Here is a 56,010-nt window from a genome sequence, read left to right as displayed (position 1 = left end):
GACTCGTTCCTCGAGCGCCTCAAGCGGCGCGACCCCGATCAGCCCGAATTCCACCAGGCGGTGGAGGAGGTGCTGCGTTCCCTCTGGCCGTTCCTCGAAGCCCACCCGCATTACCTGCAGGCCGGCATCGTCGAGCGCATCGTCGAGCCCGAACGCGCCATCCTGTTCCGCGTGCCCTGGGTCGACGACCAGGGCCGGGTACGGGTCAACCGCGGCTTCCGCGTACAGATGAGCAGCGCCATCGGTCCCTACAAGGGCGGCCTGCGCTTCCACCCCTCGGTGAACCTGGGCGTGCTCAAGTTCCTGGCCTTCGAGCAGGTGTTCAAGAACTCCCTGACCTCGCTGCCCATGGGCGGCGGCAAGGGCGGCTCGGACTTCGACCCCAAGGGCAAGAGCGACGTCGAGGTGATGCGCTTCTGCCAGTCGTTCATGAGCGAGCTGTACCGCCACGTCGGCGCCGACCTGGACGTGCCGGCCGGCGACATCGGCGTCGGCGCCCGCGAGATCGGCTACCTGTTCGGCCAGTACAAGCGCCTGGCCAACGAATTCAGCTCGGTGCTCACCGGCAAGGGCCTGGCCTACGGCGGCAGCCTGATCCGCCCGGAAGCCACCGGCTACGGCTGCGTGTACTTCGCCCAGGAGATGCTCAAGGCCCGCGAAAGCGGCTTCGACGGCCAGCGCGTGGCCATCTCCGGCTCCGGCAACGTGGCCCAGTACGCGGCGCAGAAGGTGATGGAACTGGGCGGCAAGGTGATCTCGCTGTCCGACTCCGAAGGCACCCTGTTCGCCGAAGGCGGCCTGAGCCTGGAACAGTGGGAAGAAGTGATGGAGCTGAAGAACGTCCGCCGCGGCCGTCTCAGCGAAATGACCGGCCCCGGCCTGCGCTTCCTGGCCGGCCAGCGCCCCTGGTCGCTGCCCTGCGACATCGCGCTGCCCTGCGCGACGCAGAACGAACTGGACGCCGAGGACGCCCGCATCCTGCTGGCCAACGGCTGCATCTGCGTGGCCGAAGGCGCCAACATGCCGTCGACCCTGGAGGCCGTGGATATCTTCCTCGAAGCCGGCATCCTCTACGCGCCGGGCAAGGCCTCCAACGCCGGCGGCGTCGCCACCAGCGGCCTGGAGATGAGCCAGAACGCCATGCGCCTGCACTGGAGCGCCGGCGAGGTGGACCAGCGCCTGCACGGCATCATGCAGAACATCCACCACGCCTGCGTCGCCCACGGCGAGGAGAACGGCCGGATCAACTACGTGAAGGGCGCCAACATCGCCGGCTTCGTCAAGGTCGCCGACGCCATGCTGGCGCAAGGGGTGGTCTGACCGGCCGAAACGCCGAAGCCCGGTGGGGCGGATAACGTTCGACGTTATCCGCCGTTCGGCCTTGGCTCCAGGCGAGGTGTAGGGCGAGCATGGCGATGGGTATCGCTTCGCTCCACCCATCCTACGCGAGCGCGCCGAAGTGCTTTTCGTAGGAGCGAGCTTGCTCGCGAACGAACTCCGCTGCGGGGCATCAGGTTCGCTCGCTCCTACAGTTCCCGGGATGTACGGTATTCCTACCCGTAGGACTCTGCCCGCGATCGCCGGAGATCCTGGTGCAGTTCGCGGATGAGGTCCTGCGCCGTTCCCCTGTAGGAGCGCGCCCTGCGCGCGAAATCGCAGGCAGGGCCTGCTCCTACAGGTGGGGTCCCGTGGTCAATCCACCGGGCGCGGCGTGGTGGCCGTGCTCGGCGGCAGCAGCGGGTACTGCACCTGCGGCTGCTTGCCGGTGACGGTCTTGAGGAAGGCGACTATGTCGCCCACTTCGCCGGCATCCAGCTGCTTGCCCAGTTGCGCGGTGCCCATGATCGTCACCGCTTCCTCCAGGTCCCACACCTGCCCGCTGTGGAAGTAGGGCGCGGTGAGGGCCACGTTGCGCAGCGGCGCGGCGCGGAACACGTATTCGTCGTTCTGCGTCTTGGTCACCGCGAAGCGGCCCTTGTCGCCGCTGGGCAGGATGCTGGCATCGGGTTTCTTCACCAGGCCGAACGGGAAGTAGGCCTGGCCGCCGAGGTTCACGCCGTTGTGGCAACTGATGCAGCCGGCGCTCATGAAGGCCTGCAGCCCTTTCTTCTCCTTGGCGTCCAGGGCCTTGTCGTCACCCTTGAGGTACTGGTCGAAGCGCGAGTCGGGGGTGATCAGCGTCGATTCGAAGGCCTGCAGCGCGCGGGCCATGTTGTCGAAGCTCACCGCCTGCTTGTCGCCGGGGAAGGCTTTCCCGAAGGCCGCCACGTACTCGGGCATGCTCTTGAGCGCGGCCTCGACGTTCTTCGGCGTGTTGTGCATCTCCACCGGGTTCTGCACCGGCCCCTTGGCCTGTTCTTCCAGGTCCTTGGCGCGGCCGTCCCAGAACTGCGCCACGTTGAACACCGCGTTGAACACCGTCGGCGAGTTGCGCGCCCCTTTCTGCCAGGCGTGGCCGCTGGAGGCGGGCACGTTGTCGGCGCCGCCGGTGCCGATGTTGTGGCAGGTGTTGCAGCTGATCACGTGGCTGGCCGACAAGCGCGGCTCGAAGAACAGCTGGCGGCCCAACTCCACCTGGGCCGCATCCAGCCCGGCCGCCTGTTCGGGGATGGGTTTGAAGATGGCGTTGGCCTGGTCGCGCAGGGCGTCGGCGTGTGCGGCGGTACTGCTGGCGGCCAACAACAGGCCGCCCAGGGCCAGTTTCAGGGGCTGCATGGAGTGATCTCCTCGTTTCAGGCTATTGGTTTTTCTGATTCAAGGAGAGGCCAGGCCGGGAGGGCGCGAATTGATCGGGATCAAGCCGGCTCTCTCGGGGGCTGCGGGGATTTGCCGCAGGTGCTCGGGGGAAGGCGAGGGGCGCAGGGGCGAAGGCGGCGTTCAGCCCTTCACGCAGACCACCTGGCGCAGGGTGTGCACCACTTCCACCAGGTCGCGCTGGGCAGCCATCACCGCGTCTATGTCCTTGTAGGCCATGGGGATCTCGTCGATCACGTCCTTGTCCTTGCGGCACTCGACGTGGGCGGTGGCGCGCACCTGGTCCTCGACGCCGAAGCGCTTCTTCGCCTGGGTGCGGCTCATGCTGCGGCCGGCGCCGTGGCTGCAGGAACAGAACGCCTCCTGGTTGCCCAGCCCGCGGACGATGAAACTCTTCGCCCCCATGGAGCCGGGGATGATGCCGAGCTGGCCCCGCTGCGCCGAGACCGCGCCCTTGCGGGTGACCAGCACCTCGCGGCCGAAATGCTGCTCGCGCTGCACGTAGTTGTGGTGGCAGTTCACCGCCTCCAGGCTGGCCTCAAAGGGCTTGCGGATCACCTTGCGCGCCGCGGCCACCACCGCCTGCATCATCAGTTCGCGGTTCTGCCGGGCGAAGTCCTGGGCCCAGCCCACCGCCTCGACGTAGTCGTCGAAGTGCCGGCTGCCTTCCTCGAAGTAGGCCAGGTCCCTGTCCGGCAGGTTGGCCAGGTGCTGGCGCATGTCGGCCTGGGCCAGTTCGATGAACAGGCAGCCGATGGCGTTGCCCACCCCGCGCGAGCCGCTGTGCAGCATGAACCAGACGCGGTCGGCCTCGTCCAGGCAGACCTCGATGAAGTGGTTGCCGGTGCCCAGGGTGCCCAGGTGGCTGCGGTTGTTGGTTTTCTCCAGGCGCGGGTACTTGTCGGTGATGGCGCGGAAGCGCCGGGCCAGGCCCTTCCAGGCCTGGTCGGCGGGTGCCGGCACGTCGTCCCAGGCGCCCTGGTCGCGGCGGCCGAAGGTCTTGCCGTGGGGCACCGCCTTCTCGATGGCGCTGCGCAGGCCGTGCAGGTTGTCCGGCAGGTCGGCGGCGACCAGCGAGGTGCGCGCGGCGATCATGCCGCAGCCGATGTCCACGCCGACCGCGGCCGGGATGATGGCGCCGACGGTGGGGATCACGCTGCCGATGGTCGAGCCCTTGCCCAGGTGCACGTCGGGCATCACCGCCAGGTGCCTGAAGATGAACGGCAGGCGTGCGGTGTTCATCAGTTGCTGGCGCGCCTCGTCCTCGACCGGGACGCCCTGGGTCCAGAGCTTGATCGGCTTGCCGCCGGCGACTTCGAGCAGGGTGGGGGCTGTGGTTTTCATGGCGCGCTACCCGCCCGCCATCGCGGCGGGCGCTGAATCCTGTGGTTCAGTAATGGTACCAGCGCAGCTCCAGCATGACCTCGCCGACCGGCCCGGCCTGGTGGCTGAACTGGCGTTCGGCGGACAGGCGCAGGCCGAGGTTGCGGCTCAGTTCCACCTGCTGGCCGAGGCTCAGGCTGCGGCGCACTTCGCCGTTGTGGAAGTAGTCGCCCTTGGCCTCCAGGGCCAGGTTGCCCAGCGGGTTGCGCCAGAGCACGCCGGTGTCGAAGCCCAGCGCCGGCGCCACGGTGGCGGCGAAGTCGGGGTTGTTTTCGATGCGCGCGGTGCCCAGGGCGTAGGCCTGCAGGTCGTCGGCGAGCTTCCAGCTGCCGCCGGCGCCGCCGTTGACGTGGCCGGCCAGGGTGTCGTGGCCGTCGTCGCTGTGCTTGCCCGGCACCCGCTCCCAGCCGCCGGTGACCTGCCAGGACAGCGGTTGCAGCAGGGCGTTGCGCGGGGTCATGGAGCGGATGCTGACCAGGTCCAGGCGCTGCAGCTGCCAGCGGTTGCCCTCGTACTGGCGCAGGCGCAGGTCGCCCAGCTCCAGCTGCGCGCCCTGGGGGAAGCCGTAGCTGTTGTCCAGCAGGTCGTGGTAGGCCATGCGCAAGCCGTAGTCGGCGAAGGCCTGGCCGTCTCGGCTGCCGGCGCCGAGTTGCCAGGTCAGCGACTGGTGGCCTTCCTCCGGTTGCCCGGGGCGCTCCACCCGGGCCGGCGGCGGCGGGTTCTGGTTGATCGCCCGCAGCAACTGGTAGCTGCGCGCGGCATCGGCCTCGTCGCGCTCCTTGCCGGTGGCGCGGTAGCGCAGCAGGCGGAAGGCGGTGTCCTGCACCAGCGCCTGGCGCGGCGCGGGCAGGGCCTTGAATTCGGGGCTGTCGAGCAGGCGGTCGTCGTCGGCCAGGCGCCGGGCCAGCTGTTTCTCGCCGGCGTCCAGCGGCTCGGCGCGGGCCAGCAGTTCCTTCTCCCGCGAGGGGCGGTAGTCGATCCTGTCGATCATCCCAGCCTGCTTCACCGCGCGCACGGTGTCGGTGGGGATGGCGTAGAGCGGGAATTCGTCGGTCAGCTTCACCCCGGGGCGGGCGATCTCCAGCAGTTCGAGCAGGCGGAAGGAGCAGTTCTCGTCGAAGAAGAAGTACTTGAAGCGGACCTGCTTGAGTTCCCAGACGTGCTCGACCATGCGCCCGGTCTCCTCGGGCGTGAGGTTCAGGCGGTACTCCCAGAGGTCGCGGTTCTCCAGGCGGCTGTATTCGGAGAGCTTCTCGCGGTAGGGCACCAGGGCGAACAGGCCGGGGTAGCCGCCCATCAGGCCCTTCCAGGCGTAGAGGATGCTGTTGTCCATGCCCTCGATGAAGGCGCCGAAGTTCAGCGCGTAGCTGAGCAGGGCGGTGTTGTTGCTGTCGACGTCGGCCTGGTCGATGCGCAGCAGGGTGTGGCCGAACATCGACGAGGGGCTGTTCAGGTAGGCGGCGGGGAACACCAGCACGGCGCTGTGCGGGTTGATGTCGCCGTACCAGGTGTCGTATTCCTGGCACGCGGGGCGTGGCAGGTCGGTCAGCTGCAGTTGCTGCTTCAGCCAGCGGGTACGCGCCGGGTAGACGCACTGGGCATGCTTGTCGCCCAGGTCGGGGGCGGCGTAGAGGGCATCCAGGGTGGCCTTGAGTTCGTGCTCGGGCGAGCGCTCGCCGTCGTCGGCGAGGAAGAACCGGTCGTCGTCGACGAAGCTGCGCCAGCCGCCCAGCTTGCTCGGCGTGTAGTGCCCCAGGGCCAGCCAGTAGGGCTGCGCGGCCAGGGCCTGGAGGCGGGATTCGGGGAATTGGGGGCTCGCGTGCAGGGATGCGCAGGCGCACAGCGCCAGCCATGGCAACAGGCGTTTGGGCATGGGGACCTTAGCGGGTCGGGGTAGGGGAGCCCGCCCCGGTGGGGCGGGCCGTCAGGCTCAGGCCTGTTCCGCGTACTTGGCCAGGCGGGTGTCCTGTTTCAGCACGGCCTGGGTGTTGGCGTAGACGTCCTCGGCGGTGGCGTCGGACTTGTTGAAGATCTGCGCGAAGTGCTCGTGGGTCACTTCGGCGAAGTGCGCGCGGTCTTCGGGCTTCACGCCCAGGACCACGGCGTAGGTGGTCAGGGCTTCGCCGTCACCCTTGGCCATGTCTTCGGACAGCTCGTCCATCATGCTGCTCAGCACGATCATCGGCTTGCCGCCGTAGGTCAGCGCGCCATTGGTGTGGCAGCCGTTGGTGCCGGTGGTCATGCCGAAGGTGTTGTTGCCTGAGGAGCCGTTGGTGGTGGCCGCCAGCACGTGGGTGGCGGTGCCGCGCTGGCCCTTGAAGAGCATCTGGCCCCAGCCGCAGCCGTCGCTGCCGGGGGCGTCGGCGAAGGCGCCGATGGAAACGGTGGCGAGGAGGGTACCGAGTAGAATCCTTTTCATCTGCGTATCTCTCTTTGTTCGTATGCATGGCTGTACGTAGCCGCTGACAGCAAACAGCGCCAGGCAGAGCTTTGTAGGAATATCCTGGGGGTGTCAAGGCGCGATGTCTCCCAACCCACGGCGGGGCGAACTGCGTCATGCTCCGCACAACAGGCTATTGATCGGTATCAGCGGCGATTCCCTTGGAACCGGCCACACTTGAAACAGTTCCTTGCCCGTCGGAGAGGCGTCATGGCCGTAGATGATTTCGACCCCCGTTCTGCCCTGGATGCGCTGGCCAGCGAATATTCCCAGCGTGCCGCCGCGATCCGCCGCGACCTGGCGCGCTCCCACTCGCCGGACTTCGCCGAGCAGGCCCAGCAGCGGGAGAACGATGACGTGCTGCGGGCCCTGCTGGCCGAAGCCGACGCGGGCATGCGCCTGGTGGGCCTGGCCCGCCTGCGCCTGGCAGACGGAACCTACGGACAATGCGTACGCTGCGGCGAAGCCATCGAGCCCCGCCGCCTGCGCGCCCTGCCGGCCACGGAATACTGCCTGCGCTGCGCCGACCTGCAGCACTGATCGACCCGCCCTTGCGCGCGCCTTGCCAGTGGCGCGCGGCCGGCGCGAGAATGCGGACAACTCTCCGCGGCCTTGCGCCGCCCGATGCAAGGACTTCCGATGCCCCAATCCGTTGCCGCCGGCCTGCGCCTGGCGCCCGATGAACTGACCCGCCCCTTCTCGCCCGAGCAGTTTGCCTTCGCCACCACCGACGACCTGGACCCCTTCCTCGGCGTCCTCGGCCAGGAGCGTGCGGTGGAGGCCCTGCAGTTCGGCGTGGCCATGCCGCGGCCGGGTTACAACGTGTTCGTCATGGGCGAGCCGGGGACCGGGCGCTTCTCCTTCGTGCAGCGCTACCTGAAGGCCGAGGCCAAGCGCCTGCCGACGCCGGCCGACTGGGTCTACGTCAACCACTTCGAGGAGGGCCGCGAGCCGCGCGCCATCGAGCTGCCGCCGGGCAGCGCCGCCGACTTCGGCGCGGACATCGACCAACTGATCGACAACCTGCTGTCGACCTTCCCCTCGGTGTTCGAGAACCCGGCCTACCAGCAGAAGAAGAGCGCCATCGACCGCGCCTTCAACCAGCGCTACGACAAGGCCCTGGACACCGTCGAGCGCCTCGCCCTGGAGAAGGACGTGGCGCTGTACCGCGACAGCGCGAACATCGCCTTCACCCCGATGAAGGACGGCAAGGCCCTCGACGAGGCCGAGTTCGCCCAGCTGCCGGAGGCCGAGCGCGAGCGTTTCCACGCCGACATCGCCGAGCTCGAGGAACAGCTCAACGAAGAGCTGGCCAGCCTGCCGCAGTGGAAGCGCGAGTCCAGCAACCAGCTGCGCCAGCTCAACGAGGAGACCATCACCCTCGCGCTGCAGCCGCTGCTGGCGCCGCTGGTGGAGAAGTACAACAACAACAGCGGGGTCTGCACCTACCTGCAGGCCATGCAACTGAACCTGCTGAAGACCGTGGTCGACCAACTGGTGGACACCGAGCGCAGCGACGCCCAGCGCAAGCTGATGCTGCAGGAGCTGTACGCGCCCAACCAGGTGATCGGCCACCACGCCACCAGCGGCGCGCCGGTGGTGCTCGAGTCGCACCCGACCTACGACAACCTGTTCGGCCGCATCGAGTACGCCTCCGACCAGGGCGCCCTCTACACCAGCTACCGGCAGCTGCGCCCGGGCGCGCTGCACCGCGCCAATGGCGGCTTCCTGGTGCTGGAGGCGGAGAAGCTGCTGGGCGAGCCCTTCGTCTGGGACGCGCTCAAGCGCGCCCTGCAAACGCGCCAGCTGAAAATGGAGTCGCCGCTGGCCGAGCTCGGCCGCCTGGCCGCCATGAGCCTGACGCCGCAGGTGATCCCGCTGCAGCTGAAGGTCATCATCATCGGCTCGCGGCAGATCTACTACACCCTGCAGGACCTGGACCCGGACTTCCAGGAGATGTTCCGCGTGCTGGTCGACTTCGACGAGGACATCCCGCTGGCCGAGGACAGCCTCGAACAGTTCGCCCAGCTGCTCAAGACGCGCACCTCGGAAGAGGGCATGGCGCCGCTGACCGCCACCGCGGTGGCGCGCCTGGCCACCTACAGCGCGCGCCTGGCCGAGCACCAGGGGCGCCTGTCGGCGCGCATCGGCGACCTGTTCCAGCTGGTCAGCGAGGCGGACTTCATCCGCCAGTTGGCCAGCGAGCCGGTCACCGACCTGGGCCACATCGAGCGTGCCCTCAAGGCCAAGGAAACCCGCACCGGCCGCGTTTCGGCGCGGATCCTCGACGACATGCTGGCCGGCATCGTGCTGATCGACACCGAAGGCGCCGCCGTGGGCAAGTGCAACGGCCTCACCGTGCTGGAGGTGGGCGATTCGGTGTTCGGCGTACCGGCGCGCATCTCCGCCACCGTCTACCCGGGCGGCAGCGGCATCGTCGACATCGAGCGCGAGGTCAGCCTGGGCCAGCCGATCCACTCCAAGGGCGTGATGATCCTTACCGGCTACCTGGGCAGCCGCTATGCCCAGGAGTACCCGCTGGAAATCTCCGCGAGCATCGCGCTCGAGCAGTCCTACGGCTACGTCGACGGCGACAGCGCCTCGCTCGGCGAGGTCTGCACGCTGATCTCGGCGCTGTCGCGCACGCCGCTGCGGCAGTGCTTCGCCATCACCGGCTCGATCAACCAGTTCGGCGAAGTGCAGGCGGTCGGCGGCGTCAACGAGAAGATCGAGGGCTTCTTCCGCCTCTGCGAGGCCCGCGGCCTGACCGGCGAGCAGGGGGTGATCATCCCGCGCTCCAACGTCAGCACCCTGATGCTCGACGAGCGCGTGCTGCAGGCGGTGCGCAACGGCCTGTTCAACGTCTACGCGGTGCGCCACGTCGACGAGGCGCTGGGCCTGCTGGTCGGCGAGCCGGCCGGCGCGCCGGACGCCAAGGGCCAGTTCCCGGCCGGCAGCGTCAACGCGCGGGTGGTCGAGCGCCTCAAGGAGATCGATGCCATGGGCATGGACGAGGAGGACAAGGATAAGCTCGCCAAGGAGGCCGCGCCGGCCGCGGCCAAGGCCGCCAAGGCGCCGCAGGTGGAGAAGGAGCGGGCGCGCAAGAAGAAGGACAGCGACTGAGCCCGCTGCCGCTGGCCAGTCCTTGACCAGCGGCGGGGGCCCCAGCAATGGCGCTCGTCGGGCGCCGTTGCCCCCGTGGTGTCCACAACGATATCCACAACTATCGTGGATAAAACGGGCTTTCCCGAGGTCAACCCCAGGTGTAGGCTCGAAAACAGGACAACCGCGAGGGTGCCGCCATGCCGCGTAACCTCTGCCTTATCCGCCCCTGTCTGGGGTTGACCACGCGCATCGAGTGCGTGATCAGGCCGCTGGCCGGAGAGAATGGACTCTGGACACTGCTCTGCGCTGCGGGCATGGCGGGGGCGCAGCCCACCGCCATCAAGGCCCAGGGCCCGTTCTACGGGCCTTTCGTGGCCGAGGGCGTGCTCGAAGCCATCGCCGACTGCCTGGCCCAGCAGGGCTACGTGCCCGCCGACGACCTGCCCATCTGGCAGCTGCACCTGCAGGCCGAGCTGCGACGAATCAATGGCGAGCGCGTGCGCAACTTCGGGGACTACCAGTCCCACCCCGAGTCCTGAAGGCGCATTGCGCAGTCTCTGAGCGACCGCCGCCAACCCCCGGCGGGCGGGGGCTGGCGCGTTTCTTCCCGGCGTCCTGCACATATTTATCCACAGAATAACTGGATAACTCGCCGCGGGCCTTCAGCTATAATCCTCCGCCATTTCTGAACTCCCTTTGCGAAGGCCATGGAACGTTTCATCGAAAACAGCATGTACGCCGCCCGCTGGCTGCTGGCGCCGGTCTATATCGGTCTGTCGCTGGCGCTGCTGGCACTGACCATCAAGTTCTTCCAGGAGATCTTCCACATCCTCCCGGACATCTTCTCGATCGCCGAGGCCGACCTGATCCTGGTGCTGCTGTCGCTGATCGACATGGCCCTGGTCGGCGGCCTGCTGGTGATGGTGATGTTCTCCGGCTACGAGAACTTCGTCTCGCAGCTGGACATTTCCGAAGGCAAGGAGAAGCTCAGCTGGCTGGGCAAGATGGACGCCAGCTCGCTGAAGAACAAGGTGGCGGCCTCCATCGTGGCGATCTCCTCGATCCACCTGCTGCGCATCTTCATGGATGCGAAGAACGTCGATGACAACAAGCTGATGTGGTACGTGATCATCCACCTCACCTTCGTCCTCTCCGCGTTCGCCATGGGCTATCTGGACAAGGCCACGCGCCACGACCACTGATCGTTTTTGCCGCCTCCGGCGTACCGCCCGTCAGCCGCAAGCGACGGGCGGTGTCGTTTGCGCTGGGCGCAGCCGGCGCGCTGTACCAGACTGGCTGCGTTGGACCCTACCCTGGAGGTGCGCAATGAACCTGCAAGAGCTGACCAACCGTTCACTCGCCGGGGATATCGACGAGCTCAACCTGGTATCCCTGGAGGGCGGCATCTACGTGCTGGAGGCGCGCATGGGCCAGCGCTTCATCCCGATCCAGGACGCCAAGGGGCATGTACTGGGCGTGCGTTCGCTGGAGCATGCCCGCCAACTGCTGACGGCGTTGCCGCCGATTCCCTTCCAGCTGGTCCACGCCGCGGTGCAGGACGAGATGTGCGGCTCCCCGGGCGGCAGCGCGCAGAACGACGAAGGCGTGGCCATGCCGCTGCATTGAGGCCGAGGTGGGGCGGGGCGGTCGACTGTGCTAGGCTGGCCGCCCTTTTTTCACCCAGCGGAGCCCCGCCATGAGCGAACTCAACCTTTCCACCGACGAAGCCCGTGTCAGCTACGGCGTCGGCCGCCAGCTGGGCGACCAGCTGCGTGAGAACCCGGTTCCGGGCATGAGCCTGGACGCGGTGCTGGCCGGCCTCTCCGACGCCTTCGCCGGTGCCGACAGCCGGGTGCCCGCCGAGCAGCTGTCCGCCAGCTTCCAGGTGATCCGCCAGCGCATGCAGGCCGAAGCCCAGGCCAAGGCCGAGGCGGCCGCCGCCGAAGGCAAGGCCTACTTGGTGGAGAATGCCAAGCGCGAGGGCGTCACCGTGCTGCCGTCCGGCCTGCAATACGAAGTGCTGGTCGCCGGCGAGGGCGCCAAGCCGTCCCGCGACGACACCGTGCGCACCCACTACCATGGCACCCTGGTCGACGGCAGCGTGTTCGACAGTTCCTACCAGCGCGGCCAGCCGGCCGAGTTCCCGGTGGGCGGCGTGATCGCCGGCTGGGTCGAGGCCCTGCAACTGATGAACACCGGCAGCAAGTGGCGCCTGCACGTACCGGCCGAGCTGGCCTACGGCGGCCAGGCGGTGGGCAGCATCCCGCCGCACAGCACCCTGGTGTTCGACGTCGAGCTGCTCGACATCCTCTGACGGGTGCAACCCGCGGCGGCCGTCCCTGGCCACCGCGGCATGCGGGGGGCTCCACGCGGCCCCCGGTGTGCAGCCGCCTCCCGGGCGGCGACCGCACGGATGGCGCGTCCTGCGCCATCGCAAAAAAAACCTGTACATCCCGCTCCCGCCCCGGCGAGCGAGCTTGCTCGCGAACGGCCCGCACCTGACCCATCCTACGGGTCGTTATGTTTGCCGGATGAGATGTCGGAGCGGATTTATCCGCGATTCCGCCGGCAGGGCCGGCTCTCATCCCGCCATCGCGGACAAGGTCCGCTCCTACGCCCGTGCTTCCCCGGCACTGTAGGAGCGGGCCCTGCCCGCGATTCGCGCGCAGGGCGCGCTCCTACAGGGGAATGGCGTGGGTGGGGGAGCGTAGGAGCGGATCTCATCCGCGATCCGCGCCGATACGTCCGGCTATCGCGGACAAGGTCCTCCTACGAAAGCCCCATCGCTCCCGCGAGCAGCGGTGGCATTCAACGCAGCGCACGGGCGTAGCAGAACAGGAACAGGTTGCGCACCAGCTCCTTGAGCACCTGCGGTTCGCTGGTGCTCAGCTCGTGCAGGTCCAGGCCGCCCTGCTCGCGCAACTCGTCCAGGGCGTCTTCCTGCAGCAGGGCGCAGACTTCCCCGGTATCGCGATTGAGGATGCGCAGATAGGGATGGGGGCGGTCCAGCCAGGCATCGATCATGTAGGTCATCTCTGCATCTCCTTGGTAGCCGAGTTAATGAGAATAATTCTTATTATCTCGATAGCAAGCCCCTATGCAGAATTTTTTTCGCCAAACGCCCCATGCCATGGCCTGGATCAACCGCCCTGAATGCAAAACGCCCGCGCGGCAGGGCCGGGCGGGCGTTCGGTGGCGGCGACGATCAGTGCGTGCGGGCGACCGCGAACTCGCTGAGTTCGACCAGCGCGGCGCGGTATTCGCTGTCCGGCAGTACCTGCAGGCAGTCGATGGCGCGCGCGGCGTACTCGCGGGCCAACCTGGCGGTGTAGTCCAGGGCGCCGGCGGCTTCCACAGCGGCGCGGATGCCTTCCAGGTCCTGGCTGCCGCCCTGCTGGATGGCCTTGCGCACCAGCAGCGCCTGCTCCGGGGTGCCGTCGCGCATGGTGGCGATCAGCGGCAGGGTGGGCTTGCCCTCGGCGAGGTCGTCGCCGACGTTCTTGCCCAGGGTGCTGGCGTCGCCGCGGTAGTCCAGCAGGTCGTCCACCAGTTGGAAGGCGATGCCCAGGGCGTCGCCGAACTGGCGCAGGGCCTCGGCCTGTTCGTGGCTGGCGCCGGCGAGGGCGGCGGCACTGTGGGTCGAGGCCTCGAAGAGCATCGCGGTCTTGCCGCGGATGACTTCCATGTAGGTTTCCTCGGTGGTGCTGGCGTCGCGCACCTTGGTCAGCTGCAGCACTTCGCCTTCGGCGATCACCCGGGTGGCCTGGGAAATGATCTGCATCACCGGCATGGAGCCGAGCTCGACCATCATTTCGAAGGAGCGTGCATAGAGGAAGTCGCCGACCAGCACGCTGGGCGCGTTGCCCCACTGGGCGTTGGCGGTGGCGCGGCCGCGGCGCAGGCCGGAGGCGTCGACCACGTCGTCGTGCAGCAGGGTGGAGGTGTGCAGGAACTCGATGATCGCCGCCAGCAGGCGCATGTCGTCCCCGGAACGGCCCAGGGCCTTGCCGCTGAGCAGCACCAGCAGCGGGCGGAGACGCTTGCCGCCGGCGGAGATGATATAGTCGCCGATCTTCTCGACCAGGGGAACGCGGGAGCTGAGCTGGCGGCGGATGATGCCGTCGACGGCGGTGAAATCGTCCGCCACCACCCGATAGAAAGCCTGGGGTTGCATATTACGAAGGCGCTCCTCGAAGAATGCGCGGCATGCTAGGTGCCGGGGTGGGGGCTGTCAAGGAAAGCGCCGCGAGGCTTGTGTCGGCCGGGGGCTTTGCGTACAATCGCGGCCCCGAACTTCCCTGGCATACCCTGCCTTACGCAATTGCACGGGCGTCCTTCCGGCCCCATGCAGCCATGCCGACCGATACCTCTTCCTATAAAGCGTCGGGTGAGCAGGTCTAACGGAGACATCCAGATGTACGCAGTTATTGTTACCGGTGGCAAGCAATACAAAGTCACCGAAGGCGAATTCCTCAAGGTCGAGAAACTCGACGTCGCCACCGGCGAAGCGATCAACCTGGATCGCATCCTGCTGGTCGCCAACGGCGATGACGTCAAGATCGGCCTGCCGGTGGTAGAAGGCGCGAAAGTGACCGCAGAAGTGGTTTCCCACGGTCGTCACGACAAAGTGCGCATCATCAAGTTCCGCCGCCGCAAGCACCACATGAAGCGTCAGGGCCACCGCCAGTGGTTCACTGAAATCAAGATCACCGGCATCCAGGCCTAATTCCTTTTTTGGAGGATATGACTCATGGCACACAAGAAAGCTGGCGGTAGTACCCGCAACGGTCGCGATTCCGAAAGTAAACGCCTTGGCGTGAAGCTGTTCGGCAGCCAGGTCGTCAAAGCAGGCAACATCATCGTGCGTCAGCGCGGCACCCAGTTCCACGCTGGCTACGGCGTTGGCATGGGCAAGGATCACACCCTGTTCGCGAAAATCGACGGCGTGATCAAGTTCGAAGTGAAAGGCGCCTTTGGCCGTCGCTATGTAAGCGTCGTCGCTGCCTAAGCGAGCCTTCACTGAAAAAGCCCTGTCTCGCGACGGGGCTTTTTTGTTTCTGGCGTTTCCTGCATGGGGCGGCCTGCGCGTTTGCGCGGACTTGGCTGTATCCTATGCTCCTTTTCTTATTCAACCCGCCGCGCTGGCGGGAGGCGTTCCCATGAAATTCGTCGACGAAGTATCCATCCACGTGAAAGCCGGTGACGGCGGTAATGGCCTCATGAGCTTTCGCCGCGAGAAGTTCATCGAGAAGGGCGGTCCCAACGGCGGTGACGGTGGCGACGGCGGCTCGGTGTTCCTCGAGGCCGACGAGAGCCTGAACACCCTGGTGGACTACCGCTACACCCGCCGCTTCGATGCCCAGCGCGGGCAGAACGGTGGCAGCAAGGACTGCACCGGCGCCAAGGGCGACGACCTGGTCCTGCCGGTGCCGGTGGGCACCACCGTGATCGATGCCGCTACCCATGAGGTCATCGGCGACCTGACCGAGCCCGGTCAGCGCCTGATGGTCGCCCAGGGCGGCTGGCACGGCCTGGGCAACACCCGCTTCAAGTCCAGCACCAACCGTGCGCCGCGGCAGACCACCCCGGGCAAGCCCGGCGAGGCCCGCGACCTCAAGCTGGAGCTGAAGGTCCTGGCCGACGTCGGCCTGCTGGGCCTGCCGAACGCTGGCAAGAGCACCTTCATCCGCGCCGTGTCCGCGGCCAAGCCGAAAGTCGCCGACTACCCGTTCACCACCCTGGTGCCGAACCTGGGCGTGGTCAGCGTCGGCCGCTTCAAGAGCTTCGTGGTCGCCGACATCCCCGGCCTGATCGAGGGCGCCGCCGAAGGCGCCGGCCTGGGCATCCGCTTCCTCAAGCACCTGGCGCGTACCCGTCTGCTGCTGCACATCGTCGACATGGCGCCGCTGGACGAGAGCGACCCGGCCGATGCCGCCGAGACCATCGTCAACGAGCTGACCAAGTTCAGCCCGGCGCTCACCGAGCGTGACCGCTGGCTGGTGCTGAACAAGATGGACCAGATCCTCGAGCCGGAAGAGCAGGAGCGGCGCAAGCAGGACGTGGTCGCGCGGCTGGGCTGGGAAGGTCCGGTCTACGTGATCTCCGCCCTGGAGCGCGAAGGCACCGAGGCGCTCAGCCAGGACATCATGAAGTACCTCGACGAGCGCACCCTGCGCATCGAGGAAGACCCGGCCTACGGCGAAGCCCTGGCCGAACTCGACCAGCGCATCGAGGACGAGGCGCGCTCCCGTCTGCAGGCCCTGGATGACGCGCGCGCGCTGCGCCGTGCCGGCCTGAAGAATGCCGACGACCTCGATGACGACGATGATTTCGACGACGAGGACGACGGCGACGGGCCGGAAATCTTCTACGTGCCCTGACCGGCGCCGCGTGCGCCGGTCCCCAAGCAACCTGGTGAAACCTGACTTCGTAAGGTTGATGTATGCGTGAGAAAGTGACCGGCGCGCGGCGCTGGGTGGTGAAGATCGGCAGCGCCCTGCTCACGGCCGATGGCCGCGGGCTGGATCGCGACGCCATGGCGGTGTGGGTCGAGCAGATGGTCGCGCTGCACTGCGCGGGCGTCGAGCTGGTGCTGGTGTCCTCCGGCGCCGTGGCGGCGGGCATGAGCCGCCTGGGCTGGGTCTCCCGCCCGAACGACATGCACGAGCTGCAGGCCGCGGCGGCCGTCGGCCAGATGGGCCTGGTGCAGGCCTGGGAGTCCAGCTTCGGCCAGCATGGCCTGCAGACCGCCCAGGTGCTGCTGACCCATGACGACCTGTCCGACCGCAAGCGCTACCTGAACGCCCGCAACACCCTGCGCACCCTGGTCGATCTCGGCGTGATCCCGGTGATCAACGAGAACGACACGGTGGTCACCGACGAGATCCGCTTCGGCGACAACGACACCCTGGCGGCCCTGGTGGCCAACCTGGTGGAGGCCGACCTGCTGGTGATCCTCACCGACCGCGACGGTATGTTCGACGCCGATCCGCGCAGCAACCCCGAAGCCCAGCTGATCTACGAAGCCCGCGCCGACGATGCCCAGCTCGACCTGGTGGCCGGCGGCAGCGCCGGCGCCCTCGGCCGCGGCGGCATGCAGACCAAGCTGCGCGCGGCGCGCCTGGCGGCACGCTCCGGTGCGCACACGGTGATCGTCGGCGGGCGCATCGAGCGCGTGCTCGACCGCCTGCGTTCCGGCGAGCGCCTGGGTACCCTGCTGACTCCCGAGCAGAGCCGCAAGGCCGCCCGCAAGCAATGGCTGGCAGGCCATCTGCAGATGCGCGGCACCCTGGTGCTGGACGCGGGGGCGGTGAAGGCCATCGCGGAAGATCACAAGAGCCTGTTGCCGGTGGGCGTGAAGCAGGTCCAGGGCAGCTTCCGCCGCGGCGAGATGGTGGTCTGCGTGGACCCGCAGGGCCGCGAGATCGCTCGCGGCCTGGCCAACTACAGCGCCCTGGAGGCGCAGAAGATCATCGGCCAGCCGACCGACGCCATCGAGGGCCTGCTGGGCTACGTCGACGGGCCGGAGCTGGTGCACCGCGACAACCTCGTGCTGGTCTGAAGGAGTACCCATGAAGCTATGGAAGGGCGTGTGCGCCGGCCTGCTGATGTTGCCGGTGCTGGCGGGGGCGGAGGAGATCGGCGAGGTCTCCACGGTGTTCAAGTGGGTGGGGCCCAACGACAAGATCGTGGTCGAGGCCTTCGACGACCCTAAAGTGGAAGGGGTGACCTGCTACCTGTCGCGGGCCAAGACCGGCGGCGTCAAGGGCGGCCTGGGCCTGGCCGAGGACCGCGCCGAGGCGTCCATCGCCTGCCGCCAGGTCGGGCCGATCCGCTTCGCCGGCGAACTCAAGGATGGCGAAGAGGTGTTCAAGCAGCGCACCTCGCTGGTGTTCAAGTCCATGCAGGTGGTGCGTTTCTTCGACAAGAAGCGCAACGCGCTGGTCTACCTCGTCTACAGCGACCGCATCATCGAAGGCAGCCCGCAGAACGCGGTGACCGCCATCCCGATCATGCCCTGGCCGACGAAATAGAAGGCTTCCTCTTTTCGTAGGAGCGGGCCCTGCCCGCGATTCGCGCGCAGGGCGCGCTCCTGCAGGGGTGTGCGTGGGTGGGGCAGCGTAGGAGCGGATCTCATCCGCGATCCCGCCGGCAAGGCCGGTATTCACGCGAGGCATCTTTCGCTTTTTCTTTTCGTAGGAGCGGGCCCTGCCCGCGATTCGCGCGCAGGGCGCGCTCCTACAAGGGAGTGCGCGGGTGGGGGCAGCGTAGGAGCGGATCTCATCCGCGATCCCGCCGGCAAGGCCGGCGTTCGCGCGAGGCATCGCCGCAGCGGGGCGTTCGCGAGCAAGCTCGCTCCTACAGGTCCGGGGCCGGGTTTGGGTTTTTCGCGGGCAATAAAAAACCGGCCACAGGGGCCGGTTTTTCAAGAACGGAACGCTTACGCGGTGGCCAGGGCCTTCACGTGGGCGTTCAGACGGCTCTTGTGACGAGCGGCCTTGTTCTTGTGGATGATGCCTTTGTCGGCCATGCGGTCGATGACCGGTACGGCGGCAACCAGAGCGGCCTGGGCCTTGGGCAGGTCCTTGGCGTCGACTGCTTTGACTACGTTCTTGATGTAGGTACGAACCATGGAACGCAGGCTGGCGTTGTGGCTGCGACGCTTCTCAGCCTGTTTGGCGCGTTTTTTGGCGGAAGGTGTGTTGGCCACCGTCGAGCTCCTCGAGAAAAACTTGGGATGTAGCGAATAAATTAAGGCCGCGAATGATGCCGTCGAGTCCGAGCCTTGTCAAGGGTATGAGCGGCGGCCGACGAGCGGCGTGGCCGGGGATTCGCGGACTGGGTGGGTGATTTATTCGACCAGCGGCCATACACTCGACGCCCTTTACTGGCCGCCGGGCGATCCGGCCGCCCCGCGGGCAGGGCCCGCCCTGCGCTGACAAGTCCCGGATGCAATGAATCTACTCAAATCGCTGGCCGCGGTCAGCTCCATGACCATGATCTCGCGGGTGCTCGGCTTCGTCCGGGACACCATAGTGGCGCGCATGTTCGGCGCCGGCATGGCCACCGACGCCTTCTTCGTCGCCTTCAAGCTGCCCAACCTGCTGCGCCGCATCTTCGCCGAGGGCGCCTTCTCCCAGGCCTTCGTGCCGATCCTGGCGGAATACAAGACGCAGCAGGGCGAGGAGGCCACCCGCACCTTCATCGCCTACGTCTCCGGCCTGCTGACCCTGGTGCTGGCCGTGGTCACGCTGCTCGGCATCCTCGCCGCGCCCTGGGTGATCTGGATCACCGCGCCGGGCTTCGCCGACACCCCGGAGAAGTTCGAGCTGACCACCGCGCTGCTGCGGGTGACCTTTCCCTACATCCTGCTGATCTCCCTGGCCTCCCTGGCCGGGGCCGTCCTCAACACCTGGAACCGCTTCTCGGTGCCGGCCTTCGTGCCGACCCTGCTGAACGTCAGCATGATCCTGTTCTCGCTGTTCCTCACGCCGTACTTCGACCCGCCGGTGATGGCCCTGGGCTGGGCGGTGCTGGCCGGCGGCCTGGCGCAGCTGCTGTACCAGCTGCCGCACCTGAAGAAGATCGGCATGCTGGTGCTGCCGCGCCTGAACCTGCGCGATACCGGCGTATGGCGCGTGCTCAAGCAGATGGGCCCGGCGATCCTCGGCGTCTCGGTGAGCCAGATCTCGCTGATCATCAACACCATCTTCGCCTCCTTCCTGGCTGCGGGCTCGGTGTCCTGGATGTACTACGCCGACCGCCTGATGGAGCTGCCCTCCGGCGTGCTGGGGGTGGCCCTGGGCACCATCCTGCTGCCGTCCCTGGCCAAGACCTACGCCAATGACGACCGCCACGAATACTCGCGCCTGCTCGACTGGGGGCTGCGCCTGTGCTTCCTGCTGGTGCTGCCCTGCGCGCTGGCCCTGGCGCTGATCGCCGAGCCGCTGACCGTGTCGCTGTTCCAGTACGGCAAGTTCAGCGCCAACGACGCGCTGATGACCCAGCGCGCGCTCATCGCCTATGCCGTGGGCCTGCTCGGCATCATCCTGGTCAAGGTGCTGGCGCCGGGCTTCTATGCCCGGCAGAACATCCGCACGCCGGTGAAGATCGCGCTCTTCACCCTGGTTTCCACCCAGGCGATGAACCTGGTCTTCATCGGCCCGCTCAAGCACGCGGGCCTGGCCCTGGCCATCAGCCTGGCGGCCTGCCTCAACGCCGGCCTGCTGTACTGGCAGTTGCGCAAGCACGACCTGTTCGAGCCGCAGCCGGGCTGGGCGAAGTTCCTCGGCAAGCTGGTGCTGGCGGTGCTGGTGATGTCCGCCGTGCTGCTGGGCGCGATGCACTTCATGCCGGCCTGGGACCTGGGCGGCATGCCGCTGCGCCTGGCGCGCCTGGGCGTGCTGGTGGTGGCCGGCGTGGTGGCCTATTTCGGTATGCTGGCGCTGCTGGGCTTCCGCCTGCGGGACTTCTCGCGGCGGGCGGTGAGCTAGCCCGGCGCGGGCACTTGGGTGCATCCGTGACGCACGGCGGCTTTGTGCCTGTCGCGCGGCGGCGGGTGCAGGTATAATCGACCACTTTCTGAGCAATACGCGCGCTATGCAGCTGCTTCGAGGCCTCCACAACCTGCGGCCCCTGTCCGGGGGCTGCGTTGCCACCATCGGCAATTTCGACGGCGTCCACCTTGGCCACCAGGCGATCCTGGCGCGTCTGCGCGAGCGCTCGCAGGAGCTGGGCGTGCCCAGCTGCGTGGTCATCTTCGAGCCGCAGCCGCGCGAGTACTTCGCCCCGGATGCCGCGCCGGTGCGCCTGACGCGCCTGCGCGAGAAGCTCGAGCTGCTGCGCGAGCAGGGCGTCGACTTCGTCCTCTGCCTGACCTTCAACCGCCGTCTGCGCGAGCTGTCGGCCGCCGAGTTCGTCCGCCAGGTGCTGGTGGACGGCCTGGCGGTGCGCCACCTGGAAGTGGGCGACGACTTCCGCTTCGGCTGCGACCGTTCCGGCGACTTCGCCTTCCTGGTCCGGGCCAGCGCCGAGCAGGGCTTCACCGTCGAGGCCGCCACCACGGTGGAGGTCGACGGCATGCGGGTGAGCAGCTCGCGCATCCGCAAGGTGCTCGCCGACGGCGACCTGCACCAGGCCGAGCGCCTGCTGGGCCGGCCGTTCCGCCTGAGCGGGCGGGTGCTGCACGGGCAGAAGCTCGGCCGCACCCTGGGTTCGCCCACCGCCAACATCCAGCTCAAGCGCCGCAAGGCGCCGCTGAACGGCGTCTATCTGGTCAGCACCGTCGTGGCTGGCCAGCGTGTCAACGGGGTGGCCAACATCGGCACGCGGCCGTCGGTCAACGGCGACGGCCGGCCCCACCTGGAAGTACATCTGCTGGACTTCGCGGGCGACCTCTACGGCCTGCACCTGGATGTGACCTTCCACCAGAAGCTGCGTGATGAGCAGCGTTTTGCCTCCCTGGAGGCACTGAAGGCGGCGATCCTCGCCGACATAGCCGCCGCCCGGGCCTACTGGCTGGGCCAACCGCTTGATTGAAGAAATTCCGAACAGGCCCTGAGATGACCGACTACAAAGCCACGCTGAACCTTCCCGATACCCAGTTCCCGATGAAAGCCGGCCTGCCCCAGCGCGAGCCGGAGACGCTGAAGTTCTGGAACGACATCGGCCTGTACCAGAAGCTGCGGAAGATCGGCGAAGGTCGCCCGAAATTCATCCTGCACGATGGCCCGCCCTACGCCAACGGCAGCATCCACATCGGTCACGCGGTCAACAAGATCCTCAAGGACCTGATCGTCCGCTCGCGCACCCTGGCCGGCTACGACGCCCCCTACGTGCCGGGCTGGGACTGCCATGGCCTGCCCATCGAGCACAAGGTCGAGACCACCCACGGCAAGAACCTGCCGGCGGACAAGACCCGCGAACTGTGCCGCGCCTACGCCGCCGAACAGATCGAAGGGCAGAAGGCCGACTTCATCCGCCTGGGCGTGCTGGGCGAGTGGGACAACCCCTACAAGACCATGAACTTCGCCAACGAGGCCGGCGAGATCCGCGCCCTGGCCGAGATGGTCAGGCAGGGCTTCGTGTTCAAGGGCCTGAAGCCGGTGAACTGGTGCTTCGACTGCGGTTCGGCCCTGGCCGAGGCGGAAGTCGAGTACGCCGACAAGAAGTCCGACGCCATCGACGTCGCCTTCCCGGTGGAAGACGCCGACAAGCTGGCCGCCGCCTTCGGCCTGCCGAGCCTGGCCAAGCCCGCCGCCATCGTCATCTGGACCACCACCCCCTGGACCATCCCGGCCAACCAGGCGCTGAACGTCCACCCCGAATTCACCTACGCCCTGGTCGACACCGGGGCGCGCCTGCTGGTGCTGGCCGAGGAACTGGTCGAGTCCTGCCTGCAGCGCTACGGCCTGGAAGGCCGGGTCATCGCCACCGCCAAGGGCGAGGCGCTGGACCTGATCCGCTTCCGCCACCCGTTCTACGAGCGCTTCTCGCCGGTCTACCTGGCCGAGTACGTGGCCCTGGACGCCGGCACCGGCATCGTCCACTCGGCGCCGGCCTACGGCGAGGACGACTTCCGTACCTGCAAGCAGTACGGCATGAGCAACGACGACATCCTCAGCCCGGTGCAGAGCAACGGCGTGTATGTGTCCGACCTGCCGTTCTTCGGCGGCCAGTTCATCTGGAAGGCCAACCCGAACATCGTCGCCAAGCTCGACGAAGTGGGCGCGCTGCTCAAGCACGCCAGCATCAACCACAGCTACATGCACTGCTGGCGCCACAAGACGCCGCTGATCTACCGCGCCACCGCGCAGTGGTTCGTCGGCATGGACAAGCAGCCGGAAAGCGGCGCCACCCTGCGCGAGCGCGCCCTGGAAGCCATCACCCAGACCGAATTCGTGCCCAGCTGGGGCCAGGCGCGCCTGCACGGCATGATCGCCGGCCGTCCGGACTGGTGCATCTCGCGCCAGCGCAACTGGGGCGTGCCCATCCCGTTCTTCCTGCACAAGGCCACCGGCGAGCTGCACCCGCGCACCGTCGAGCTGATGGAAGCAGTCGCCCAGCGCGTGGAGAAGGAAGGCATCGAGGCCTGGTTCAAGCTCGACGCCGCCGAACTGCTGGGCGATGAAGCCGCGCAGTACGACAAGATCAACGACACCCTGGACGTCTGGTTCGACTCCGGCACCACCCACTGGCACGTGCTGCGCGGCTCCCACGCCGAGCTCGGCCACGCCAGCGGCCCGGCCGCCGACCTCTACCTGGAAGGCTCCGACCAGCACCGCGGCTGGTTCCACTCATCCTTGCTGACCGGCTGCGCCATCGACGGCCATGCGCCGTACCGCCAGTTGCTGACCCACGGCTTCACCGTGGACGAGTCCGGCCGCAAGATGTCCAAGTCCCTGGGCAACACCGTGGTGCCGCAGACCGTGATCGACACCCTGGGCGCCGACATCCTGCGCCTGTGGGTGGCCTCCACCGACTACTCCGGCGAGATCGCGGTCTCCCAGACCATCCTGCAGCGCAGCGCCGACGCCTACCGGCGCATCCGCAACACCACGCGCTTCCTGCTCTCCAACCTGACCGGCTTCGACCCGGCCAGGGACCTGCTGCCCAACGACCAGCTGCTGGCCCTGGACCGTTGGGCCGTGGACCGCGCCCTGCTGCTGCAGCGCGAACTGGAAGAGGCCTACCGCGACTACCGCTTCTGGAACGTCTACTCCAAGGTGCACAACTTCTGCGTGCAGGAGCTGGGCGGCTTCTACCTGGACATCATCAAGGACCGCCAGTACACCACCCAGGCCGACAGCGTCGCCCGCCGCTCCTGCCAGACCGCGCTGTTCCACATCGCCGAGGCGCTGGTGCGCTGGGTCGCGCCCATCCTGGCCTTCACCGCCGAGGAAGTGTGGAAGTTCCTGCCCGGCGAGCGCGCCGAGTCGGTGATGCTGACCACCTGGTACGAGGGCCTGTCCGAGCTGCCGGCCGACGCCGAGCTGGGCCGCGCCTACTGGGACAAGGTCATGGCCGTGAAGGCAGCGGTGAACAAGGAGCTGGAGAACCAGCGCGCGGCCAAGGCCGTGGGCGGCAACCTGCAGGCCGAGGTCACCCTGTTCGCCGAGGAGGCCCTGGCCGCCGACCTGGCCAAGCTGGGCAACGAACTGCGCTTCGTGCTCATCACTTCCACCGCCACCCTCGCGCCACTGGCCGATGCCCCGGCCGATGCCGTGCAGAGCGAGCTGCCCGGCCTCAAGCTGAAGGTGGTCAAGTCGGCCCACGCCAAGTGCGCCCGCTGCTGGCACCACCGCGAAGATGTCGGCAGCCACGCCGCGCACCCGGAAATTTGCGGCCGTTGCGTGGAGAACATCGAAGGCGCCGGCGAGGTTCGCCACTATGCCTAAGGACGCGCCATTGGCTATTTCTCTCTTTGCGCCGGAGCCTGTATTTGCGCAGGGCAAGGCGCGAGGAGAGAGGTTTGGTCGTCCAAATGAACGACGAGTAACGCAGGCCTGCGCAAATACAGGCCCGGCCCTTCGGGTTGCGCCGGAAATCGCGCCATGCTGCGTTGCCGGCCTTGATAAGGGAACGCCATTATCGGCAGCCAGCGCCTTGCCTGGCGCGATTTCCGGCGGCAACGCAAAGGAGAAATAGTCAATGGCGCGTCCTAACTTCGGCCGCCTCGGCTGGCTGTGGATAACCGTGCTGGTCCTGGTCCTCGACCAGGCCAGCAAGGCCTATTTCGAAGGCACGCTGAGCCTGTACCAGCAGATCGTGGTCATCCCCGACCTGTTCAGCTGGACCCTGGCCTACAACACCGGCGCGGCCTTCAGCTTCCTGGCCGACAGCTCGGGCTGGCAGCGCTGGCTGTTCGCCCTGATCGCCGTGGTGGTCAGCGCCGTGCTGCTGGTCTGGCTCAAGCGCCTGAAGCCCAGCGACACCTGGCTGGCCATCGCCCTGGCCCTGGTGCTGGGCGGCGCGCTGGGCAACCTGTACGACCGCATCGTGCTCGGCCACGTGATCGATTTCATCCTGGTGCACTGGCAGAACCGCTGGTACTTCCCGGCGTTCAACCTGGCCGACAGCGCCATCACCGTAGGCGCCATCATGCTGGCGCTGGACATGTTCAAGACGAAGAAATCCGGAGAGACCGCCCATGGCTGACAGTTCCAGTGATATCCAGCGCATCGGAGCGGATACCCAGGTCACCCTGCACTTCGCCCTCAAGCTGGAGGACGGCAACGTCGTCGACAGCACCTTCGACAAGCAGCCGGCCACCTTCAAGGTCGGCGACGGCAACCTGCTGCCCGGCTTCGAGCAGGCGCTGTTCGGCCTCAAGGCCGGCGACAAGCGTACCCTGGCCATCGAGCCGGAGCAGGGCTTCGGCCAGCCGAACCCGGCCAACGTGCAGGTCATGCCGCGCGAGCAGTTCCAGGACATGGAGCTGGCCGAGGGCCTGCTGGTGATCTTCAACGACGCCGCCAAGACCGAGCTGCCCGGCGTGGTCAAAAGCTTCGACGAGCAGCAGGTGACCATCGATTTCAACCACCCGCTGGCCGGCAAGAGCCTGACCTTCGAGGTGGAAATCATCGACGTAAGGGCGCTCTGAGGGCCCTTCGCAGGCGTAGGATGGGTATCGCGAAGCGATAGCCATCGCGCCATCCCCTCTGCGCGCCGAGACAGACCGACCATGCAAATCAAACTCGCCAACCCCCGCGGCTTCTGTGCCGGCGTCGACCGGGCGATCGAAATCGTCAACCGCGCCCTGGACGTGTTCGGCCCGCCGATCTACGTGCGCCACGAAGTGGTGCACAACAAGTTCGTGGTGGAGAACCTGCGCAACCGCGGCGCGGTGTTCGTCGAGGAACTCGACCAGGTGCCGGACGACACCATCGTCATCTTCAGCGCCCACGGCGTTTCCCAGGCTGTGCGCAAGGAAGCCGAGAACCGCGGCCTGAAGGTCTTCGACGCGACCTGCCCGCTGGTCACCAAGGTGCACATGGAAGTGGTGCGCTACAGCCGCGACGGCCAGGAGTGCATCCTCATCGGCCACGAAGGCCACCCCGAGGTGGAAGGCACCATGGGCCAGTACAACCGCGACAACGGCGGCGACATCTACCTGGTGGAAGACGAGGAAGACGTGGCCGCGCTGCAAGTGCGCAACCCCGAGGCCCTGCACTTCGTCACCCAGACCACCCTGTCGATGGACGACACCTCCAAGGTGATCGACGCCCTGCGCGCCAAGTTCCCGCACATCAAGGGCCCACGCAAGAACGACATCTGCTACGCCACCCAGAACCGCCAGGACGCGGTCAAGGAGCTCGCCGACCAGTGCGACCTGGTGCTGGTGGTGGGCAGCCCGAACAGCTCCAACTCCAACCGCCTGCGCGAGCTCGCCGAACGCATGGGCACCCCCGGCTACCTGATCGACGGCGCCGAGGACCTCAAGCGCGAATGGTTCGAAGGCAAGCAACGCATCGGCATCACCGCCGGCGCCTCCGCCCCGGAAGTGCTGGTGCGTGGGGTGATCGAGCAACTGCGCAAATGGGGCGCGGAACCCGAGGTGGAGCTGGATGGGCGGGAGGAGAACATCACGTTCTCGATGCCCAGGGAACTGCGGGTCAAGGCGGTCTGAACCCGTTCCTGCCAGGAGGCATCTTCCGCCACACCCTAGGAACCATGGCGCAGGATGGGTGGAGCGAAAGTAATACCCATCGCCATATTCGACCGAACGCCGGCCTTTGCCGGCGGAATCGCGGATAAATCCGCTCCTACGCTGTGTTCCGTCCCTTCCTGTAGGAGCGGACTCTGTCCTCGATTCGGCGGATAACGCCGTCGGCGTTATGCGCCCTACGTGCCGCAGCGCTTCACTTCCAGCAGTCGTTCACACTGGTGCTGCCGCTGACGCCGCGGGTGCCCATGGCATTGAGCGTCAGGTTGCCGCACTTGGTGTCCTTGGCCTGCGCGCCTTGCGGAGTTGCCGTGAGCAGGTAGCCACCGCTGTTGTTGGGGCTGCTGATGGTGAGGGTGTACTTGCCTGAATCCGAGGTCACGGTCGTGCCGCTGGTATTGCGCATGCCCAGCCTGGCGATGTTGGCCTGGGCGGTGACATACGCATTGTTCTGGGCGAAGTAGCGCTCCTGGCGCGCGGCCGCGTCATTCAGCAATGCCTGGCCCTCGCTGCGGTTGCCGCGCAGGACGTATTCCTGGTAGCTGGGGTAGGCGATGGCCGCCAGGATGCCGATGATGGCCACCACGATCATCATCTCGATCAGGGTGAAACCCGCTGTCTTCTTCACGTACTGGTTCCTCATTGCGGTGCCACGCGCCAGGTCTGGCGACCGGTGGACTCGGGGCCGAAGCTGATGTTCATCGGGGCGCCATCGGCGGTGAAGCGCGTATTGCCGGAAAGGGCCGCGCCACCGGCAGGGGTCTTGTAGCCGGAGACCACGTTGCTGGTGTCGCCGGAAACATAGGCGTCGCCCTGGTCCACCACGAAGTTCTGGCTGAAGTCGAAGATATTGAAGTCGGCGCGACCGCCGGTATAGGGGTCGAGACCGTATGACCAGCCTTCCACGCCGGCCTGGCAGACGTCCAGGCTGGGCGTGCGGGTGTTGATCAGCAGCGCCTGCCCGCGGGCGGCCATCTCGTCGACGATCCGCTCGCCCACCAGGCTGCCGCCGGTGACCTGGAGGTTCAGGTACCAGCCACTTTTCGTCGTCCAGTCCACGGTGTTCTGGCTGAGCAGGCGGATGTCGAAGGTGCTGGTCGTGTTACCGGCGAAGGTCGCACTGTTCACCTGGGACGAAATGGTCTGCCCTTGCAGGCTGGCCCGCGACAGGCTAGGCGTGCTGGTAGCTACTTCGCCCTTGGTCTGCTTGTCCCAGATGCCGTAGAGCGTCTGCAACTGGAACGGGCTGGTCTTGTCCACGGTGCCCAGGTAGCGGCCGGTACCGAAGATCACCAGGTAGCCGTTGGTGGAGGGATGGCGGACCAGCGACGGCGGTGCGGTGATCGGCTGGCGCACGCCGCCGGTACCGTCGGCATCCTTGGCCACGTACAGCGGGGTGCCGTTGAAGGACGTCTTGAATTTCGAGGCGGCAATGGTGGTGCTGGAGAACGGTGCGGTATTGGTAGCGCTGTTGTCTATCAGGTCGAAGCGCCACAGGTTGCCCTGCAGGTCGCCGGCATAGGCGTAGTCGATGATGCCATCGCTGTTGTTGTCGGCGCCGCGGATGCTGGACAGGCCGTTGGTGCCGCTGGCCCCCTGTGCCTCCAGTGTCTTGAGGACGGTGCCGGTCTTGATGTCCAGCACGTACATCACCGCCTTGCCGCTGCTGTTGTTGGCGCTGTTGTAGCCGTTGGGCAGCAGCACGCCCCATTGTCCGCTGTGCAGGCGGGCGACCACCGGGGTGGGGATGGTGAAGCCGAGGTTGCTCAGCGTCGTGTTGGTGCCGTCCTTGCTGCTGGTGTTGTCGTCGTCGAACTCCCAGAGCAGGGCGATGTTGTCAGGGTCGGTCACGTCCAGGGCGAAGGCGGACTTGCCGCCGGCGCCGAGGGTGCCCACCAGCACGGTATGCCAGGCGTCGTCGTAGTAGACGTCGCGCACGGTCAGGCTGCCGTCGACGAACCAGCGGTGCTGGGCGGCGGTGTAGTCCTTGCTGCTCAGGTACTGCAGGTTCGGGATGACGGCGCGGGGCACGAAGGCGAACTTCTCCGCGCCGGTGGCGCCGTCGAAGGCGTGCAGCATGCCGTCGTTGGCGCCGACGTAGACCTGGCTGCGGCGTTCCTTCTTGGCTTCGATGAAGTCGGCGTACTTCTGGTAGCCGCCATCGATGGCGCCTGCCAGATAGGCCAGGTACTGGGCGCCGGACACCACCACCGGGTTGGAGTTGATGATGTCGCCCAGCAGGGTGTTGCGCCGGCGGAAGCTGCTGCCCTCGCCGCTGCGGTCGCCCAGCACGTAGCCGAGCTGCGCGGAGGTCAGGGTGGTCTGCAGGTCGACGCCGTTGTAGGTCACGCCCGACAGGTTGCTGTAGGAGAGGGTGGTCAGGGCGCCGTTGCTGCCCTTGAACTTGATGTTGCGGGTGCTCGGGAACTGGTCCTTGGCGTGCCAGACCACGGTACGGGCGAAGGTGGCCGGGTTGATGGTCTCCTTGATCAGGTCGCCCGACCAGTCGTCCACCAGGAAGTTGGAGCGATAGACCGAGCGTGCGTCGCTGATCGAGGCACCGGGTTGCAGGCGCTCCACCGATGGGGTGGATACGGAGCTGTTGCGCTGGTAGATGTCGTTGAACGCCTTGTTCAACTGGTCCTTCAGCGTCAGGGCGTTGGTGACCAGGAAGTAGTTGTCCGGTACGCCGTTGCCGTCGGTGTCATTGTTGGTCGCGTTGGTGCCGTACTTGGCGGCGTACCACAATGGGTTCTCCAGGAAGGTGGCCGCCGGGGTGCCCGACAGGGTGAAGGTGCGCGAGGAACTGAGCCGGCTCAGGGTGCAGTCGTTGGGTTTGGTGGTCACGTTGCAGTAGTTGGGATCGCGACCATCGGGGGTATCCAGCTTGTAGGCGACGTTGTTGCCCTCCTGATCCTTGACCTCCAGGTAGATACCGTCCTTGGTGGTGCCGGAGATCACGTAGCCCATGTGCTGGTCGATGCCGCCGGCGGCGTATTCGGAGGTCATGTTGATGACCAGCTTGCCCTGGTCGTTGACCAGCAACTCGTACAGGGCGATGGCGTCCATGTCATGGTCGGCGCCTTGCTCCACGTCTTCGTAGTTGATGCGGAACTTGGCGTAGGGGCGGCCGCCGTTGAGGGTGGCATCGCAGTCGCTGACCAGGCTGGGCGTGCCGCCATTGCAGGCTGGCGAGGTATTGGCGAACTTCTCCACGTAGTAGTCGACGATCTGGTCGGTGGGCTGGAAGTTGCCATCCTTGTTGATACTGCTGCCGCCAACGGACTTGGCGAAGGGCACTACGGTCACCACGCTGGTGACGCCATTGCTGGTGACCGGGAACTTGATGGTCGGCAGGGGCGAGGCCAGCGCCACCGAGTAGGTCAGCAGGGCCTTGTCACCGCCGATCTTGTTGTTGGCGCCATAGCGCGCCACGGCAGCGGAGTAGTAGGTACCCTGCTTGCTTGGCTCTTCCGGCGCCAGGCCGCGGACCGTGGACAGGTTGCTGACGGTCTTGGCCGTGGGGGCGCTGTCGGCGACGCCGTTGGACTCGCCGATGAAGATGGACTTGCTGCCGCCCCCCTCGGCGGCCCAGATCTTGTCCGCTTCGGTGGAGACGTTCAGGCCCGCAAGGGACCCTGTGGAGGGCGCCGAAACGGCGGTGGACCATTTGCTGCCCGGCAGCTTGAAGTCATAGGACGGGTTGATGTCGCTGATGACCGTCATGGCCGGGACCGAGCACACGGGGTAGCCGTTGGGGTTGGCAGTCGACTTGTAGGGCGGGGTCCAGGTGCCGATCCGCGGAAGACCCAGCACGTCCCTGTCCTTGCTGGCGTCGTTACCATAATCGTAGGTGCTGGTAGGGCTGGTCTCGCCAGAGAAGTAGCGCATCGTCTCGTACATCATCTCGCCGATCGGGTTGCCCCACATGTAGCAGGTGTCATCCTGGGTGATCGGGCGCGTGGTGATCCAGCCACAACCGTAGGTATGGTCGCCGTAGTTGAAGTCGATGATGCGCAGTTTGTTGATGGTCGCCACGATGCCGTTGCTCACGCCGTCGGAGCCGCATACGTTGGTGCCGGCGAAGCAGTATTGCCCGGTGGTCGAGCTGTACTCCTTGGAGAAACTCTGCAACTGGCTGCGCAGCACGCCGCCGCTGATGTTCTTCTGGAACGAGCCGGTCAGCAGGCCGAAGTACATCTTGTTGGTGGCGCCGTAGTCGTGAAGGATGCCGGTCGGCTTGAAGCCGTTGCCGTAGGCGACGCAGTTGCTTTCGCGTAGGCCGGCGTTGTTGGTGCCGCTGGGGCAGACCGAGACCTTGACGTTCTTGTCGGTCATCTCGCTGGTGCCGGTGGCCGGGGTCTTCCAGTACAGGTAGAAGTTGGCGTCGCCGCCGTTTTCCTCGTGGCGGAACTTGAAACTATAGGTCGTGCCGGCAACCATGGGTACGCTGACGGTCGTACCGGCGCCACCCTGGCCAGACTTACCGTGGTCGCCATAGTAGGAGGCAATATAGGTGGCGCCGCCGACGGTCACCTGGAATTCCACGGCATCGTCGCCGTCGACCGAGAACTGGTAGGTACCCGTGAGGCCTGGGGTCAGCGAGCCGGTAATGAGGGTGTGGTAGCCGTCCTGGCCGCAGCTATGCTCAGAATAGGGGTTGGTAAAATTTTGGCCGGTGCTTATGTTGGTGAATGATGCAGCCCCCGTTCCACAACGGGTCGAGGTTTTGCTGTACGTGCTGCCGAATAGCTCATCCATCTGGTCCTTGTTGGTAGAGGTATAGCGGTCATCTTTCCAGGTGGTGAGTTGCAGGCCCGACATCTGGTCGGCGGGCACGATGGTCCAGTTGCCGCCACTGGGGCCGCCACTGGTGCAGTTGACCTCCGAGCCCGAACTGTTCACGCAGGTGCTGCCGGCTACCGGCCGCTCCTTCGACACCCAGTTCCAGATACGGAAGCTGGTGTTGGTCAGGGTGCGCAACTGCGGCACGCCGGTATCCTGGGTCAGCGATACCACGGCGAACAGGTGGCGGTAGCCGCCGGCCGCCGGCTGGCTCAGCGGGGTATAGTCGGAAATGCGGTAACCGTCGTAGGCCTCGCTCAGGTATTCCTTGCCCCAGGCGTGGTCGTCCTGGGGAACGTAGGAGCCTTGCAGCACGGTGGAGGTGGTGGTGTCCTCCACCCGGTAGCCGCCGTAGAGCACCTTGCGCAGGGCGTCCATGCGCGAGGTGGCCAGGTAGTTGAGGAAGTCGCCGCTCCAGTGCCCCGGGCACTTCTTGTCGGTGGTGGCGCTGACTGGGCTGAAGCGGCCGTCGCTGTAGTCGTAGCAGGCGAACGAGTTGAAGTAGCCGTAGTAGTCGATGCCACCGTGTTCCTTGTCCAGGTGCCCCTTGTAGCCCACGTCGAGGATGCCGTCGCCATTGAGGTCGGAGGCGTCGTTGTAGGCCTCGTAATACAGCTTGTGGTCACGCCCCATGACCAGCATGTTCAGGGGGGGCACCGAGTCGTTGACGAAGACCGGGGTGCGCGAGATGTCGATGTCTGCCCAGGCGCTGGCGCACGGGAGCAGGAGTGCGCAGAGCAGGCTGGCGCTGGCGTTGATCGCGGTTTGGCGGAGAGTCTTCATGTCAGTGCCTGGGGGTCAGTTGTTGTATACCCGGGCCACCACGGAACGCAGTGGGGCCTCGCGGTTGTTGCTGGCGGCACGGCTGTTCACTTCATAGAAGAAGGTGCCGTTGCCCAGCATCATCGAGCCGTACTCGGGGTTGATCGACTGGCCGCCGACGTTGCCGCTGGGTGCTGCGATCATGTAGCGACTGACACTGGTGGTCTGCGTGGAGGGGGTAACGCCATTGCCGGTGTAGCCCAGGGCGTCGGAGAAGTCCTGGGAATAGTCGTTGGGTGTCTTGTTCCAGATACAGGGCAGGTCATCGGCGGTGGTGTCCGCCGGGCAACGGTCGGGCGGTAGCAGCGACTCGCTGAGGCTTTCCTCGGTGTTGCGTAGCGCCGACTCGGAGCTGTTGAACAGGCGCTTCTCCTCGGCCACGCTGCCGGTGATGCGGGCCTCCAGGGCCGATTGGCGAACGCTGGAAATGGCCAGCACGGAGATGACCAGCAGGATGATCAGCGAGACGAACAGGATCGCGCCCTGCTGCGACTGGCGGGATGCATTCATGGCATGAGGTTCCTGAGGGTGATCGAGCCTTGGGCAATCTGGTAGAGCTGCCCGTTGTCGGTGCCGATGCCTGAGTCGGGGTAGCGGGCCTTCCATTGCGTCAGGGTGGCGCTGTCCATGCCCTGGCGGGCATTGACCGAACTCATCATCAGGGCTGCGTAGCGCACCGCCCGGATCGGCTGGGTGCCCGGATCGGTCGTATAGGTATCGACCTGGCGTTCATCGGTCTGGGGGCCGACGCCGTATTCGAACTGTATGTCGGCGACACCGCTCAGGATGGCCTCTGGATCATCTTCACCCGCCGCACACTTGAGATCATTGTCTTCAATGAAGAACCTTTCCATCACAGTCAGCGTGCTGGTGGTGTAGGGCTCGTCAGGAACGGTTCCGTCGGCGGGCTTCGTCCCCAGGCAATTGCGTTCGTCGGGATCGCGGGGTTCGTAACGGATGCAGATGCCGCTGTTGCTGGCCAGTGTGACAGTCTGGCCCTTGGCGAATGTGCATCCATCCGGGGCTCCATCGCTTGAACCTGCCGCCGGGAAACTGGTATCGAACGGACGGTCGGGCTGGCGCCGGTAGCCGGTCTTGCTCAGTTCCTGGTCGAGCAGCAGGAAGGTGTAGCGGCTGTTTTCCTGGTTCTCCGTCTGGGCCTGCTGGAAGACGAAGGTGTTCTTGTTGTCGATGAATATCTGCACTATCCCGATGATCAGGAAACTGCTGACGGTCAGGGCGACCATCAGCTCGATCAGGGACAGGCCTTGCTGGCGCTTCTGCATGCTGGTCCGCCTCAGATTTCCGCTCTTACCCGATAGCGGCAGATGGTCTTGTCGTCGCCACTGTCCGCCGCATCCAGGCATTCGCCGTTCTTCACCCGCCAGGCCACCTGGATTTCGATGGCGCGGCCTGCGTTTCCACAAGTGCCGGCGGTGTTCCCCGCCCGGCAGACGTGCACCTCGGCCGCAAGGCCTGCGGCACCGGGCAGGGTCTCCTGCACACGGGTCAGCCAGCAGTTGAGCTGCTTGGCGGGGTCGGCGTTGGCGGGCAGCGGCTGGCAGGTTCCCTCCTCGGGCGCCTCCGGGTAGCCGTCGCTGCCGGTGAAATATGCCGAGTTCGGGTTGAGGTTGCCGCTGGCGGTATAGACCTGGTCGCGATTGCTGCGCATGGTCTCCAGCATCTCGTTGGCGAGCATGGCGGCGCTGCTGCGCTGCACCGAATCTTGGGTGTACTGCACCGTGCGCCCCTGCATGGCGACCATGCCCAGCACGCCAATGCAGATCAGCAGCAGGGCGACCAGCACCTCGATCAGGCTGAAGCCGAGGGATTTCTTGCGAGTGTCATTCATGATCCGCAACTCCCAAGCGCTTCATTGTCTTCCGCCTGTCCCCGAGGCCACAGTCTTACCTGGCCGGTCAACTTGACGGTCAACTTATATCCAGTGGCTGTATCGCCGTCCTGGCAGATATAGATATCGGTATTGCTGGAAGCGGTACCGTTCGGGTGGAAGGTCACCGATACGGTCGCCGGCTCGATGCTGAGCGAACTCTGTTGATTATCCAGCCTGCGAAGGGTGGTGTTGCCCTGGCTGACCGCCCAGGCCCCGTCACTGGCTGCCGCGGTGATGTCGACATTGCGCGTCACCGCCTCGGCGCGGGCGTATTGCAGCAGGGAGGCGAGTTCGCTGGCGGCGCTCTGAGTCCGGTTGGTCTTGATCAGGTAGCTGAAACTGGGCAGCGCGATGGTGGCGAATATCACCAGCAGCGCTACCACGATCATCAACTCGATCAGCGTGAACCCCGCCATTTTCTGGGGGCGCGACATGGCGCATTCCTCCTGTTTGCCTTGAGGGAAATGCTGCCTATTTGTGTGTGAAATGTCCCTTTTTGTTGGATGGCCGATACAAATCGCGCGATGTCCGGTCATGCCCGGCGGTCATCTGTGACCTCGGTCGCAGAGCGGTTGTGTACTGGTCAGCGTGGGCAGAGGCTGGCGCTGGGGGCGCTTTCGGTGCGGATGCGGCCGCTGCGGTTGATCACGATCTGGTGGCTGGTGGCGTGCCGGGAGCAGACCTTCAGGTGGCCGGCGTGGAAGGCGCCGTTGGGACGGATGGCGTAGCCCTGGGGGCGGTAGTGGATGTAGTGGCGGGAGGTGCTGTCCGGGCGTATTTCCACGTCTTCCAGGGCCGGGTGCAGGCGCAGCGGGGGCTCGCCGGGTTGCGGCCGGCCGTCGTTGTCGTCGTCGTGGAACAGCGCCCAGCCTTTGGCCCAGTCGCCTTCGCGGGCCGCGACGCTGACCGGGCGGCCGGTGAAGACCGCGGTGTGCCGGGCATGGCTCAGGGCGCCGCGCAGGCTGTGCAGGGCGACCAGGCTGCGCTGGGACTGGAGCAGGTTGTCGAAGGCCGGTACGGCCAGGCTGGCGACCAGCCAGAGCAGGAGGATCGAGAGCAGTGCTTCCAGCAGGCTGAATCCGCGATTCTTTTGCATGGTGCCATCCCTGGCGCTATCCCACCGCCGCAGTATCGGGCCTTGGGCGCTCTGCCTGGGCCCAGGGTGTTGCGCGTCGCTTCCGGCGAAGGTGTAGGGCGCTTCGCTTTGGCGGGGTTGGTATAGTGGCGCGCCGGATGACCGTCCGGTTTCCTGTCGGTTCGAGGTGCAGCGGTATGTCGGATGTTCTGCTTGTCGGTGGTGGCGTTGTCGGGCTGTTGAGCGCCTGGACCCTGGGGCGCGAAGGGTTGCGGGTGACCCTCGTCGAGCGTGGCGAGACCGGGCGCGAGGCATCCTGGGCCGGCGGCGGCATCGTTTCCCCGCTCTACCCCTGGCGCTACAGCTGGGCGGTGGCGAACCTGGCGCACTGGTCGCAGGACTTCTACCCGGCGCTGGGCCGGCAACTCCTGGAAGACACCGGCGTCGACCCCGAGGTGCACGTCACCGGCCTCTACTGGCTGGACCTGGACGACCAGGCCGAGGCCCTGGCCTGGGCCCGCGCCAACGGCCGCCCGTTGCGGGAGGTGGATATCTCGGCGGTCCACGATACCGTTCCCGCGCTGGGGGCCGGTTTCCGGAAGGCGGTCCACATGCCGGGCGTGGCCAACGTGCGCAACCCGCGGTTGGCGCGTTCGCTGCGCGAGGCGTTGCGGCGCATGCCGAACGTCGAGGTGCGGGAAGGCTGCGAGGTCAGCGGCTTCATCCATGAGCAGGGTGCCATTCGCGGTGTGCGTTGCGCCGCCGGCGAACTGCGGGCCGAGACGACCGTGCTGGCGGCCGGCGCCTGGAGCGGCGAGCTGCTGGCCAGCCTGGGCCTGGAGCTGCCGGTGGCGCCGGTGAAGGGGCAGATGATCCTCTACAAGTGCGCGGCGGATTTTCTTTCCAGCATGGTGCTGGCCAAGGGGCGCTATGCCATTCCCCGGCGCGACGGCCATATCCTGGTGGGTAGCACCCTGGAGCACGCCGGGTTCGACAAGACGCCCACGGACGAGGCCCTGGCCAGCCTGCGCGCTTCCGCCGAGGAACTGCTGCCGGCGCTAGCCGGGCAAGCGCCGGTAGGGCACTGGGCGGGGCTGCGGCCGGGCTCGCCCGAGGGCGTTCCCTTCATCGGCCAGGTGCCGGGGCACGAGGGGCTGTGGCTGAACACCGGGCACTACCGCAACGGCCTGGTGCTGGCGCCGGCCTCCTGTCGACTGCTGACGGACCTGATGCTGAAGCGCGAGCCGATCATCGAGGCGCAGCCCTATGCACCGGAAGGGCGCCTGGTGGCCACGCCGCTGGCCTGAAGCGTGGAGTACGCCTTGCATCATGGGTGGGATTTGCGTAGGGCGAATAACCGTTCGCGGTTATCCGCCGTTTATCCCATGTGATAGCCAGTGCCCAGGTCAAGCTTGGAGCCGCCAGGGGTCAGCGCCCACGCCAAGGTCGAATCCCGAGCCGGCCGGGGAGCGAGGCTAGGCGGCGGATAACCGCGAACGGTTATCCGCCCTACGTTCCGCACGAGCTTGGTGCGGGCTTTTCGCTCCTGATCAATCGATACCGAGCTTCTTCAGCCGGTAGCGCATGGAGCGGAAGGTCAGGCCCAGGCGCTGGGCGGCGGCGGTGCGGTTCCAGCGGGTTTCTTCCAGGGCTTGCATGATCAGCTTGCGTTCGATCTCTTCGAGGTAGTCCTCGAGGTTGTCGATCTGCGCCAGGCTGGCCTCGCCGGCTTCGCTGTTGCCGGTGGCCTCGGCGAAGCGCAGGTCCTGGGGCTGGATGACGTCGTCCTCGCACAGGGTGTAGGCGCGCTCGAGCATGTTCTCCAGTTCGCGCACGTTCCCCGGGAAGCGGTAGCTCTTCAGCTTCTCCAGGGCCTCGGCGCTGACCTGGGCCGCCGCCAGGCCGCTGTCGCTGGCCAGGCGCTTGAGCACGCGCTCGGTGAGCAGCGGGATGTCCTCGCGGCGCTCGCGCAGCGGCGGCACGCGCAGCTCGATGACGTTCAGGCGGTAGTAGAGGTCCTGGCGGAAGCGGCCGGCGGCGACTTCCGCGGCCAGGTCCTTGTGGGTGGCGCAGAGGATGCGCACGTCCACCGCCACTTCCTGCTGGCCGCCCACCGCGCGCACGGCCTTCTCCTGGATGGCGCGCAGCAGTTTCACCTGCATCGGCAATGGCAGGTCGGCCACCTCGTCGAGGAACAGGGTGCCGCCGTTGGCGGCCTGGAACAGGCCCTGCTTGTCCTCGACCGCGCCGGTGAAGCTGCCTTTCTTGTGCCCGAAGAATTCGCTTTCCATCAGCTCGGAGGGGATGGCGCCGCAGTTCACCGGAACGAAGGCCACTTCGCTGCGCGGGCCCTGTTCGTGGATCAGCCGGGCCACCAGCTCCTTGCCGCTGCCGGATTCGCCGCTGATGTAGACCGGCGCCTGGCTGCGCGCCAGCTTGGCGATCTGGTTGCGCATCTGCCGCATCGGCGGCGAATCGCCGAGCAGGCGGTTGTCCACCGGCGCATCCTCCGCGCCCGGCGAGCGCAGGCGCAGGGCCGTGGCCACCAGTTCGCGCAGGCGGCCGAGGTCCACCGGCTTGGTGAGGAAGTCGAAGGCGCCGGCCTTGAGCGCGTTGACCGCGGTGTCCAGGCTGCCGAAGGCGGTGATCATGGCCACCGGCACCTGGGGATGGCGCTGCTGGATGTGCTGCACCAGGTCCATGCCGGTGCCGTCGGGCAGGCGCATGTCGGTCAGGCACAGGTCGAAGGGTTCGCGGGCCAGGTATTCCTTGGCTTCCTTGACGTTGCGGGCGCTGCGGGTGTCCAGCTTCATGCGGCCGAGGGTGATTTCCAGCAGCTCGCGGATATCCGGTTCGTCGTCGACGATCAGGGCTTTTTGCCGGCTCATGCTCTTTTCTGTCAGCTCTGCTTGCGCGGGTGGGCGAAGGTGATGCGGAAGCCGCCACCGCCTTCGTCGCGGTTCTTGAAGTCGATGCGGGCCTGGTTGCTTTCGCACAGCTCGCGGGAAATGTACAGGCCCAGCCCGGTGCCCTTGCTCTCGGTGGTGAAGAAGGGCTCGAACAGCTTGCCCAGCTGCTCCGGGGCGATGCCGGGGCCGTCGTCGAGCACCTCCAGCACCGGCAGGTCGCTGTCCTTGTCGCGGAACAGGTTCAGCCACACCTGGCCGCTGCCGTTCTGCCTCGCACTGTACCGTAACCCATTCTGCACCAGGTTACCCAGCACCTGGGCGAGCTGGCTGGGGTCCATGCGCGTCTGGATCTCGCCGCCGCCCAGTTGCAGGTGGATCTGCTGGTCGCCGCGCAGGCCTTCGCGCTGCTCGTCGGTGAAGCGCTGCAGCCACTGCTTGAGGTCCAACTGCTGCGGTTCGGCCTGGCGCCGCCGCGACAGCTGCAGGACGTTCTCGATCACCAGGTTCATGCGCCGCGACTGGTCCTGGATGATCTGCGTCAGGCGCCGGTCGGGGGCGTCCAGCGCGTCCGATTCCTGCAGCAGTTGCGCGGCGTGGCTGATGGCGCCCAGCGGGTTGCGGATCTCGTGGGCGATGCCGGCGGTCAGCCGGCCCAGGGCCGCCAGCTTGAGTTGCTGGGCCTGCTGGGCGATCTGCGAGATGTCCTCGAGGAATACCAGGGTGTGCTGCTCCTCGCCGCGGCGCAGCGAGATGAAGCTCGGCTGCAGCATGGGGCCGCCTTCGGGTGCTTGCAGGCTCGGCGGGCGCAGCGAGGGGTTCTGTACCCACTGCTGCAGGCTTTCCAGCAGTTCCGGGCATTGCGCGGTGGCGAGCTTGCCTTCCAGGTCCGGCTGGGCCAGCAGGCCCAGGGCGCTCTGGTTGGCCAGCAGCACCCGGTGCCGGCTGTCCAGCACCAGGATGCCGGTGCGCATGCGCTGCAGGATGAGGGCGTTGAGTTCCTCGAGGTTGGCCACGGTGGTGGCGCGTTCCTCGGCCAGGTGCTCGGTGAGTTGCTGGCGCCGTGCCAGCCCCTGCAGCAGCAGGGCGGCGGCGAAGCTCAGGGCGCCCAGGCTGCCGGCCTGGACGTAGTGGTTGATCGCCGTGGGCTGGCTGAGGCTGAGGTAGAAGGTCAGGTAGATCATGCCGATGGCGGCGACGGCGGCGATCAGCAGGCCGATGCGCCCGCGCAGCAGGATGTTGGCGATGCCCACCGCCACCACCAGCAGGTTGCCGATGCCGCTGGGCACGCCGCCGGCGGCGTAGAACAGGCCGCACAGCGCGAGGATGTCGAACAGCGCCAGCAGGAAGATCGGCAGCAGCTGGCGCGGCGTCGGCATCAGCACGGCGATCAGGATGTTGACGATCAGGTAGCTCCAGCAACTGGCATGGAACAGCGCGGACTGGCCGACGTTGAGCACCCGGTCGTCGAGGTCGCTGGAGATCAGCAGCACCAGCAGCAGGCCGATGCTCAGGCGGTACAGGTGGTACAGGCGGAGGATGCGCTGCCCCTGCTGGCCGCTGATGGGGATGGCCCTAGCCATGCCGCTGGCTGTCCTGCTGCAGGTGGGCCTGGCTGCAATACCAGCGCTGCTCGTGCTGCAGCGCCTTGGCGCGCGGCACGTGCACGCCGCACTGGGCGCAGCGCACCATGGGCTCGGCCGGGTCGTCCGGCGGCGCCTGGGGCGGGCGTTGCGGGCGGGTGGCCTTGCGCCACAGCCACCAGATCAGGGCGATGAGGAGGATCCAGAACAGCAGGCGGACCATGGCGTTACCTTTTGTCTCGAAGAGCCGCAGTTTATCCGAGCCACCACGGCGTACAAGTCGCGCTGCCCGCTACTGTGCGGAGGATCCGTGCGGGCATGAAAAAGGGAGGCCGGAGCCTCCCTCTGCATGGCGGGTCGATCAGTCGACCAGGCCGAAGGTCAGGTAGTGCCACCAGGAGTGGCTCTTCTTGCCGCTGGTGTCGGGCTTCTCGACTTCCTCGTCCTGGTGCTCCGGCTGCAGTTCCCGCGGGATCTGCTGGCGGGCGTCCTCGTACTGGCGCATCACGTCCTTGCTCGCCTGGGTTTCCATCTGCGGCGGCGCGGTGTTGGAGTCGATCAGGCCGAGGGTGGCCTTGGCCAGCCAGGAGCGGCTGCTGTCGTCGTCCTCGCGGGGAACGAACTGGCCATCCTTCAGGCTGGGGTTGTCCGGGTAGTTGAGCTTGAGGGTCTGCAGGCTGCTGTCGGCCAGGTCGTTCAGGCCCAGGCGCTGGTAGGCCTCGGTCATGATCGCCAGGCCATCGCCGACGGCCGGGGTCTCCTGGAAGTTCTCCACCACGTAGCGGCCACGGTTGGCGGCGGCCACGTAGGCCTTGCGCTTGAGGTAGTAGTGGCCGACGTGCACTTCGTAGGCCGCCAGCAGGTTGCGCAGGTAGACCATGCGCGCCTTGGCGTCCGGGGCGTAGCGGCTGTTGGGGAAGCGGCTGGTGAGCTGGGCGAACTCGTTGAAGGAGTCGCGCGCCGCGCCCGGGTCGCGCTTGGTCAGGTCCAGCGGCAGGAAGCGCGCCATCAGGCCGCGGTCCTGGTCGAAGGAAGCCAGGCCCTTCATGTAGTAGGCGTAGTCGACGTTCGGGTGCTGCGGGTGCAGGCGGATGAAGCGTTCCGCCGCCGAACGCGCGGCTTCCGGCTCGGCGTTCTTGTAGTTGGCGTAGATCAGCTCCAGCTGCGCCTGCTCGGCGTAGCGGCCGAACGGGTAGCGGGACTCCAGCGCCTTCAGCTTGTTGATGGCGTTGGTGTAGCTGTTGTTGCCGAGGTCTTCCTGCGCCTGCTGGTACAGCTGGCTCTCGCTCAGGTTCTCGTCGACCTTGTCGCCCTTGGACGAGCAGGCGGAGACCAAGACGAGGGTGGCGATCAGCAGCAGGTGTTTCACTTGCATGGCGGCTTGCGTCCCTGGACGGTCGGCTGTCGCGGCCGCATCCGTCTGTTATGATTGGCGCCCCAGGCGAACCCCTGGGACAAAGGCCCCGTATTTAACCACAGCGTGCCGCCCACCAAAAGGTGGCGCGCCTACTGTGTCCCATCATGTCCGATCTCATCCAACTGGCGGCAGAAGTGCCGTTCGACCTGGGCGGCCAACGCCTCGACCAGGTCGCCGCACAACTCTTCCCCGAACACTCCCGCTCGCGCCTGGCCGGCTGGATCAAGGACGGCCACCTGACCGTCGACGGCGCCGTGCTGCGCCCGAAGGACATCATCCATGCCGGCTCGCGCCTGGCGCTGGAGGTGCAACTGGAGGCCCAGGGCGAGTGGAAGGCCCAGGACATCGAGCTGGACATCGTCTTCGAGGACGAGCACATCCTGGTGCTCGACAAGCCCGCGGGGCTGGTGGTCCACCCGGCCGCCGGGCACCAGGACGGCACCTTGCTCAACGCCCTGCTGCACCACGTGCCGCACCTGGCCAACGTGCCGCGCGCCGGCATCGTGCACCGCCTGGACAAGGACACCACCGGCCTGATGGTGGTGGCCAAGACCCTGGAAGCCCACACCAACCTGGTCGCCCAGTTGCAGGCGCGCAGCGTCAGCCGCGTGTACGAGGCCATAGTGGTGGGGGTGATCGTTGCCGGCGGCACGATCGACGCGCCCATCAGCCGCCACGGCGTGATGCGCCAGAAGATGGCGGTGGTGCCCACCGGCAAGCAGGCGATCAGCCATTACCGGGTGCTGGAGCGCTTCCGCTCGCACACCCACACCCGGGTGAAGCTGGAGACCGGCCGCACCCACCAGATCCGCGTGCATATGTCGCACATCGGCTTCCCGCTGGTGGGCGACCCGGTCTACGGCGGGCGTTTCCGCATTCCGCCGGGGGCCAGCCCGACCCTGGTCGAGTCGCTGCGCGACTTCCCGCGCCAGGCCCTGCACGCGCGCTTCCTCGAACTGGATCACCCGGCCAGCGGCGAGCGCATGAAGTGGGAGTCGCCGCTGCCCGACGACTTCACCTGGCTGCTCAGCCTGTTGCGCCAGGACAACGAATCCTTCGTATGACCACGCCCTGGCTCATCCCCGACTGGCCGGCCCCGGCCAACGTGCGCGCCTGCGTCAGCACCCGCGCCGGCGGGGTGAGCCAGGCGCCGTTCGACAGCTTCAACCTCGGCGACCACGTCGGCGACGAGCCGGCCGCGGTGGCCGAGAACCGCCACCGCCTGGAGCAGGCGCAGGGTTGCCGGCCGGCCTGGCTGAGCCAGGTGCACGGCATCGAGGTGGTGGAAGCCGACCCGTCCCGCGTCGCGACCGCCGACGGCAACTGGAGCGCCACGCCGGGCATCGCCTGCGCGGTGCTCACCGCCGATTGCCTGCCGGCGCTGTTCTGCGACCGCGCCGGTACCCGCGTGGCGGCGGCCCATGCCGGCTGGCGCGGGCTGGCCGGCGGCGTGCTGGAGGCCACCCTGGACAAGCTGGCGGTGCCGCCGGAGGACGTGCTGGTCTGGCTCGGCCCGGCCATCGGCCCGCAGGCCTTCGAGGTCGGCCCCGAGGTGCGCGAAGCCTTCCTCGCCGACCACACCGAGACCGTGGCGGCCTTCGTGCCCAGCACCAATGCCGGCCGCTACATGGCCGACATCTACCAACTGGCGCGCATCCGCCTGGCCGCGCGGGGCGTCAGCGCCGTCTACGGCGGTGGCCTGTGCACCTTCAGCGACACCGAGCGCTTCTATTCCTACCGCCGCAATCCGCGCACCGGCCGCCAGGCCAGCCTGGTGTGGTTGGCCTGACTCTGTAGGTCCCGATCTTCGTAGGAGCGAGCTTGCTCGCGAACAGGCTCCGCAGCGGGGCCCATTCGCGAGCAAGCTCGCTCCTACACAATCCCTGCCTACGCCGTTCCCCCTGCGAATGCCGCTGCCGTGGTGGCCCTACGCCGGCACGAACTGACCGGCGTCATGGCCAAATGGCTTGAAGCAGCCAAAATCGACCTTATCTAACTGGCATCCCGGCGGGTTGTTTCTTCACCAGGGGCAGGTATCGCTCCGACCCGCTATCTAGAAGGAAGGACGAACTCCATGCGAATCGACCGTTTGACCAGCAAGCTGCAACTGGCGCTGTCCGATGCCCAGTCCCTGGCCGTTGGCCACGATCACCCGGCCATCGAGCCGGTGCACCTGCTCTCTGCCCTGCTCGAGCAGCAGGGCGGCTCCATCAAGCCCCTGCTGATGCAGGTCGGCTTCGATATCCCGGCCCTGCGCGCGGCCCTGAACAAGGAGCTGGACGCGCTGCCGAAGATCCAGAACCCCACGGGCGACGTGAACCTCTCGCAGGACCTGGCGCGCCTGCTCAACCAGGCCGACCGCCTGGCCCAGCAGAAGGGCGACCAGTTCATCTCCAGCGAGCTGGTGCTGCTCGCCGCCCTGGACGACAACGCCAAGCTCGGCAAGCTGCTGCTCGGCCAGGGCGTGTCGAAGAAGGCCCTGGAGAACGCGGTGAACAACCTGCGCGGCGGCGAGGCGGTCAACGACCCCAACGCCGAGGAATCGCGCCAGGCCCTGGACAAGTACACCGTGGACATGACCAAGCGCGCCGAGGACGGCAAGCTCGACCCGGTGATCGGCCGTGACGACGAGATCCGCCGGACCATCCAGGTCCTGCAGCGGCGCACCAAGAACAACCCGGTGCTGATCGGCGAGCCCGGCGTGGGCAAGACCGCCATCGTCGAGGGCCTGGCCCAGCGCATCGTCAACGGCGAAGTGCCCGACGGCCTCAAGGACAAGCGCCTGCTGGCCCTGGACATGGGCGCGCTGATCGCCGGCGCGAAGTTCCGCGGCGAGTTCGAGGAGCGCCTGAAGGCGGTGCTCAACGAGCTGTCCAAGCAGGAAGGCCGGATCATCCTGTTCATCGACGAACTGCACACCATGGTCGGCGCCGGCAAGGCCGAGGGCGCCATGGACGCCGGCAACATGCTCAAGCCGGCCCTGGCCCGCGGCGAGCTGCACTGCGTCGGCGCCACCACCCTGGACGAGTACCGCCAGTACATCGAGAAGGACGCGGCGCTGGAGCGGCGCTTCCAGAAGGTGCTGGTGGACGAGCCCAGCGAGGAAGACACCATCGCCATCCTGCGTGGCCTGAAGGAGCGCTACGAGGTGCACCACGGGGTGACCATCACCGACGGCGCCATCATCGCCGCGGCCAAGCTGTCGCACCGCTACATCACCGACCGCCAACTGCCGGACAAGGCCATCGACCTGATCGACGAGGCGGCCAGCCGCATCCGCATGGAGATCGACTCCAAGCCGGAGGAACTGGACCGCCTGGACCGCCGCCTGATCCAGCTGAAGATCGAGCGCGAGGCGCTGAAGAAGGAAGACGACGAGGCCACCAAGAAACGCCTGGCCAAGCTCGAAGAAGACATCGCCAAGCTCGAGCGCGAATACGCCGACCTGGAAGAGATCTGGAAGTCGGAGAAGGCCGAGGTGCAAGGCTCGGCGCAGATCCAGCAGAAGATCGAGCAGGCCAGGACCGAGCTGGAGCTGGCCCGCCGCAAGGGCGACCTCAACCGCATGGCCGAGCTGCAGTACGGGGTGATCCCCGACCTTGAGCGCAGCCTGCAGATGGTCGACCAGCACGGCAAGCCGGAGAACCAGCTGCTGCGCAACAAGGTGACCGACGAGGAAATCGCCGAGGTCGTGTCCAAGTGGACCGGCATCCCGGTGTCGAAGATGCTCGAAGGCGAGCGCGAGAAGCTGCTGCGCATGGAAGACGAGCTGCACAGGCGCGTCATCGGCCAGCACGAGGCGGTGGTCGCTGTATCCAACGCCGTGCGCCGTTCCCGCGCCGGCCTGGCCGACCCCAACCGGCCCAGCGGTTCCTTCCTGTTCCTCGGCCCGACCGGGGTGGGCAAGACCGAGCTGTGCAAGGCCCTGGCCGAGTTCCTCTTCGACACCGAGGAAGCGCTGGTGCGCATCGACATGTCGGAGTTCATGGAGAAACACTCGGTGGCCCGCCTGATCGGCGCCCCGCCGGGCTACGTCGGCTACGAGGAAGGCGGCTACCTGACCGAGGCCGTGCGCCGCAAGCCGTACTCGGTGGTGCTGCTGGACGAGGTGGAGAAAGCCCACCCGGACGTCTTCAACATCCTCCTGCAGGTGCTCGAAGACGGCCGCCTGACCGACAGCCATGGCCGTACCGTGGACTTCCGCAACACTGTGGTGGTGATGACCTCCAACCTCGGTTCGGCGCAGATCCAGGAACTGGTCGGCGACCGCGAGGCGCAGCACGCGGCAGTGATGGACGCGGTGAACGCGCACTTCCGTCCGGAGTTCATCAACCGGATCGACGAGGTGGTGGTGTTCGAGCCGCTGGCCCGCGAGCAGATCGCCGGCATCGCCGAGATCCAGATGGGCCGCCTGCGCAAGCGCCTGGCCGAGCGCGAGCTGAGCCTGGATCTGAGCACAGAGGCAATGGACAAGCTGATCGCCGTCGGCTTCGACCCGGTGTACGGCGCGCGGCCGCTCAAGCGCGCGATCCAGCGCTGGATCGAGAACCCGCTGGCGCAGCTGATCCTGGCCGGCAAGTTCCTCCCCGGCGCGAAGATCCACGCCAAGGTGGAGAACGACGAGATCGTCTTCGCCTGACCTCGGTAGCTGTGAAAAAGCCCCGCATTGCGGGGCTTTTTCTTTTTTGCTTTTTGCTTTTTGCTTTTGTAGGAGCGAGCTTGCTCGCGAACAGCGTTCTGCTGGTCAGGTTCGGTGCATGTCCTGAAGAACGCCCTCTCCCTAACCCTCTCCCTGAAGGGAGAGGGGACCGTTGGGCAGGCGCTGGTGTTCTGGAGTCAGCCGGCGATGCCAAAGGCTGCCGGTTGGAACCAGGCCTTCCTCGGCACGGACAAGCCCCCTCTCCCTTCAGGGCGGGGCGCGCAGTCGAGGGCTGGGGAGAGGGGGCGGAGTAAACCTGAAGCACCTGCGCTACCGGCGGCTGCCATTCGCGAGCAAGCTCGCTCCTACGAGGAGCTCACCAAGTGATGGGATATCGGAGGATGGTTCGCATAGCGCGAAGCCCCCTCAGAGATGCGCGATCAGCTCTTCCAGCGCCTTCGCCTGGTCGTCCGCCAGGTCGATGATGTGGAAACCCGCCCAGTCCAGTTGGCCATCGGTGCCCTTGCGGCTCCACAGGCAGTCGGCGCCCAGCGTTATCTCGCCCACCTCGTGCAGCGGCGGCAGGGGCACCAGGCGGCATTCCAGCACCGAGTCCGCCGCCGGCACGTCGACGCCACAGAGCATGAAGCCTTCGATGGACAGGTCGGCCAGGCGGCCGAGGCTGCGTCCGGTGTGGCGGTCGAAGACCTCGACCTTCAGGTCCGTGCGGTGCCGGTTGTGCTGGCGGCGTTCGTCCATCGCTTACTCCTCGGATGGGCTGTTGGGGCGCCCGGCAAAGCGCTGCAACATGCGGTAGATGGCACCCAGTGCGCGGTCGACCAGGGGCTGCTGTCCGGCCCCGGCCAGGCGTACCTTGCCCTGTTCCATCTCCAGTGCCAACTGGCCGATGGGTTTGACCGCGACGCGCTGCCCCAGGTGGTCGACGAACATATAGTTGCGCGTGGTGGGGCTGAACCAGGACAGCTTGAGGCGCCGTGGCGGCGTGCTGTCGGTGAACTCGAACCAGGTGCCGAACTCGATGCGGCGCAGCTCCTCCATGATCGCCCGGGCGCGGATGGACAGGCTTTCCTCGGTCTGCCGCTCGGCCACGGTTTCGCCGTCGAGCATCGCCCCCAGCGGGCTTTCCGGCAGTTCGGGGTGCAGCTTGGCGGCGATTTCAGGCTGCTGGGCCTGGATCGCGTGCTGGCAGGCGACCAGGTCCTGCAGCAGGCGGCGAATGCCGTCCTCATGGTAGCCGCCGAGCACTTCCAGGCCCTTGCGCAGGTCCTCCAGCAGCGCCGGGCGCAGGGCCTGCAGGCGCTCACGGCCGGCGCTGTCCTGCGGCGTGACGCTCCAGGCCAGTTGTTCGGCGATCTCGCAGGCGCGGCGCCATTCGTCGCTGTCGTCGCCGTTGCGCAGGAGGATGAAGGTCAGGGCGTCCGCCCAGCTGAGGTCGAGGAAGTTGCGCACCAGTTGCGGCAGCTCGCGCTCGGCGGTGGCCCGGCGGATGACCTCGATCGCCTGCTCGCGCGCGCCCAGCAGGCGGTCGCGGCCGCGGGCCGCCTCGGTGGCGCGGCGTTCGCGCAGTTCGGCCTTCTGGCGGATGTTGGCGATGTATTCGTTGAAGTCGCCGAGCAGCTCGTCGAACAGGCGCAGCTCGCCGGCGAAGTCCTGGATCACCCGCTCCACCACCCAGTGCATCTTCGCCAGCAGCCCGCGCTCCTCGCCGTCGCTGCCGTACAGCGAGCCGGCCTGGGCCATGGCGTTGAGCAGGCGGCGGGCCGGGTGGTGGTGCTGGGTGAACAGCGCCTTGTCCAGCAGGGCCACCTTGAGGAAGGGGGTGTGCAGGTGCGAGAGGGTAGTCTTGCAGCTGTCCGGCAGGCTCTCGTCATCGAGGATGAAGTCGAAGACCATGCCCACCAGGTCGATGACGTCGGCTTCCTGGTCGGTCAGCTTGTTCTGCCCGGGGTGGTCGCTGCTGGCCTCCAGCTGTTGGTGCAGCTCTTCCTTGAACTGCTGCACCGCCTGGGGCTGGCGGATGCGCCGGGCGAGGTCCTGGGCAGAGATGCGCTGCAGGCGGTTGAGCGCGTCGAGCAGTTCCCCGGCGCTGTAGGTGCGGGTGGCGCTGCGTGGGGTCAGGCGGACGATGCTGTCGCTGTTGCCGAAGTTGTCCAGGCCGCGCCGCCGGTGTTCGGCGAGCAGGGCATTGAGGCCGCCGTAAAGGGCCTGCTGGTCGCTGGGCGGGTAGGGCGGCAGCTCGCTGAAGTCCAGCGGCGGCGCCTCGGTTGTGCTGGAGGCGCCCGGAGCGCCCTGGGGCTGCGTGGCATTGCCGCCGGCGGCACCTGTCGGCGGCGTTGGCGTGGCCTGCCCGGGGGCCTGTGATGCCGGGCGTGGTGCCGGGTGCGAGCCCTGCTGGGGACGGTAGCGCAGGTTGGGCAGGATGCCGGCCTCGGTCAGGCGCCGGTTCAGCTGTTCATAGAGAGGCGGCAGGTTGCGCATCACCTGCTGGTCGAACAATACATAGAGCACGGTCTTGATGCGCAGGGCGAAGCGGCTTTCCGCGAGCATCTCGCGGAAGCACTGGGCGATGGCCTGGGGCCCGAAGGGGTTGCTGTCCTCGGCCAGCTTGCTGCCGTTGTTGAGCAGGGCCAGGCGCTGGTCCAGGGCGAACAGGGACTGCGCGCACTGCGCCTTGACCTGGTTCACCATGTTGGTGACGAGCAGGGTTTCCTCGTATTCCTCGTTGCCGACCAGGGACAACTGCTCGACGTCCAGCTCCTCCAGGTGCGCCCGGGAGGGCAGGGTGCCCTGCATGAAGTCGCTCAGGCCCTTGGCGAAACGCTGGTGATAGAGGCGCTCGAGGGTGGGGCGCTGGCGGCGGATCTCGCGCATGCTGTCGAAGAACAGCGCCTGCACCTGGTTGTTCTCGGCTTTCTCGGCGCATTCGAAGAGGGTGTCGTCGACCTGTGCGAAGACCGCACCCAAGAGCTCTGCCAGGTGGTTCATCGCCAATTGCCGGCAGCCCTGTACCAGTTCGCCGAAGCGTGGCTGGATGGCCCGGCTGGCGACGTTGGGAGACGGCGGGGTGTCCTTCGAACTCATGGGCGATCCTGTCCGTGATCTCATCGCCTGCGGGCGAGGCAACTTGGGTTTTATGCAGATATAGCAATCTGCCTGCCGGCCTGCAAAGAAAAAGAAGAAAAACTTTTTGGATCAGAGGGTTGACAGTCCGTTCGAGACCCGTAAAATGGCGCGCCTCTGATACGGGAAACGGCGAAAGCCGAAACGTAGAAGGGATTGGAAGGCTCGTCGTTCCGCGATAGCTCAGTCGGTAGAGCAAGTGACTGTTAATCACTGGGTCCCTGGTTCGAGTCCAGGTCGCGGAGCCAACTTCCAAGCGGGGTATAGCGCAGTCCGGTAGCGCGCCTGCTTTGGGAGCAGGATGTCGGGAGTTCGAATCTCTCTACCCCGACCATATCGAGGGTCGTTAGCTCAGTCGGTAGAGCAGTTGGCTTTTAACCAATTGGTCGTAGGTTCGAATCCTACACGACCCACCATCTTCCAGCCGATCGCTTAGGCGAACGGCAACGAAAAGCCCGCGGTCTCGTCGAGATCGCGGGTTTTTTCGTTTCATGGCTGTGGCATTCGAGGCGGTAGGCGGGGCTTGCTCGATTTCGTAGGGGCGAGCTTGCTCGCGAACCGGCGGGTGACGTCTGCGCTCGGGGTCAACTCCGCTCCCTCTCCCTAACCCTCGGCTGCGCGCCCCGCCCTGAAGGGAGAGGGGACCGTTGGGCAGGCACTGATGTTCTGGAGTCAGCCGGCAACACCGAGAGCTGCCGGCTGAAACCTGGCCTTCTCTCGGCACCGTCTGCCCCCTCTCCCTTCAGGGAGAGGGCTGGGGAGAGGGTAAGGAGCCAGACCGAAACAATGCAGTCACCGGTGAGCACGGTTCGCGAGCAAGCTCGCTCCTACGAAAAGCCGAGCCATCCGTAATGAGGCTGTCATTTCGCCGGGCTAATGTTTTTCACCGTTTGTACCCTTCGTGAAATCAGTCATATCCGGCCGGTTTTTGCCCAGTCAAAAACGGCCATTCCGTCAGAATCTGAAACGCTTTTCCCCCTCGAACCGCTTGCTGCGGCGATGTGTCGCACTCTGCGCAGGGCATCTGCGAGCGCATTTTCAATCGGCTTGATCGGCGTCATTTCCAGACTGGCGAAGCTGTTCTAGGGCCACTTCCAGTGGCCGCTTCCGATGCGGCTGTATGCCGCGCCAGGCGGGGCGTCCAGGCGTCTTGACGATGGCTTTCGGAAGGCGCCGGAAAGCGATTTTCCAACCTTGCATTTTCTGCGGGAATTGATCGTTTTTCGAGCAGCCACGGCAGCCATTCTTAACCCTGGCGAGAAAATGTCTTGTTAAAAATGAAGGGGCGGGGCCTTGCCAGTGGTTTCTGAAATGTCTTGTAATATCGCCCGCCCATTCCTGACCCCATAGCGCCTCGGTTCCAGCGTCGCAGAACCTTGGCAGGCACTCGCCGCAGGCGGTGCTGGAATAACAACGAGGGGCTGACTGTGGTGGGTTTCTGCTCAACGACGAGTAGGGCAATCCGCTCGTGAACAGGTGTCGGCCAGGCAGGCTTCCGAGGAAGCGGCAGGGCAGGTGCCAACACGCTGAATAACACGGAACGAATCAGCACACGGATCGGTTTCGCTACGCGAAAGCCGGGCTGGGTTCCTTTTGCCTTGTTTTCTTGCAGCGCCGATTCGCTACCCCATGGATCCACCAAGACGTCTCGCCTCGGAAGGCGCGGCGGGCAGTTCGTCGAGCATGAACCCTGCGTGGGTAAATCTCATGGGCGGTGTAGCTATGTTCATCCATTAAGGCCGCAAGATGAAAATAGACCAGTACTCTGGATACCTGAAGAGATTGTCCTTGCTGCTCCCGCTGCTCTCCCTGGGCGGTTGCAACATGGTCCTGTTCGACCCCAAGGGGCAGATCGGTGCTGACGAGAAGTCGCTGATCATCACCTGCACCCTGCTGATGCTGCTCGTGGTGGTGCCGGTGATCGTCATGACCCTGGCATTCGCCTGGAAGTACCGCGCTTCCAACACCAAGGCCACCTACATGCCCGACTGGGCGCACTCCACCCGCATCGAAGTGGTGGTGTGGCTGGTGCCCTGCATCATCATCGCCATCCTCGGCTGGCTGACCTGGGAATCCACCCACAAGCTGGACCCCTACCGCCCGCTGGATTCCGACGTCAAGCCGATCACCATCCAGGCCGTCTCGCTGGACTGGAAATGGCTGTTCATCTACCCGGAACAGGGCATCGCGACCGTCAACGAGATCGCCTTCCCGAAAGACACCCCGGTGAACTTCCAGATCACCTCGGACACCGTGATGAACTCCTTCTTCATCCCGCAGCTGGGTAGCCAGATCTACTCGATGACCGGGATGCTGACCAAGCTGCACCTGATCGCCAATGAAGAAGGCGTGTTCGATGGCATCTCCGCGAACTACAGCGGCGCCGGCTTCTCCGGCATGAAGTTCAAGGCCATCGCCACTTCCGAGCAGGGCTTCCAGGACTGGGTCGCCAAGGTCAAGGCCGCTCCGGCCGGCCTGCAGGAAGAAGGCTTCCCCGAGCTGGCCAAGCCGAGCGAAAACGTGCCGGCGACCTACTTCTCCTCGGTTACCCCCGACCTGTTCCAGCACATCCTGACCAAGCACGAGCGTGCCGGTCTGGCCATGGGCAAAGGCAAGGGTGAGCACGCCGAAGGCGAAGCAGAATCGCAATCCAATCCGAGTATCCAGGAGTAACCGCGCAGATGTTCGGGAAACTGACTCTGTCGGCCGTGCCCTACCACGAGCCGATCATCATGATCACGCTGGCGGTCGTAGCCCTTGTGGGCCTCGGCGTCTTCGGCGCGGTCACCTATTACCGCAAGTGGACCTACCTGTGGACCGAATGGCTGACCTCCATCGACCACAAGAAAATCGGCGTGATGTACATCATCGTCGCCCTGATCATGCTGCTGCGCGGCTTCGCCGACGCCATCATGATGCGCGGCCAGCTGGCCCTGGCCGAAGGCGCCAACCACGGCTTCCTGCCGCCTGAGCACTACGACCAGATCTTCACCGCGCACGGCATGATCATGATCATCTTCATGGCCATGCCCTTCATGACCGGCCTGATGAACCTGGCCGTGCCGCTGCAGATCGGCGCCCGCGACGTGGCCTTCCCGTTCCTGAACTCCCTCAGCTTCTGGCTGCTGGTGGTCAGTGCGATGCTGGTCAACGTGTCCCTGGGCCTGGGCGAGTTCGCCCGTACCGGCTGGGTGGCCTACCCGCCGCTGTCCGAGCTGGCCTACAGCCCGGGCGTGGGTGTGGACTACTACATCTGGGCCTTGCAGATATCCGGGATGGGCACGCTGCTGACCGGCATCAACTTCCTGGTCACCGTGTTCAAGATGCGCACCCCGGGCATGAAGCTGATGCAGATGCCGATCTTCACCTGGACCTGCACCTTCGCCAACATCCTGATCGTCGCGTCCTTCCCGATCCTGACCGCGGCCCTGGGCCTGCTGTCGCTGGACCGCTACCTGGACATGCACTTCTTCACCAACGAGCTCGGCGGCAACGCCATGATGTACATCAACCTCTTCTGGGCCTGGGGCCATCCTGAGGTGTACATCCTGATCCTGCCGGCCTTCGGTATCTTCTCCGAAGTCACCGCCACCTTCGCCGGCAAGCGCATGTTCGGCTACACCTCGATGGTGTGGGCGAGCGCCGCGATCACCTTCCTCGGCTTCACCGTGTGGCTGCACCACTTCTTCACCATGGGTTCGGGCGGCGACGTCAACGGCTTCTTCGGCGTTGCGACCATGCTGATCTCCATCCCCACCGGGGTGAAGCTGTTCAACTGGCTGTTCACCATCTACCGTGGCCGCCTGCGCTTCGACACCCCGATCCTGTGGACCCTGGGCTTCATGGTCACCTTCACCATCGGTGGCATGACCGGCGTTCTGCTGGCCATCCCGGGTGCCGACTTCCTGCTGCACAACAGCCTGTTCCTGATCGCCCACTTCCACAACACCATCATCGGTGGCGCGGTGTTCGGCTACCTGGCCGGCTTCGCCTTCTGGTTCCCGAAAGCCTTCGGCTTCAAGCTGGACGAGAAGTGGGGCAAGCGTTCGTTCTGGTGCTGGCTGGTCGGCTTCTACATGGCCTTCATGCCGCTGTACATCCTCGGCTTCATGGGCATGACCCGTCGCCTGAACCACTACGACAACCCGCTGTGGAAGCCGTACCTGGTGGTGGCCTTCTTCGGCGCCGTGCTGATCCTGTTCGGCATCCTCAGCCAGCTGATCCAGCTGTTCGTCTCGATCAAGAACCGCAAGCAACTGGCCGACGTGACCGGCGACCCGTGGGGCGGCCGCACTCTGGAATGGTCCACTTCCTCGCCGCCGCCGTACTACAACTTCGCGGAACTGCCGGTGGTGCGTGACGTCGACGCCTTCCACGAAATGAAGCAGAACGGCCGCGCCTACCAGGCTCCGGCGTCCTACAAGCCGATCCACATGCCGAAGAACACTGCCGCTGGCTTCTCCATCGCGCTGTTCGCCTTCATCTTCGGCTTCGCTGCGATCTGGCACATCTGGTGGCTCGCGGGCATCGGCTTCGTCGGCATGATCGCCTCCGTCATCGTGCGCAGCTACGTCACCGACCTGGACTACTACGTCCAGCCGGACGAGATCGAGCGCATCGAGAACCGCCACTTCCAGCAACTCGCCAAACAGGTCTGATCCATGTCTACGGCAGTATTGAGCAAACACTCGGTCGCCCACGAAGCGGGGCATGACCACGATCACGAACACCACGACGCGGGTGGCATGACGGTCTTCGGCTTCTGGCTGTACCTGATGACCGACTGCATCCTGTTCGCCAGTGTCTTCGCCACCTACGCTGTGCTCGTCGGCCATACGGCCGGCGGCCCCAGCGGCAAGGACATCTTCGAACTGCCCTACGTGGCCGTCGAAACCGCGATCCTGCTGATCTCCAGCTGCACCTACGGCCTGGCCATGCTGGCCGCGCACAAGGGCGCCAAGGCCAAGGCCATCGCCTGGCTGGGCGTGACCTTCCTCTGCGGCGCCGCGTTCATCGCGATGGAAGTCAACGAGTTCCATCACCTGATCGTCGAAGGCTTCGGCCCGAGCCGCAGCGCCTTCCTGTCGTCCTTCTTCACCCTGGTCGGCATGCACGGCCTGCACGTGAGTGCCGGCCTGCTGTGGATGCTGGTGCTGATGGCGCAGATCGGCACTCGTGGCCTCACCGCGCAGAACAACACCCGGATGATGTGCCTGAGCCTGTTCTGGCACTTCCTGGACATCGTCTGGATCTGCGTATTCACCGTCGTCTACCTGATGGGGGCCGTGTAATGAGCGCCGCTGCACACGACAACCACGGCGCCGGCCACGGCAGCCTGGGTTCCTACGCAATCGGTTTCGTGCTGTCGATCATCCTCACCGCGATTCCGTTCTACATGGTCATGGACGGCGGCTTCACCCGCCACGCGACCATCCTCGCCATGGTCATCCTCGGCCTGGTGCAGGTGGTGGTGCACCTGGTGTGCTTCCTGCACATGAACATGTCCTCGGAAGGCCGCTGGAACGTGATGGCGTTCATCTTCACGGTGATCGTCATCCTGCTGGTGGTGGGCCTGTCGCTGTGGATCATCTTCAGCGCCGACACCCTGATGATGCCGATGGTGAACTGAGGCTGACGACGTGAAGCTGAAGCGTTATCTCCTGGTGACCAAGCCAGGCATCATCTTCGGCAACCTGATCGCCGTGGCGGGGGGCTTCTTCCTCGCCGCGCGCGGCAGTGTCGACCCGATGCTGCTGCTGGCGACGGTGATCGGGCTGTCGCTGGTGGTGGCCAGTGGTTGCGTGCTGAACAACTGCATCGACCGTGACATCGACCGCCACATGGAGCGTACCCGCGGCCGCGTGACCGTGACCGGGCAGATCTCGCTGAAGGCCGCCCTGGCCCACGGCGTGGTGCTCGGCCTGGCGGGCTTCGGCCTGCTGGGGTGGAAGACCAACGTGCAGGCGACCCTGATGGCGGCGTTCGGCTTCGTCGTCTACGTCGGCTTCTACAGCCTCTGGCTCAAGCGCACGTCGATCTACGGCACCCTGGTGGGCAGCCTCTCCGGGGCCATGCCACCGGTGGTGGGCTACTGCGCCGCCGCTGGTCATTTCGACATGGGCGCCGCGGTGCTGCTGCTGATCTTCTGCCTGTGGCAGATGCCGCACTCCTACGCCATCGCCATCTTCCGCCTGAACGACTACAAGGCGGCGGGCATCCCGGTGTGGCCGGTGGCGCGCGGCATCGAGGCGACCAAGCGGCAGATCCTCTACTACGTGCTGGCCTTCGGCGCCGCCACCCTGCTGCTGACCGTCACCGGCTTCGCCGGCTACGGTTACCTGGTGGTGGCCCTGGCGGTCAGCGCCTGGTGGCTGTTCATCGCCGTCTCGGGCTTCCGCGCCGAAGACGATCGCCTGTGGGCACGCAAGCTGTTCGCGTTCTCCATCATCGCCATCAGCGTGCTGAGCCTGATGATGTCGATCGACTTCCAGGGCCTGCCGGCCCCGGCGCTGGTAGCCGCGCTGTAAGGCAAGCCAGTGGCACGAAAAAGCCGCCCCGAGGGGCGGCTTTTTCATGCCTGGAAAAACATCGCGAACATTACGCTTCGGTCGCGCACGGCTTTTCGTAGGAGCGAGCTTGCTCGCGAACAATAGGCCCACCGCCGAACCCTCCTGTAGGAGCGCGCCCTGCGCGCGAATCGCGGGCAGGGCCCGCTCCTACAGGGAGCACGGAGCGGATCGCGGATGAATCCGCTCCTACAGGTGTACGGGCCCCTGGCGTAGGGCGCATAATCGTTCGCGGTTATCCGCCGTTTCCCGGCGCGTCAGTGCAGCTTCAACCTCGGCTCGGTACTGCGCCCGATGCGGTCGCCGATCATCATCAGCGCCGTGCGGGTAAAGCCATACAGCGCCATCTGGTGCATGCGGTACAGCGAGATGTAGAACATCCGCGCCAGCCAGCCTTCCAGCTTCACGCTGCCCATCAGGTTACCCATCAGGTTGCCCACCGCGCTGAAGCGCGACAGCGAGATCAGCGAGCCGTAGTCGGTGTAGCGGTATTCCCCCAGCGGCTTGCCTTCCAGGCGCGCCACCAGCGACTTGGCCAGCAGCGAGGCCTGCTGGTGCGCGGCCTGGGCGCGCGGCGGCACGGTACGTTCGCTGCCATCGCCGAGCGGGCAGGCGGCGCAGTCGCCGAAGGCGAAGATGTTCTCGTCGCGGGTGGTCTGCAGGGTCGGGCGCACCACCAACTGGTTGATGCGGTTGCTCTCCAGGCCGTCGAGGTCCTTGAGCAGGCTGGAGGCGCGGATGCCGGCGGCCCAGACCTTGAGGCTGGCGGGAATGAAC

48 protein-coding genes and 3 tRNA genes (2 of these 51 only partly in view) are annotated in these 56,010 nt (G+C 66.3%); 30 read left to right on the top strand and 21 right to left on the bottom strand.

Going from position 1 to position 56,010, the window contains the following annotated elements; genetic code table 11:
- A protein-coding gene (gdhA, locus tag DK254_RS14230) for an NADP-specific glutamate dehydrogenase (protein WP_109934272.1) crosses the window boundary here: on the top strand, positions 1-1,320 show its 3' portion. 15 nt of this gene lie to the left of the window's left edge; the window shows 1,320 of its 1,335 coding nt (coding positions 16-1,335); its start codon lies beyond the left edge, outside the window; the stop codon is at positions 1,318-1,320.
- 372 nt (positions 1,321-1,692) lie between these two features.
- On the opposite strand, the gene DK254_RS14225 is transcribed toward gdhA, so the two are convergent.
- The 4 genes from DK254_RS14225 to DK254_RS14210 form a co-directional block, all read right to left on the bottom strand.
- Complete coding sequence (locus DK254_RS14225; RefSeq protein WP_109934271.1) at positions 1,693-2,715, bottom strand: cytochrome-c peroxidase; 1,023 nt, start codon at positions 2,713-2,715, stop codon at positions 1,693-1,695.
- Positions 2,716-2,877: 162 nt separating this feature from the next.
- On the bottom strand, positions 2,878-4,098 hold the full coding sequence (locus DK254_RS14220) for an RtcB family protein (RefSeq protein ID WP_109934270.1): 1,221 nt from the start codon (positions 4,096-4,098) through the stop codon (positions 2,878-2,880).
- A gap of 46 nt (positions 4,099-4,144) precedes the next feature.
- Positions 4,145-6,010, bottom strand: coding sequence for a DUF4105 domain-containing protein (locus tag DK254_RS14215; RefSeq protein WP_109934269.1), 1,866 nt, complete (start codon positions 6,008-6,010; stop codon positions 4,145-4,147).
- Positions 6,011-6,067: 57 nt separating this feature from the next.
- Positions 6,068-6,556 (bottom strand): DUF3015 domain-containing protein, encoded by a 489-nt coding sequence (locus tag DK254_RS14210; protein ID WP_109934268.1) that lies wholly within the window; start codon positions 6,554-6,556, stop codon positions 6,068-6,070.
- A 231-nt stretch (positions 6,557-6,787) separates the two neighbouring features.
- Here DK254_RS14210 and DK254_RS14205 point away from each other — a divergent pair, with 231 nt between their 5' ends.
- From DK254_RS14205 to DK254_RS14180, 6 genes are all read left to right on the top strand, one after another.
- Positions 6,788-7,117, top strand: coding sequence for a TraR/DksA family transcriptional regulator (locus tag DK254_RS14205; RefSeq protein ID WP_109934267.1), 330 nt, complete (start codon positions 6,788-6,790; stop codon positions 7,115-7,117).
- A 99-nt stretch (positions 7,118-7,216) separates the two neighbouring features.
- A complete protein-coding gene (locus tag DK254_RS14200; RefSeq protein ID WP_109934266.1) occupies positions 7,217-9,700 on the top strand; it encodes a Lon protease family protein in 2,484 nt (827 codons plus the stop codon).
- 179 nt (positions 9,701-9,879) lie between these two features.
- Positions 9,880-10,221 (top strand): hypothetical protein, encoded by a 342-nt coding sequence (locus tag DK254_RS14195; RefSeq protein ID WP_089391115.1) that lies wholly within the window; start codon positions 9,880-9,882, stop codon positions 10,219-10,221.
- 168 nt (positions 10,222-10,389) lie between these two features.
- A complete protein-coding gene (locus DK254_RS14190) occupies positions 10,390-10,884 on the top strand; it encodes a TIGR00645 family protein (protein WP_064581933.1) in 495 nt (164 codons plus the stop codon).
- A 124-nt stretch (positions 10,885-11,008) separates the two neighbouring features.
- Positions 11,009-11,308, top strand: a complete 300-nt coding sequence (locus DK254_RS14185) for a DUF6482 family protein (RefSeq protein WP_089391114.1) — start codon at positions 11,009-11,011, stop codon at positions 11,306-11,308.
- A 70-nt stretch (positions 11,309-11,378) separates the two neighbouring features.
- Entirely contained in the window at positions 11,379-11,996 is a 618-nt protein-coding gene (locus DK254_RS14180) for an FKBP-type peptidyl-prolyl cis-trans isomerase (protein WP_109934265.1), read from the top strand.
- 494 nt (positions 11,997-12,490) lie between these two features.
- Here DK254_RS14180 and DK254_RS14175 read toward each other — a convergent pair whose 3' ends face one another.
- Positions 12,491-12,715, bottom strand: a complete 225-nt coding sequence (locus tag DK254_RS14175) for a hypothetical protein (protein WP_109934264.1) — start codon at positions 12,713-12,715, stop codon at positions 12,491-12,493.
- 172 nt (positions 12,716-12,887) lie between these two features.
- Positions 12,888-13,856: a polyprenyl synthetase family protein gene (locus tag DK254_RS14170; protein ID WP_109934263.1), complete on the bottom strand. Its 969-nt coding sequence runs from the start codon at positions 13,854-13,856 to the stop codon at positions 12,888-12,890.
- A 240-nt stretch (positions 13,857-14,096) separates the two neighbouring features.
- Between DK254_RS14170 and rplU the strand changes: the two genes are divergently transcribed.
- The 5 genes from rplU to DK254_RS14140 all read left to right on the top strand — a co-directional run bounded on the left by rplU (position 14,097) and on the right by DK254_RS14140 (position 17,715).
- Complete coding sequence (gene rplU, locus DK254_RS14160) at positions 14,097-14,408, top strand: 50S ribosomal protein L21 (protein ID WP_015475683.1); 312 nt, start codon at positions 14,097-14,099, stop codon at positions 14,406-14,408.
- A 24-nt stretch (positions 14,409-14,432) separates the two neighbouring features.
- Positions 14,433-14,690, top strand: coding sequence for a 50S ribosomal protein L27 (gene rpmA / locus DK254_RS14155; RefSeq protein ID WP_089391111.1), 258 nt, complete (start codon positions 14,433-14,435; stop codon positions 14,688-14,690).
- 151 nt (positions 14,691-14,841) lie between these two features.
- Positions 14,842-16,062: an Obg family GTPase CgtA gene (gene cgtA / locus DK254_RS14150; protein ID WP_109934261.1), complete on the top strand. Its 1,221-nt coding sequence runs from the start codon at positions 14,842-14,844 to the stop codon at positions 16,060-16,062.
- 62 nt (positions 16,063-16,124) lie between these two features.
- A complete protein-coding gene (gene proB / locus DK254_RS14145) occupies positions 16,125-17,243 on the top strand; it encodes a glutamate 5-kinase (protein ID WP_109934260.1) in 1,119 nt (372 codons plus the stop codon).
- A gap of 10 nt (positions 17,244-17,253) precedes the next feature.
- Positions 17,254-17,715, top strand: coding sequence for a CreA family protein (locus tag DK254_RS14140; RefSeq protein ID WP_109934259.1), 462 nt, complete (start codon positions 17,254-17,256; stop codon positions 17,713-17,715).
- A gap of 407 nt (positions 17,716-18,122) precedes the next feature.
- On the opposite strand, the gene rpsT is transcribed toward DK254_RS14140, so the two are convergent.
- Positions 18,123-18,392, bottom strand: coding sequence for a 30S ribosomal protein S20 (gene rpsT / locus DK254_RS14135; protein WP_009617555.1), 270 nt, complete (start codon positions 18,390-18,392; stop codon positions 18,123-18,125).
- Positions 18,393-18,636: 244 nt separating this feature from the next.
- On the opposite strand from rpsT, the gene murJ reads away from it, so the two are divergent.
- From murJ to ispH, 6 genes are all read left to right on the top strand, one after another.
- A complete protein-coding gene (gene murJ / locus DK254_RS14130; RefSeq protein WP_109934258.1) occupies positions 18,637-20,175 on the top strand; it encodes a murein biosynthesis integral membrane protein MurJ in 1,539 nt (512 codons plus the stop codon).
- 106 nt (positions 20,176-20,281) lie between these two features.
- Positions 20,282-21,220 carry a bifunctional riboflavin kinase/FAD synthetase gene (gene ribF / locus DK254_RS14125; RefSeq protein WP_109934257.1) on the top strand — a complete coding sequence of 313 codons (939 nt, stop codon included), beginning with the start codon at positions 20,282-20,284 and terminating at the stop codon, positions 21,218-21,220.
- Positions 21,221-21,243: 23 nt separating this feature from the next.
- Positions 21,244-24,078, top strand: coding sequence for an isoleucine--tRNA ligase (ileS, locus tag DK254_RS14120; protein WP_109934256.1), 2,835 nt, complete (start codon positions 21,244-21,246; stop codon positions 24,076-24,078).
- Between the two features lie 253 nt (positions 24,079-24,331).
- A complete protein-coding gene (lspA, locus tag DK254_RS14115; RefSeq protein WP_109934255.1) occupies positions 24,332-24,838 on the top strand; it encodes a signal peptidase II in 507 nt (168 codons plus the stop codon).
- On the top strand, positions 24,831-25,283 hold the full coding sequence (fkpB, locus tag DK254_RS14110) for an FKBP-type peptidyl-prolyl cis-trans isomerase (protein WP_109934254.1): 453 nt from the start codon (positions 24,831-24,833) through the stop codon (positions 25,281-25,283). The genes lspA and fkpB overlap by 8 nt, the downstream gene beginning before the upstream one ends.
- A gap of 81 nt (positions 25,284-25,364) precedes the next feature.
- A complete protein-coding gene (gene ispH / locus DK254_RS14105) occupies positions 25,365-26,309 on the top strand; it encodes a 4-hydroxy-3-methylbut-2-enyl diphosphate reductase (protein WP_109934253.1) in 945 nt (314 codons plus the stop codon).
- A 232-nt stretch (positions 26,310-26,541) separates the two neighbouring features.
- Here ispH and DK254_RS14100 read toward each other — a convergent pair whose 3' ends face one another.
- The 7 genes from DK254_RS14100 to DK254_RS14070 form a co-directional block, all read right to left on the bottom strand.
- Entirely contained in the window at positions 26,542-26,973 is a 432-nt protein-coding gene (locus DK254_RS14100; protein ID WP_177412062.1) for a type IV pilin protein, read from the bottom strand.
- 11 nt (positions 26,974-26,984) lie between these two features.
- The gene (locus DK254_RS14095) at positions 26,985-31,973 is read right to left on the bottom strand and encodes a PilC/PilY family type IV pilus protein (protein WP_109934251.1); all 4,989 of its coding nucleotides are present in this window, start codon (positions 31,971-31,973) and stop codon (positions 26,985-26,987) included.
- Positions 31,974-31,988: 15 nt separating this feature from the next.
- Positions 31,989-32,522, bottom strand: coding sequence for a PilX N-terminal domain-containing pilus assembly protein (locus tag DK254_RS14090; protein WP_158546419.1), 534 nt, complete (start codon positions 32,520-32,522; stop codon positions 31,989-31,991).
- Positions 32,519-33,298, bottom strand: coding sequence for a PilW family protein (locus DK254_RS14085; RefSeq protein WP_109934249.1), 780 nt, complete (start codon positions 33,296-33,298; stop codon positions 32,519-32,521). The genes DK254_RS14090 and DK254_RS14085 overlap by 4 nt, the downstream gene beginning before the upstream one ends.
- 11 nt (positions 33,299-33,309) lie before the next feature.
- Entirely contained in the window at positions 33,310-33,864 is a 555-nt protein-coding gene (pilV, locus tag DK254_RS14080; RefSeq protein ID WP_109934248.1) for a type IV pilus modification protein PilV, read from the bottom strand.
- Positions 33,861-34,340, bottom strand: a complete 480-nt coding sequence (locus DK254_RS34535; RefSeq protein WP_158546423.1) for a GspH/FimT family pseudopilin — start codon at positions 34,338-34,340, stop codon at positions 33,861-33,863. Before DK254_RS34535 ends, pilV begins: the two co-directional genes overlap by 4 nt.
- 149 nt (positions 34,341-34,489) lie before the next feature.
- Positions 34,490-35,002 (bottom strand): GspH/FimT family pseudopilin, encoded by a 513-nt coding sequence (locus tag DK254_RS14070; protein ID WP_109934246.1) that lies wholly within the window; start codon positions 35,000-35,002, stop codon positions 34,490-34,492.
- 176 nt (positions 35,003-35,178) lie between these two features.
- On the opposite strand from DK254_RS14070, the gene thiO reads away from it, so the two are divergent.
- Positions 35,179-36,288, top strand: a complete 1,110-nt coding sequence (gene thiO / locus DK254_RS14065; RefSeq protein WP_109934245.1) for a glycine oxidase ThiO — start codon at positions 35,179-35,181, stop codon at positions 36,286-36,288.
- A 243-nt stretch (positions 36,289-36,531) separates the two neighbouring features.
- Here the strand turns inward: thiO and DK254_RS14060 are convergent, their stop codons facing one another.
- The 4 genes from DK254_RS14060 to DK254_RS14045 form a co-directional block, all read right to left on the bottom strand.
- Positions 36,532-37,869: a sigma-54 dependent transcriptional regulator gene (locus tag DK254_RS14060; protein ID WP_109934244.1), complete on the bottom strand. Its 1,338-nt coding sequence runs from the start codon at positions 37,867-37,869 to the stop codon at positions 36,532-36,534.
- An 11-nt stretch (positions 37,870-37,880) separates the two neighbouring features.
- Positions 37,881-39,470: a PAS domain-containing sensor histidine kinase gene (locus tag DK254_RS14055; RefSeq protein WP_109934243.1), complete on the bottom strand. Its 1,590-nt coding sequence runs from the start codon at positions 39,468-39,470 to the stop codon at positions 37,881-37,883.
- Complete coding sequence (locus DK254_RS14050) at positions 39,463-39,693, bottom strand: PP0621 family protein (protein WP_109934242.1); 231 nt, start codon at positions 39,691-39,693, stop codon at positions 39,463-39,465. The genes DK254_RS14055 and DK254_RS14050 overlap by 8 nt, the downstream gene beginning before the upstream one ends.
- A 138-nt stretch (positions 39,694-39,831) precedes the next feature.
- A complete protein-coding gene (locus tag DK254_RS14045; protein WP_089390498.1) occupies positions 39,832-40,845 on the bottom strand; it encodes an outer membrane protein assembly factor BamD in 1,014 nt (337 codons plus the stop codon).
- Positions 40,846-40,991: 146 nt separating this feature from the next.
- Between DK254_RS14045 and rluD the strand changes: the two genes are divergently transcribed.
- The 3 genes from rluD (at position 40,992) to clpB (ending at position 45,526) form a co-directional block, all read left to right on the top strand.
- Positions 40,992-41,951, top strand: coding sequence for a 23S rRNA pseudouridine(1911/1915/1917) synthase RluD (gene rluD, locus DK254_RS14040; protein ID WP_109934241.1), 960 nt, complete (start codon positions 40,992-40,994; stop codon positions 41,949-41,951).
- Positions 41,948-42,676 carry a peptidoglycan editing factor PgeF gene (pgeF, locus tag DK254_RS14035; RefSeq protein ID WP_109934240.1) on the top strand — a complete coding sequence of 243 codons (729 nt, stop codon included), beginning with the start codon at positions 41,948-41,950 and terminating at the stop codon, positions 42,674-42,676. Before rluD ends, pgeF begins: the two co-directional genes overlap by 4 nt.
- Before the next feature lie 285 nt (positions 42,677-42,961).
- Positions 42,962-45,526, top strand: a complete 2,565-nt coding sequence (gene clpB / locus DK254_RS14030; RefSeq protein WP_109934239.1) for an ATP-dependent chaperone ClpB — start codon at positions 42,962-42,964, stop codon at positions 45,524-45,526.
- A 426-nt stretch (positions 45,527-45,952) separates the two neighbouring features.
- Here the strand turns inward: clpB and DK254_RS14025 are convergent, their stop codons facing one another.
- Positions 45,953-46,285, bottom strand: coding sequence for a PilZ domain-containing protein (locus tag DK254_RS14025; protein ID WP_109934238.1), 333 nt, complete (start codon positions 46,283-46,285; stop codon positions 45,953-45,955).
- Between the two features lie 3 nt (positions 46,286-46,288).
- Positions 46,289-48,628, bottom strand: coding sequence for a DUF1631 domain-containing protein (locus DK254_RS14020; protein WP_109934237.1), 2,340 nt, complete (start codon positions 48,626-48,628; stop codon positions 46,289-46,291).
- A gap of 211 nt (positions 48,629-48,839) precedes the next feature.
- Here DK254_RS14020 and DK254_RS14015 point away from each other — a divergent pair.
- The 8 genes from DK254_RS14015 to cyoE all read left to right on the top strand — a co-directional run bounded on the left by DK254_RS14015 (position 48,840) and on the right by cyoE (position 55,194).
- Positions 48,840-48,915 (top strand) — tRNA-Asn (locus DK254_RS14015).
- Positions 48,916-48,924: 9 nt separating this feature from the next.
- Positions 48,925-49,001, top strand: a tRNA-Pro gene (locus DK254_RS14010).
- 6 nt (positions 49,002-49,007) lie between these two features.
- Positions 49,008-49,083, top strand: a tRNA-Lys gene (locus tag DK254_RS14005).
- Between the two features lie 1,330 nt (positions 49,084-50,413).
- Complete coding sequence (gene cyoA, locus DK254_RS14000; protein WP_109934236.1) at positions 50,414-51,340, top strand: ubiquinol oxidase subunit II; 927 nt, start codon at positions 50,414-50,416, stop codon at positions 51,338-51,340.
- Between the two features lie 8 nt (positions 51,341-51,348).
- Entirely contained in the window at positions 51,349-53,325 is a 1,977-nt protein-coding gene (cyoB, locus tag DK254_RS13995) for a cytochrome o ubiquinol oxidase subunit I (protein WP_109934235.1), read from the top strand.
- A 3-nt stretch (positions 53,326-53,328) separates the two neighbouring features.
- Entirely contained in the window at positions 53,329-53,958 is a 630-nt protein-coding gene (gene cyoC / locus DK254_RS13990) for a cytochrome o ubiquinol oxidase subunit III (protein ID WP_109934234.1), read from the top strand.
- Entirely contained in the window at positions 53,958-54,296 is a 339-nt protein-coding gene (cyoD, locus tag DK254_RS13985; RefSeq protein WP_109934233.1) for a cytochrome o ubiquinol oxidase subunit IV, read from the top strand. Before cyoC ends, cyoD begins: the two co-directional genes overlap by 1 nt.
- Positions 54,297-54,306: 10 nt before the next feature.
- On the top strand, positions 54,307-55,194 hold the full coding sequence (gene cyoE, locus DK254_RS13980) for a heme o synthase (RefSeq protein ID WP_089390508.1): 888 nt from the start codon (positions 54,307-54,309) through the stop codon (positions 55,192-55,194).
- A 296-nt stretch (positions 55,195-55,490) separates the two neighbouring features.
- On the opposite strand, the gene DK254_RS13975 is transcribed toward cyoE, so the two are convergent.
- Positions 55,491-56,010, bottom strand: the end of a protein-coding gene (locus DK254_RS13975; protein WP_109934232.1) for an NAD(P)/FAD-dependent oxidoreductase. Its footprint extends 779 nt past the window's final position; 520 of the gene's 1,299 nt are visible here — the last part of the coding sequence; the start codon falls outside the window, past its right edge; the stop codon is at positions 55,491-55,493.

This window comes from Pseudomonas sp. RW407, from assembly GCF_003176655.1.
In the GTDB taxonomy this organism is placed as follows: Bacteria; Pseudomonadota; Gammaproteobacteria; order Pseudomonadales; family Pseudomonadaceae; genus Pseudomonas; species Pseudomonas delhiensis.
The sequence above is the reverse complement of the archived record's forward strand: the minus strand, read 5'-3'. Positions and strand labels throughout refer to the sequence as shown.

What these genes read in the sequence shown, in the direction of transcription:
- DK254_RS14225 (WP_109934271.1), bottom strand. Translation starts at nt 2,715, where the DNA reads ATGCAGCCCCTGAAACTGGCCCTGGGCGGCCTGTTGTTGGCCGCCAGC.
- DK254_RS14220 (WP_109934270.1), bottom strand. Translation starts at nt 4,098, where the DNA reads ATGAAAACCACAGCCCCCACCCTGCTCGAAGTCGCCGGCGGCAAGCCG.
- DK254_RS14215 (WP_109934269.1), bottom strand. Translation starts at nt 6,010, where the DNA reads ATGCCCAAACGCCTGTTGCCATGGCTGGCGCTGTGCGCCTGCGCATCC.
- DK254_RS14210 (WP_109934268.1), bottom strand. Translation starts at nt 6,556, where the DNA reads ATGAAAAGGATTCTACTCGGTACCCTCCTCGCCACCGTTTCCATCGGC.
- DK254_RS14205 (WP_109934267.1), top strand. Translation starts at nt 6,788, where the DNA reads ATGGCCGTAGATGATTTCGACCCCCGTTCTGCCCTGGATGCGCTGGCC.
- DK254_RS14200 (WP_109934266.1), top strand. Translation starts at nt 7,217, where the DNA reads ATGCCCCAATCCGTTGCCGCCGGCCTGCGCCTGGCGCCCGATGAACTG.
- DK254_RS14195 (WP_089391115.1), top strand. Translation starts at nt 9,880, where the DNA reads ATGCCGCGTAACCTCTGCCTTATCCGCCCCTGTCTGGGGTTGACCACG.
- DK254_RS14190 (WP_064581933.1), top strand. Translation starts at nt 10,390, where the DNA reads ATGGAACGTTTCATCGAAAACAGCATGTACGCCGCCCGCTGGCTGCTG.
- DK254_RS14185 (WP_089391114.1), top strand. Translation starts at nt 11,009, where the DNA reads ATGAACCTGCAAGAGCTGACCAACCGTTCACTCGCCGGGGATATCGAC.
- DK254_RS14180 (WP_109934265.1), top strand. Translation starts at nt 11,379, where the DNA reads ATGAGCGAACTCAACCTTTCCACCGACGAAGCCCGTGTCAGCTACGGC.
- DK254_RS14175 (WP_109934264.1), bottom strand. Translation starts at nt 12,715, where the DNA reads ATGACCTACATGATCGATGCCTGGCTGGACCGCCCCCATCCCTATCTG.
- DK254_RS14170 (WP_109934263.1), bottom strand. Translation starts at nt 13,856, where the DNA reads ATGCAACCCCAGGCTTTCTATCGGGTGGTGGCGGACGATTTCACCGCC.
- rplU (WP_015475683.1), top strand. Translation starts at nt 14,097, where the DNA reads ATGTACGCAGTTATTGTTACCGGTGGCAAGCAATACAAAGTCACCGAA.
- rpmA (WP_089391111.1), top strand. Translation starts at nt 14,433, where the DNA reads ATGGCACACAAGAAAGCTGGCGGTAGTACCCGCAACGGTCGCGATTCC.
- cgtA (WP_109934261.1), top strand. Translation starts at nt 14,842, where the DNA reads ATGAAATTCGTCGACGAAGTATCCATCCACGTGAAAGCCGGTGACGGC.
- proB (WP_109934260.1), top strand. Translation starts at nt 16,125, where the DNA reads ATGCGTGAGAAAGTGACCGGCGCGCGGCGCTGGGTGGTGAAGATCGGC.
- DK254_RS14140 (WP_109934259.1), top strand. Translation starts at nt 17,254, where the DNA reads ATGAAGCTATGGAAGGGCGTGTGCGCCGGCCTGCTGATGTTGCCGGTG.
- murJ (WP_109934258.1), top strand. Translation starts at nt 18,637, where the DNA reads ATGAATCTACTCAAATCGCTGGCCGCGGTCAGCTCCATGACCATGATC.
- ribF (WP_109934257.1), top strand. Translation starts at nt 20,282, where the DNA reads ATGCAGCTGCTTCGAGGCCTCCACAACCTGCGGCCCCTGTCCGGGGGC.
- ileS (WP_109934256.1), top strand. Translation starts at nt 21,244, where the DNA reads ATGACCGACTACAAAGCCACGCTGAACCTTCCCGATACCCAGTTCCCG.
- lspA (WP_109934255.1), top strand. Translation starts at nt 24,332, where the DNA reads ATGGCGCGTCCTAACTTCGGCCGCCTCGGCTGGCTGTGGATAACCGTG.
- fkpB (WP_109934254.1), top strand. Translation starts at nt 24,831, where the DNA reads ATGGCTGACAGTTCCAGTGATATCCAGCGCATCGGAGCGGATACCCAG.
- ispH (WP_109934253.1), top strand. Translation starts at nt 25,365, where the DNA reads ATGCAAATCAAACTCGCCAACCCCCGCGGCTTCTGTGCCGGCGTCGAC.
- DK254_RS14095 (WP_109934251.1), bottom strand. Translation starts at nt 31,973, where the DNA reads ATGAAGACTCTCCGCCAAACCGCGATCAACGCCAGCGCCAGCCTGCTC.
- DK254_RS14090 (WP_158546419.1), bottom strand. Translation starts at nt 32,522, where the DNA reads ATGAATGCATCCCGCCAGTCGCAGCAGGGCGCGATCCTGTTCGTCTCG.
- DK254_RS14085 (WP_109934249.1), bottom strand. Translation starts at nt 33,298, where the DNA reads ATGCAGAAGCGCCAGCAAGGCCTGTCCCTGATCGAGCTGATGGTCGCC.
- pilV (WP_109934248.1), bottom strand. Translation starts at nt 33,864, where the DNA reads ATGAATGACACTCGCAAGAAATCCCTCGGCTTCAGCCTGATCGAGGTG.
- DK254_RS34535 (WP_158546423.1), bottom strand. Translation starts at nt 34,340, where the DNA reads ATGTCGCGCCCCCAGAAAATGGCGGGGTTCACGCTGATCGAGTTGATG.
- DK254_RS14070 (WP_109934246.1), bottom strand. Translation starts at nt 35,002, where the DNA reads ATGCAAAAGAATCGCGGATTCAGCCTGCTGGAAGCACTGCTCTCGATC.
- thiO (WP_109934245.1), top strand. Translation starts at nt 35,179, where the DNA reads ATGTCGGATGTTCTGCTTGTCGGTGGTGGCGTTGTCGGGCTGTTGAGC.
- DK254_RS14060 (WP_109934244.1), bottom strand. Translation starts at nt 37,869, where the DNA reads ATGAGCCGGCAAAAAGCCCTGATCGTCGACGACGAACCGGATATCCGC.
- DK254_RS14055 (WP_109934243.1), bottom strand. Translation starts at nt 39,470, where the DNA reads ATGGCTAGGGCCATCCCCATCAGCGGCCAGCAGGGGCAGCGCATCCTC.
- DK254_RS14050 (WP_109934242.1), bottom strand. Translation starts at nt 39,693, where the DNA reads ATGGTCCGCCTGCTGTTCTGGATCCTCCTCATCGCCCTGATCTGGTGG.
- DK254_RS14045 (WP_089390498.1), bottom strand. Translation starts at nt 40,845, where the DNA reads ATGCAAGTGAAACACCTGCTGCTGATCGCCACCCTCGTCTTGGTCTCC.
- rluD (WP_109934241.1), top strand. Translation starts at nt 40,992, where the DNA reads ATGTCCGATCTCATCCAACTGGCGGCAGAAGTGCCGTTCGACCTGGGC.
- pgeF (WP_109934240.1), top strand. Translation starts at nt 41,948, where the DNA reads ATGACCACGCCCTGGCTCATCCCCGACTGGCCGGCCCCGGCCAACGTG.
- clpB (WP_109934239.1), top strand. Translation starts at nt 42,962, where the DNA reads ATGCGAATCGACCGTTTGACCAGCAAGCTGCAACTGGCGCTGTCCGAT.
- DK254_RS14025 (WP_109934238.1), bottom strand. Translation starts at nt 46,285, where the DNA reads ATGGACGAACGCCGCCAGCACAACCGGCACCGCACGGACCTGAAGGTC.
- DK254_RS14020 (WP_109934237.1), bottom strand. Translation starts at nt 48,628, where the DNA reads ATGAGTTCGAAGGACACCCCGCCGTCTCCCAACGTCGCCAGCCGGGCC.
- cyoA (WP_109934236.1), top strand. Translation starts at nt 50,414, where the DNA reads ATGAAAATAGACCAGTACTCTGGATACCTGAAGAGATTGTCCTTGCTG.
- cyoB (WP_109934235.1), top strand. Translation starts at nt 51,349, where the DNA reads ATGTTCGGGAAACTGACTCTGTCGGCCGTGCCCTACCACGAGCCGATC.
- cyoC (WP_109934234.1), top strand. Translation starts at nt 53,329, where the DNA reads ATGTCTACGGCAGTATTGAGCAAACACTCGGTCGCCCACGAAGCGGGG.
- cyoD (WP_109934233.1), top strand. Translation starts at nt 53,958, where the DNA reads ATGAGCGCCGCTGCACACGACAACCACGGCGCCGGCCACGGCAGCCTG.